The organism is Streptomyces misionensis (assembly GCF_007896895.1).
Taxonomy (GTDB): Bacteria; Actinomycetota; Actinomycetes; order Streptomycetales; family Streptomycetaceae; genus Streptomyces; species Streptomyces misionensis_A.
In genome coordinates, this window is sequence record NZ_VOGW01000148.1 from 1,876 (window position 1) to 57,048 (window position 55,173).

General features: G+C 71.0%; 55 protein-coding genes, 1 tRNA gene and 1 pseudogene. 22 read left to right on the top strand and 35 right to left on the bottom strand.

All coding sequences use genetic code 11. The annotated features are described in order from the left end of the window. The 4 genes from FRZ03_RS24945 to FRZ03_RS24960 form a co-directional block, all read right to left on the bottom strand. Positions 1–821: S-methyl-5'-thioadenosine phosphorylase (locus FRZ03_RS24945; protein ID WP_146467429.1), on the bottom strand; the 821-nt coding region annotated here is incomplete at its 3' end. A 127-nt stretch (positions 822–948) separates the two neighbouring features. Then, positions 949–1,269, bottom strand: coding sequence for an FmdB family zinc ribbon protein (locus FRZ03_RS24950; RefSeq protein WP_146467382.1), 321 nt, complete (start codon positions 1,267–1,269; stop codon positions 949–951). A gap of 67 nt (positions 1,270–1,336) precedes the next feature. Beyond that, positions 1,337–2,632: an MFS transporter gene (locus FRZ03_RS24955; protein WP_146467383.1), complete on the bottom strand. Its 1,296-nt coding sequence runs from the start codon at positions 2,630–2,632 to the stop codon at positions 1,337–1,339. A gap of 196 nt (positions 2,633–2,828) precedes the next feature. Further along, positions 2,829–4,352, bottom strand: coding sequence for a potassium/proton antiporter (locus tag FRZ03_RS24960; RefSeq protein WP_261399335.1), 1,524 nt, complete (start codon positions 4,350–4,352; stop codon positions 2,829–2,831). Positions 4,353–4,621: 269 nt separating this feature from the next. Between FRZ03_RS24960 and FRZ03_RS24965 the strand changes: the two genes are divergently transcribed. Then, positions 4,622–7,510, top strand: coding sequence for a penicillin acylase family protein (locus FRZ03_RS24965; protein ID WP_146467385.1), 2,889 nt, complete (start codon positions 4,622–4,624; stop codon positions 7,508–7,510). 65 nt (positions 7,511–7,575) lie between these two features. Here FRZ03_RS24965 and FRZ03_RS24970 read toward each other — a convergent pair whose 3' ends face one another. Further along, positions 7,576–8,193 carry a 5-formyltetrahydrofolate cyclo-ligase gene (locus FRZ03_RS24970; RefSeq protein WP_146467386.1) on the bottom strand — a complete coding sequence of 206 codons (618 nt, stop codon included), beginning with the start codon at positions 8,191–8,193 and terminating at the stop codon, positions 7,576–7,578. 95 nt (positions 8,194–8,288) lie between these two features. Here FRZ03_RS24970 and galU point away from each other — a divergent pair, with 95 nt between their 5' ends. The 7 genes from galU to FRZ03_RS25005 all read left to right on the top strand — a co-directional run bounded on the left by galU (position 8,289) and on the right by FRZ03_RS25005 (position 13,772). Then, complete coding sequence (gene galU, locus FRZ03_RS24975; RefSeq protein ID WP_146467387.1) at positions 8,289–9,200, top strand: UTP--glucose-1-phosphate uridylyltransferase GalU; 912 nt, start codon at positions 8,289–8,291, stop codon at positions 9,198–9,200. After that, positions 9,197–10,519, top strand: a complete 1,323-nt coding sequence (glp, locus tag FRZ03_RS24980) for a molybdotransferase-like divisome protein Glp (protein WP_146467388.1) — start codon at positions 9,197–9,199, stop codon at positions 10,517–10,519. The genes galU and glp overlap by 4 nt, the downstream gene beginning before the upstream one ends. A 105-nt stretch (positions 10,520–10,624) precedes the next feature. Continuing rightward, the gene (gene moaC, locus FRZ03_RS24985; RefSeq protein WP_146467389.1) at positions 10,625–11,137 is read left to right on the top strand and encodes a cyclic pyranopterin monophosphate synthase MoaC; all 513 of its coding nucleotides are present in this window, start codon (positions 10,625–10,627) and stop codon (positions 11,135–11,137) included. Continuing rightward, positions 11,134–11,634: a MogA/MoaB family molybdenum cofactor biosynthesis protein gene (locus FRZ03_RS24990; protein WP_146467390.1), complete on the top strand. Its 501-nt coding sequence runs from the start codon at positions 11,134–11,136 to the stop codon at positions 11,632–11,634. The genes moaC and FRZ03_RS24990 overlap by 4 nt, the downstream gene beginning before the upstream one ends. A 20-nt stretch (positions 11,635–11,654) precedes the next feature. Beyond that, positions 11,655–12,278 (top strand): GNAT family N-acetyltransferase, encoded by a 624-nt coding sequence (locus FRZ03_RS24995; protein ID WP_186785602.1) that lies wholly within the window; start codon positions 11,655–11,657, stop codon positions 12,276–12,278. Between the two features lie 174 nt (positions 12,279–12,452). Then, positions 12,453–13,607, top strand: coding sequence for a divisome protein SepX/GlpR (sepX, locus tag FRZ03_RS25000; protein ID WP_186785603.1), 1,155 nt, complete (start codon positions 12,453–12,455; stop codon positions 13,605–13,607). Between the two features lie 91 nt (positions 13,608–13,698). Further along, positions 13,699–13,772: transfer RNA gene (locus tag FRZ03_RS25005), tRNA-Ala, on the top strand. 234 nt (positions 13,773–14,006) lie between these two features. Here the strand turns inward: FRZ03_RS25005 and FRZ03_RS25010 are convergent. Further along, positions 14,007–14,483 carry a GNAT family N-acetyltransferase gene (locus FRZ03_RS25010; protein WP_146467431.1) on the bottom strand — a complete coding sequence of 159 codons (477 nt, stop codon included), beginning with the start codon at positions 14,481–14,483 and terminating at the stop codon, positions 14,007–14,009. A gap of 492 nt (positions 14,484–14,975) precedes the next feature. Here FRZ03_RS25010 and FRZ03_RS25015 point away from each other — a divergent pair, with 492 nt between their 5' ends. Both FRZ03_RS25015 and FRZ03_RS25020 read left to right on the top strand, forming a co-directional pair. Then, the gene (locus FRZ03_RS25015) at positions 14,976–15,179 is read left to right on the top strand and encodes a hypothetical protein (protein ID WP_146467392.1); all 204 of its coding nucleotides are present in this window, start codon (positions 14,976–14,978) and stop codon (positions 15,177–15,179) included. Continuing rightward, positions 15,179–16,012 (top strand): exodeoxyribonuclease III, encoded by an 834-nt coding sequence (locus tag FRZ03_RS25020; protein WP_146467393.1) that lies wholly within the window; start codon positions 15,179–15,181, stop codon positions 16,010–16,012. The genes FRZ03_RS25015 and FRZ03_RS25020 overlap by 1 nt, the downstream gene beginning before the upstream one ends. 7 nt (positions 16,013–16,019) lie before the next feature. Here the strand turns inward: FRZ03_RS25020 and FRZ03_RS25025 are convergent, their stop codons facing one another. Beyond that, positions 16,020–16,697: a MerR family transcriptional regulator gene (locus FRZ03_RS25025; RefSeq protein WP_146467394.1), complete on the bottom strand. Its 678-nt coding sequence runs from the start codon at positions 16,695–16,697 to the stop codon at positions 16,020–16,022. 133 nt (positions 16,698–16,830) lie between these two features. On the opposite strand from FRZ03_RS25025, the gene FRZ03_RS25030 reads away from it, so the two are divergent. Beyond that, positions 16,831–18,387: a flavin-containing monooxygenase gene (locus FRZ03_RS25030; protein WP_146467395.1), complete on the top strand. Its 1,557-nt coding sequence runs from the start codon at positions 16,831–16,833 to the stop codon at positions 18,385–18,387. A 14-nt stretch (positions 18,388–18,401) separates the two neighbouring features. On the opposite strand, the pseudogene FRZ03_RS25035 reads toward FRZ03_RS25030, so the two are convergent. Next, positions 18,402–20,405: pseudogene (locus tag FRZ03_RS25035) on the bottom strand (S41 family peptidase); the annotation flags it as partial. 210 nt (positions 20,406–20,615) lie between these two features. On the opposite strand from FRZ03_RS25035, the gene FRZ03_RS25040 reads away from it, so the two are divergent. From FRZ03_RS25040 to FRZ03_RS25060, 5 genes are all read left to right on the top strand, one after another. Next, positions 20,616–21,209, top strand: coding sequence for a TetR/AcrR family transcriptional regulator (locus FRZ03_RS25040; protein ID WP_146467396.1), 594 nt, complete (start codon positions 20,616–20,618; stop codon positions 21,207–21,209). 113 nt (positions 21,210–21,322) lie between these two features. Continuing rightward, a complete protein-coding gene (locus FRZ03_RS25045; protein WP_146467397.1) occupies positions 21,323–23,536 on the top strand; it encodes an MMPL family transporter in 2,214 nt (737 codons plus the stop codon). Between the two features lie 122 nt (positions 23,537–23,658). Continuing rightward, a complete protein-coding gene (locus FRZ03_RS25050; protein ID WP_146467398.1) occupies positions 23,659–24,171 on the top strand; it encodes a YbaK/EbsC family protein in 513 nt (170 codons plus the stop codon). 126 nt (positions 24,172–24,297) lie between these two features. Next, positions 24,298–25,182 (top strand): NAD(P)-dependent oxidoreductase, encoded by an 885-nt coding sequence (locus tag FRZ03_RS25055; RefSeq protein ID WP_146467399.1) that lies wholly within the window; start codon positions 24,298–24,300, stop codon positions 25,180–25,182. 112 nt (positions 25,183–25,294) lie between these two features. After that, the gene (locus FRZ03_RS25060; RefSeq protein ID WP_146467432.1) at positions 25,295–25,570 is read left to right on the top strand and encodes a DUF1876 domain-containing protein; all 276 of its coding nucleotides are present in this window, start codon (positions 25,295–25,297) and stop codon (positions 25,568–25,570) included. Positions 25,571–25,576: 6 nt separating this feature from the next. Here the strand turns inward: FRZ03_RS25060 and FRZ03_RS25065 are convergent, their stop codons facing one another. From FRZ03_RS25065 to FRZ03_RS25080, 4 genes are all read right to left on the bottom strand, one after another. After that, positions 25,577–26,746, bottom strand: a complete 1,170-nt coding sequence (locus FRZ03_RS25065; protein WP_146467433.1) for a serine hydrolase domain-containing protein — start codon at positions 26,744–26,746, stop codon at positions 25,577–25,579. A 132-nt stretch (positions 26,747–26,878) separates the two neighbouring features. After that, positions 26,879–27,652: an energy-coupling factor ABC transporter ATP-binding protein gene (locus tag FRZ03_RS25070; RefSeq protein WP_146467400.1), complete on the bottom strand. Its 774-nt coding sequence runs from the start codon at positions 27,650–27,652 to the stop codon at positions 26,879–26,881. Then, entirely contained in the window at positions 27,640–28,401 is a 762-nt protein-coding gene (gene cbiQ / locus FRZ03_RS25075; protein WP_146467401.1) for a cobalt ECF transporter T component CbiQ, read from the bottom strand. The genes FRZ03_RS25070 and cbiQ overlap by 13 nt, the downstream gene beginning before the upstream one ends. A gap of 1 nt (position 28,402) precedes the next feature. Further along, on the bottom strand, positions 28,403–29,452 hold the full coding sequence (locus tag FRZ03_RS25080; protein WP_146467402.1) for an energy-coupling factor ABC transporter permease: 1,050 nt from the start codon (positions 29,450–29,452) through the stop codon (positions 28,403–28,405). A 171-nt stretch (positions 29,453–29,623) separates the two neighbouring features. Here FRZ03_RS25080 and FRZ03_RS25085 point away from each other — a divergent pair, with 171 nt between their 5' ends. Then, complete coding sequence (locus tag FRZ03_RS25085) at positions 29,624–29,962, top strand: SsgA family sporulation/cell division regulator (protein ID WP_146467403.1); 339 nt, start codon at positions 29,624–29,626, stop codon at positions 29,960–29,962. Positions 29,963–29,971: 9 nt separating this feature from the next. Here FRZ03_RS25085 and FRZ03_RS25090 read toward each other — a convergent pair whose 3' ends face one another. The 20 genes from FRZ03_RS25090 to FRZ03_RS39320 all read right to left on the bottom strand — a co-directional run bounded on the left by FRZ03_RS25090 (position 29,972) and on the right by FRZ03_RS39320 (position 46,349). Continuing rightward, a complete protein-coding gene (locus tag FRZ03_RS25090; protein WP_146467404.1) occupies positions 29,972–31,636 on the bottom strand; it encodes a penicillin-binding transpeptidase domain-containing protein in 1,665 nt (554 codons plus the stop codon). A 138-nt stretch (positions 31,637–31,774) separates the two neighbouring features. Continuing rightward, complete coding sequence (locus FRZ03_RS25095) at positions 31,775–32,203, bottom strand: hypothetical protein (RefSeq protein WP_146467405.1); 429 nt, start codon at positions 32,201–32,203, stop codon at positions 31,775–31,777. Between the two features lie 48 nt (positions 32,204–32,251). Continuing rightward, on the bottom strand, positions 32,252–33,262 hold the full coding sequence (locus FRZ03_RS25100) for an aldo/keto reductase (protein ID WP_146467406.1): 1,011 nt from the start codon (positions 33,260–33,262) through the stop codon (positions 32,252–32,254). Positions 33,263–33,606: 344 nt separating this feature from the next. Continuing rightward, on the bottom strand, positions 33,607–34,872 hold the full coding sequence (locus FRZ03_RS25110) for a tyrosine-type recombinase/integrase (protein ID WP_146467408.1): 1,266 nt from the start codon (positions 34,870–34,872) through the stop codon (positions 33,607–33,609). An 83-nt stretch (positions 34,873–34,955) separates the two neighbouring features. Next, positions 34,956–35,195 (bottom strand): helix-turn-helix domain-containing protein, encoded by a 240-nt coding sequence (locus tag FRZ03_RS25115; RefSeq protein ID WP_146467409.1) that lies wholly within the window; start codon positions 35,193–35,195, stop codon positions 34,956–34,958. A gap of 322 nt (positions 35,196–35,517) precedes the next feature. After that, entirely contained in the window at positions 35,518–37,056 is a 1,539-nt protein-coding gene (locus FRZ03_RS25120) for a YfjI family protein (RefSeq protein ID WP_146467434.1), read from the bottom strand. A 1,129-nt stretch (positions 37,057–38,185) separates the two neighbouring features. Then, the gene (locus FRZ03_RS25135) at positions 38,186–39,070 is read right to left on the bottom strand and encodes a bifunctional DNA primase/polymerase (protein WP_146467411.1); all 885 of its coding nucleotides are present in this window, start codon (positions 39,068–39,070) and stop codon (positions 38,186–38,188) included. Between the two features lie 188 nt (positions 39,071–39,258). Continuing rightward, positions 39,259–39,807 (bottom strand): hypothetical protein, encoded by a 549-nt coding sequence (locus tag FRZ03_RS25145; protein WP_146467412.1) that lies wholly within the window; start codon positions 39,805–39,807, stop codon positions 39,259–39,261. Positions 39,808–39,818: 11 nt separating this feature from the next. After that, entirely contained in the window at positions 39,819–40,007 is a 189-nt protein-coding gene (locus FRZ03_RS25150; protein ID WP_146467413.1) for a hypothetical protein, read from the bottom strand. Next, the gene (locus tag FRZ03_RS25155; RefSeq protein ID WP_146467414.1) at positions 39,998–40,270 is read right to left on the bottom strand and encodes a hypothetical protein; all 273 of its coding nucleotides are present in this window, start codon (positions 40,268–40,270) and stop codon (positions 39,998–40,000) included. Before FRZ03_RS25155 ends, FRZ03_RS25150 begins: the two co-directional genes overlap by 10 nt. Positions 40,271–40,421: 151 nt before the next feature. Next, positions 40,422–42,506 carry an FtsK/SpoIIIE domain-containing protein gene (locus tag FRZ03_RS25160; RefSeq protein WP_146467415.1) on the bottom strand — a complete coding sequence of 695 codons (2,085 nt, stop codon included), beginning with the start codon at positions 42,504–42,506 and terminating at the stop codon, positions 40,422–40,424. Positions 42,507–42,593: 87 nt separating this feature from the next. Further along, positions 42,594–42,791: a DUF6257 family protein gene (locus tag FRZ03_RS25165; protein ID WP_146467416.1), complete on the bottom strand. Its 198-nt coding sequence runs from the start codon at positions 42,789–42,791 to the stop codon at positions 42,594–42,596. Between the two features lie 78 nt (positions 42,792–42,869). Beyond that, complete coding sequence (locus FRZ03_RS25170; protein ID WP_146467417.1) at positions 42,870–43,247, bottom strand: DUF6251 family protein; 378 nt, start codon at positions 43,245–43,247, stop codon at positions 42,870–42,872. Beyond that, entirely contained in the window at positions 43,231–43,578 is a 348-nt protein-coding gene (locus FRZ03_RS25175; protein WP_146467435.1) for an RRQRL motif-containing zinc-binding protein, read from the bottom strand. The genes FRZ03_RS25170 and FRZ03_RS25175 overlap by 17 nt, the downstream gene beginning before the upstream one ends. Next, the gene (locus FRZ03_RS25180) at positions 43,578–44,435 is read right to left on the bottom strand and encodes a protein spdB (protein WP_146467418.1); all 858 of its coding nucleotides are present in this window, start codon (positions 44,433–44,435) and stop codon (positions 43,578–43,580) included. Before FRZ03_RS25180 ends, FRZ03_RS25175 begins: the two co-directional genes overlap by 1 nt. Further along, a complete protein-coding gene (locus FRZ03_RS25185) occupies positions 44,432–45,112 on the bottom strand; it encodes a GGDEF domain-containing protein (RefSeq protein ID WP_261399334.1) in 681 nt (226 codons plus the stop codon). The genes FRZ03_RS25180 and FRZ03_RS25185 overlap by 4 nt, the downstream gene beginning before the upstream one ends. Continuing rightward, positions 45,109–45,381, bottom strand: coding sequence for a DUF6303 family protein (locus FRZ03_RS25190; RefSeq protein ID WP_146467419.1), 273 nt, complete (start codon positions 45,379–45,381; stop codon positions 45,109–45,111). The genes FRZ03_RS25185 and FRZ03_RS25190 overlap by 4 nt, the downstream gene beginning before the upstream one ends. Beyond that, positions 45,378–45,827 (bottom strand): Pycsar system effector family protein, encoded by a 450-nt coding sequence (locus tag FRZ03_RS25195; RefSeq protein ID WP_146467420.1) that lies wholly within the window; start codon positions 45,825–45,827, stop codon positions 45,378–45,380. Before FRZ03_RS25195 ends, FRZ03_RS25190 begins: the two co-directional genes overlap by 4 nt. Beyond that, positions 45,824–46,093 carry a DUF6284 family protein gene (locus FRZ03_RS25200; protein ID WP_146467421.1) on the bottom strand — a complete coding sequence of 90 codons (270 nt, stop codon included), beginning with the start codon at positions 46,091–46,093 and terminating at the stop codon, positions 45,824–45,826. The genes FRZ03_RS25195 and FRZ03_RS25200 overlap by 4 nt, the downstream gene beginning before the upstream one ends. A gap of 97 nt (positions 46,094–46,190) precedes the next feature. Beyond that, a complete protein-coding gene (locus FRZ03_RS39320; protein ID WP_186785604.1) occupies positions 46,191–46,349 on the bottom strand; it encodes a hypothetical protein in 159 nt (52 codons plus the stop codon). Positions 46,350–46,773: 424 nt separating this feature from the next. Here FRZ03_RS39320 and FRZ03_RS25205 point away from each other — a divergent pair, with 424 nt between their 5' ends. Together FRZ03_RS25205 and FRZ03_RS25210 are read left to right on the top strand one after the other, a co-directional pair. Beyond that, a complete protein-coding gene (locus FRZ03_RS25205) occupies positions 46,774–47,532 on the top strand; it encodes a GntR family transcriptional regulator (RefSeq protein WP_146467422.1) in 759 nt (252 codons plus the stop codon). Further along, positions 47,513–48,178: a GNAT family N-acetyltransferase gene (locus FRZ03_RS25210; RefSeq protein ID WP_146467423.1), complete on the top strand. Its 666-nt coding sequence runs from the start codon at positions 47,513–47,515 to the stop codon at positions 48,176–48,178. The genes FRZ03_RS25205 and FRZ03_RS25210 overlap by 20 nt, the downstream gene beginning before the upstream one ends. Before the next feature lie 420 nt (positions 48,179–48,598). Here FRZ03_RS25210 and FRZ03_RS25215 read toward each other — a convergent pair whose 3' ends face one another. Next, a complete protein-coding gene (locus FRZ03_RS25215) occupies positions 48,599–49,654 on the bottom strand; it encodes an ImmA/IrrE family metallo-endopeptidase (protein WP_146467424.1) in 1,056 nt (351 codons plus the stop codon). Next, on the bottom strand, positions 49,651–50,349 hold the full coding sequence (locus FRZ03_RS25220; protein WP_146467425.1) for a hypothetical protein: 699 nt from the start codon (positions 50,347–50,349) through the stop codon (positions 49,651–49,653). Before FRZ03_RS25220 ends, FRZ03_RS25215 begins: the two co-directional genes overlap by 4 nt. Positions 50,350–50,654: 305 nt before the next feature. Here FRZ03_RS25220 and FRZ03_RS25225 point away from each other — a divergent pair, with 305 nt between their 5' ends. Further along, positions 50,655–51,554, top strand: a complete 900-nt coding sequence (locus FRZ03_RS25225; RefSeq protein WP_146467426.1) for a YDG/SRA domain-containing protein — start codon at positions 50,655–50,657, stop codon at positions 51,552–51,554. 244 nt (positions 51,555–51,798) lie between these two features. On the opposite strand, the gene FRZ03_RS25230 is transcribed toward FRZ03_RS25225, so the two are convergent. Then, entirely contained in the window at positions 51,799–53,547 is a 1,749-nt protein-coding gene (locus tag FRZ03_RS25230; protein ID WP_186785605.1) for a dolichyl-phosphate-mannose--protein mannosyltransferase, read from the bottom strand. A gap of 105 nt (positions 53,548–53,652) precedes the next feature. Here FRZ03_RS25230 and rsmI point away from each other — a divergent pair, with 105 nt between their 5' ends. Both rsmI and FRZ03_RS25240 read left to right on the top strand, forming a co-directional pair. Next, the gene (gene rsmI / locus FRZ03_RS25235; RefSeq protein ID WP_146467427.1) at positions 53,653–54,501 is read left to right on the top strand and encodes a 16S rRNA (cytidine(1402)-2'-O)-methyltransferase; all 849 of its coding nucleotides are present in this window, start codon (positions 53,653–53,655) and stop codon (positions 54,499–54,501) included. 261 nt (positions 54,502–54,762) lie between these two features. Then, positions 54,763–55,173: hypothetical protein (locus tag FRZ03_RS25240; protein ID WP_146467428.1), on the top strand; the 411-nt coding region annotated here is incomplete at its 3' end.

Sequence of the window (55,173 nt, forward strand, 5' to 3'; positions counted from 1 at the left end):
AAGCCCGGGTCCATCCCGCCGAGCGCGTGCGTGCACAGGCAGTCCCGCGCCCCGTTCTCCGGCAGCGCGGCCACGGCGTCGAAGAGCACCCCGCGCAGCCGTTCCACGTTGGCCGCGAACACCCGCAGCACCTCCTCGTGGGAGACGCCCTCGCCGGTCTCGGCGCCCGCGTCGAGGTCGGTGACCAGGGTCAGGGAGGTGTAGCACAGCTCCAGTTCGCGGGCGAGCGCCGCCTCGGGGTGGCCGGTCATGCCCACGACCGACCAGCCCTGCGCCTGGTGCCACAGCGATTCGGCGCGCGTGGAGAAGCGCGGCCCCTCGACCACGACCAGCGTGCCACCGTCCACCGGCTCCCAGTCCCGGCCCCGGGCGGCCTTGAGCGCGACGGCCCGCCCGGTGGGGCAGTAGGGGTCGGCCAGGGAGACGTGCACGACGTTCGGCACCGTGCCGTCGGGCAGCGGCAGTCCGTCGAAGTAGGACTGGGCCCGGGACTTGGTGCGGTCGACGAACTGGTCCGGCACCAGCAGCGTGCCCGGCCCGTACTCGGGGCGCAGGCCGCCCACCGCGGACGGGCCGAGGACCTGCCGCACACCGAGGGAGCGCAACGCCCACAGGTTGGCGCGGTAGTTGATGCGGTGCGGCGGCAGATGGTGGCCGCGGCCGTGCCGGGGCAGGAAGGCGACCCGCCGGCCGGCGACCTCGCCGAGGAAGAGGGAGTCGCTGGGCGGCCCGTAGGGGGTGTCCACCTGGACCTCGGTCACGTCCTCGAGGAACGAGTAGAAGCCCGAGCCGCCGATTACGCCGATCTCTGCGTTCGCCATGGCCAAGACATTAGCTGGCCGTGCGTCCGCACAGCAGGGGGTGGCGCGGGGGTTCCCGCGCCCCGGCCGGGAAACGCCGAGGACCCCGCCGTCGTGCGACAGCGGGGCCGGCGTCGAGCGGAGGGCCTCAGGCGGCCGAGGTGCCCGTCGAGCCGGAGGCCGACGACGCGGACGGCGCCGAGGACGACTTCGAGTCGGACGACGACGAGGAGGAGCCGGACGCCGACGAGGAGCCGGACGACTTCGAGGCCGGGCTGCTGCTCGACGTGGAGCCGCGGGAATCGTTGCGGTAGAAGCCGGAGCCCTTGAAGACGATGCCGACCGCGGAGAACACCTTCTTCAGGCGGCCACCGCAGCTGGGGCACTCGGTCAGAGCGTCGTCGGTGAACTTCTGCACCGCCTCGAGGCCCTCGCCGCACTCGGTGCACTGGTACTGGTAGGTCGGCACTGTCTTCCTCCTGGCACTCTCACTCAATGAGTGCTAACGACGCTCCATAGTGACGTATTCCCGGGGATCAGTCCACCGTGACCGGCGTGCGGTGACCGACGCCACGCGCAACCTCCTGGCTCTGCCGGTGCCCGGCGAGCCGCGAGCGCAGCGTCACCAGGGTCACCAGGGCGAGCACCGTGCCGCCCATCGGCACCAGGAATCCCGAGCCGTCCCACAGCCGGTCCTCGAGCTGCCCGGCCACGGTGACCGCGGCCGCCTGGCCCAGCGCCACCGCGCCGGTCAGCCAGGTGAAGGCCTCGGTGCGGGCGCCGGCCGGGACCAGGCCGTCGACCAGGGTGTAGCCGGTGATCAGCGACGGCGCGATGCACATGCCGACCAGCAGGCCGAGTGCGGCGAGCAGCGGCACGGAGTGCGCCGTCCACAGCGCGGAGGCGGCCACCGCGAGCGCCGTGTAGCCGAGGACCAGGCGGCGCTGGGGGGCCGTCTTCCAGGCGATGGCGCCGCAGACGATGCCGGACAGCATGTTGCCCGCGGCGAACACGCCGTACAGGACGCCGTTCAGGCCGGGCTCGCCGATCGACTCGGTGAAGGCGGCAAGGGAGACCTGCATGCCGCCGAAGACCGAGCCGATGCCGAGGAAGGTCACGATCAGCACGCGCACACCGGGCACGCGCAGCGCGGAGCCGTGGTGCTCGCGGGGGTGCCCGTCCCGCGCGCCCACCTGCGGCTGGGTGCTCTTCTGCGCGGCGAACAGCAGGCCGCCGACGAGGGTCAGCCCCGCCTCGGTGAGCAGGCCCGCCGCCGGGTCGACGGCGGTGCACAGAGCGGTCGCCAGCAGGGGTCCGAAGACGAAGGTCAGCTCGTCGGTGACCGACTCGAACGCGGCCGCGGTGGCCATCAGGGGCGTGCCCTGGAGCTGCACGCCCCAGCGCGCCCGCACCATGGGGCCGACCTGCGGCACCGAGGCGCCGGTCGGCACGGCCGCCAGGAAGAGCGCCCACAGGGGGGCGTGCGCCAGCGCGAGCGCGGTCAGGGACAGGCCGGCCAGCGCGTGCACCAGGACGCCCGGGAGCAGCACGGCGCGCTGGCCGTAACGGTCGGCCAGGCGCCCGCTGTAGGGCGCGAACAGCGCCATGGAGACGCCGGTGACGGCCGCGGCGGCGCCCGCGGCGCCGTACGAGCCGGTGGTGTGCTGCACCAGCAGCACGATGGAGAGGGTGAGCATCGCGAACGGCTGCCGCGCCGCGAAACCGGGGAGCAGGAAGGTCCACGCGCCGCGGGTGCGCAGCAGTGGTCCGTATCCCGGGCGGGAGGACGCCGTCGAGGTCTTCGCCGATTCGTCGGTGACCGTGGATCCCACGGCCCGTGCCTTTCCGCCGCCTGGTAGCGCGCGGGCCCCGTGCGGGTCCGGTCGCCGAGAGCTGTCCTCTTGCGCGGACTGCGGTAGATACCGGCGCCCACGCAGAGGTGGGGGGCGTCCCGGCCGCCATACGGTCGCGCCAGCTCTGCGTCAGGCAGAGTTGGTTCGATCAGGGTGCGCCCTCATCGTACAGGCGTCACCGTTTTCCGGTCGGTGAGCCGCCGGTCTCCGCCCCGTCCGAGCCCAGCCAGCTCGCCAGCTTGCCGCCGTGGGCGACCGCGCGCAGCCGTCGCTCCGCCGCGTCGCGCACCGGGTCGGTGGCGACCACCAGGAGTTCGTCGCCGCGCCGCAGCACCGTGCTGGGCAGCGGAACGAACGATTTTCCTTCCCGGACGACGAGGGTGACCGCGGAGCCCGAGGGCAGCCGCAGCTCGGCGATCTCCACGCCGTGCATCCGCGACTCCTCCGGGATGGTCACGGACAGCAGGTGCCCGCGCAGCCGCTCCAGGGGTGCCGACTCGATGCCGAGGTCGGCGGCCTCGCCCTTCTCGCCGAGCCGCAGCTTGCGCGCCAGCCAGGGCAGGGTCGGGCCCTGGACCAGGGTGTAGACGACGACCAGGACGAAGACGATGTTGAAGATGCTCCGGCTGCCGGTGACCCCGTTCACCATGGGGATCGTCGCCAGGATGATGGGCACGGCGCCGCGCAGGCCGGCCCAGGACATGAGGGCCTGCTCCTGCCAGGGCACCCGGAACGGCGTGAGGCTGAGCACGACGCTGAGCGGGCGGGCCACCATGGTCAGCACCAGCCCGATCACCAGGGCGGGCACGATGTCGTCGCCCAGTTCGTGCGGGGTGACCAGCAGGCCGAGCAGGACGAACATGCCGATCTGGGCGATCCAGCCGAGCCCCTCGGCGAAGCCGCGGGTGGCCGGCCAGTGCGGGAGCTTGGCGTTGCCGAGCACCATGGAGGCCAGGTAGACCGCGAGGAAGCCGCTGCCGTGCCCGAGGGCGCCGGCCGCGTACGCCGAGATGGCGATGGCCATGACGGCGATCGGGTAGAGGCCGGAGGCGGGCAGCGCCACGTGCCTGAGCCCCCAGGAGCCGGCGAAGCCCACCGCGAGCCCGACGGCCGCGCCTATGGCCAGCTCCAGGGCTATCTCGCCCAGCAGCACGTACCAGTGCTCGACCGGTCCGGCCGTGGAGAAGGCGACGACCAGGATGACCACCGGGGCGTCGTTGAAGCCCGACTCCGCCTCCAGGGTGCCGGTCACCCGGGACGGCAGGGGGATTCTGCGCAGCACGGAGAAGACGGCCGCCGCGTCCGTCGAGGACACCACGGCGCCGACGATGAGGGCCTGCCGCCAGTCCAGCCCGACCAGATAGTGCGCGCCCGCCGCGGTGACCCCGACACTGACCGCGACGCCTCCGGTCGCGAGGACGGAGGCGGACGACAGGACCGGCCGGATCTCCTTCCATTTCGTGCCGAGACCGCCCTCGGCGAGGATCACGACCAGGGCCGCGTAACCCATGACCTGCGTCACGGCGGCGCTGTCGAAGCGGATGTGGCCCAGGCCGTCCTGGCCCATGACGATGCCGATCCCCAGGTAGACGAGCAGGCTGGGGAGCCCGCTGCGGGAGGAGATCCGCACCGCCGCCACGGCGACGAGCAGGACGAGGGAGCAGACGAGCAGTAGCTGGTTGAGGTGGTGAACAGTCAGCGGCGGTTCCCTTCCTTGGCCCGGGCGCGGGGACGCGCGGACGGCGCGAACACAAGATCCGAGGCTGCGGCGGACCGCATCCAAGTACTTCGTTACCTTACCTAATTCTTGACGCTTTCTTGACGTTCTTCGGAGATGGGCGACCGCTCGTGCGCGCTCGTTCCCGACTCCGCGTCAAGGCGGACAGGGTCCTGCGCCTATGGTTGCTCCAGCGCTCATTCAAAGTCACAGCCCGACCTGCCGCTCGCGTTAGGACAGCAAGGACAGCGATGCCCCCGAACACCACCGCCACAACGGGTGACACCGCCACCACCGGTGCCGCGCCCGCCAAGTCCGGCAGGAAGAAGGGGCGAAGAGCCCGACTGCTCGTCCTGCTGCTGGTCATGGCCGTCATCGCAGGCATCGCCTACGGCGGGTACTGGTCGGTCAGCACGGTGCGCGCCTCCCTGCCGCAGACCACCGGATCGATCAAGCTCGACGGTCTGTCCGGCCCGGTCGACGTCAAGCGGGACGCCAACGGCATCCCGCAGATCTACGCGTCCTCGGACGAGGACCTGTTCATGGCGCAGGGCTACGTCCAGGCGCAGGACCGGTTCTACGAGATGGACGTGCGCCGGCACATGACCGCCGGGCGCCTGTCGGAGATGTTCGGCAAGAGCCAGGTCAAGAACGACGAGTTCCTGCGCACCATGGGCTGGGACCGGGTGGCGAAGCAGGAGTACGACACCAAGCTGTCGGCCGCCACCAAGCGGTACCTGGACGCCTACTCCAAGGGCGTCAACGCCTACCTGAAGGGCAAGGACGGCAAGGACATCTCCCTGGAGTACGCCGCCCTCAACCTGACCAACGACTACAAGCCCGAGCAGTGGACCCCGGTCGACTCGGTCTCGTGGCTGAAGGCGATGGCCTGGGACCTGCGCGGCAACATGCAGGACGAGATCGACCGCGCCCTGATGACGAGCCGGCTCGGCCCGCAGCAGATCCGGGACCTGTACCCGGACTACCCCTACAGCCGCAACAAGCCGATCGTGCAGGAAGGCCAGTACAGCGCGCTGACCAAGAGCTTCGAGCAGAGCGCCGGCGAGGGCACGCCGGTCGGCACGGGCACGACGGGCACCGGGACCACGGGCACGACGGGCACCACCGGTACGACCGGCACAACGGGTACGACCGGCACCGGCACGGCCGGCGCCACGGGCTCGTCCACGGGCACCGCGGGCACGACCGGCACCGGAACCTCCACCGGCACCGGTTCGGGCCTCACGAGCCAGCTGGGGGGCCTCTACAACGCCCTGGACAACCTTCCGACCGCCGTCGGCGTGAACGGCCAGGGCATCGGCTCCAACTCCTGGGTCGTCGCCGGGAAGTACACCATCACCGGCAAGCCGCTGCTGGCCAACGACCCGCACCTGGAGGCGTCCCTGCCGGGCGTCTGGTACCAGATGGGCCTGCACTGCCGGACCGTGTCGGCCAAGTGCCAGTACGACGTCACCGGTTACACGTTCGCCGGGATGCCCGGTGTGATCATCGGCCACAACGGCGACATCGCCTGGGGCATGACCAACTCCGGGGTCGACGTCTCGGACCTCTACCTGGAGAAGGTCACCGCGGGCGGCTACCAGTACGACGGCAAGGTGCGGCCCTTCAAGACCCGCGAGGAGACCATCAAGGTCGCCGGCGGCGCCCCGAAGAAGATCGTGGTGCGGCAGACCCAGGACGGGATGCCGCTGCTGTCCGACCGCGACGACGAACTCGTCCAGGTCGGCAAGAAGGCCACGGTCAACACCGCGGCCCCGGACCGCGGCGACGGCTACGGCATCGCCCTGCGCTGGACCGCGCTCGACCCCGGCACCTCCATGGACGCCGTGTTCGCGCTCGACAAGGCGGCCGGCTGGACCGACTTCCGCGCCGCGGCCGCCAAGTTCGACGTGCCCTCGCAGAACCTGATCTACGCCGACACCCGCAACCACATCGGCTACACGCTGCCCGGCAAGATCCCCACGCGCTCGGCCGCGGACGACGGCTCCGTGCCGGCGCCGGGCTGGGACCCGCAGTACCGCTGGACCGGCTTCATCCAGCAGGACGAGCTGCCGTACGAGCTCGACCCCAAGCGCGGCTACATCGTCACCGCCAACCAGGCCGTGGTCGACAAGGACAAGTACCCGTACACCCTGACCACCGACTGGGGCTACGGCACCCGCAGCCAGCGGATCACCGACCTGATCGAGTCCAAGATCAAGGGCGGCGGCAAGATCTCCACCGACGACATGCGGCAGATGCAGCTGGACGACAGCAGCGAGATCGCCAAGCTCCTGGTGCCGAAGCTGCTGAAGATCAACCTGGACGACAAGAACGTGCGCGACGCGCAGAAGCTGCTGGAGGGCTGGGACTACACCCAGGACTCCGACTCGGCGGCCGCCGCGTACTTCAACGCCGTCTGGCGCAACATCCTCAAGCTCGCCTTCGGCAACAAGCTCCCCAAGGAGCTGCGCGTCAAGGGCCAGTGCCTGTGGGTCGACAAGATCGACAGCACCGGTCCGGTGGACGACGACACCAAGGTGCGCGAGTGCGGCCAGCGCGCCGACGACCAGGCGCAGCCGGACGGCGGCGACCGCTGGTTCGAGGTCGTGCGCAACCTGATGAACAAGCCGGACAGCGACTGGTGGAAGACCCCCAAGTCGGGCACCCGCCCGCCGGCCGCCACCATGGACCAGCTCTTCGGCCGCGCCATGATCGACGCCCGCTGGGAGCTGACCGCCAAGCTCGGCAAGGACATCGACACCTGGAGCTGGGGCCGGCTGCACCGCCTGTTCCTGAAGAACCAGACGCTCGGCACCGACGGCCCGAAGGTGCTCCAGTACCTGCTCAACCGGGGCCCCTGGAAGCTCAACGGCGGCGAGGCCGCGGTGGACGCGACCGGCTGGAACGCGGCCGGCGGCTACAACGTCGTCTGGGTGCCGTCGATGCGGATGGTGGTCAACCTCGCCGACCTCGACAAGTCCAAGTGGATCAACCTGACCGGCGCCTCCGGGCACGCCTTCAGCGCCCACTACACGGACCAGACGGACAAGTGGGCCAAGGGTGAGCTGCTGCCCTGGTCGTACTCCGCCAAGGCGGTCGGCAAGAGCACGAGCGACACGCTGGTCCTCCAGCCGTAGCCGCCACGATCACCCCAAAACGGCCCTCCACGCGCGCGTGGAGGGCCGTTCCCGTGTCCACCGGCTCACCGGCCGAAGCGGCGCACCCCGGACGGCGTCACCACCGCGTGCACCGGCCGGTCGTGCGCCTGTGCCGGGACCCGGTCGACGACCTCGGCGTCGTACAGCAGCACCACCAGCCGGGGGCGGGCCCCCGCGCGCTCCAGCCGGGCCAGCACCCGGTCGTAGGAGCCGCCGCCGCGCCCCAGCCGCATCCCGCGCGCGTCCACCGCGAGTCCGGGCAGCAGGACCACGTCCGCGTCCGTCACGGCACCGGGGCCGAGCCGCGCGCCCGACGGCTCGAACAGGGCCATCTTCCCGCCGTGTCGGACCCGGGCCAGGGAATCCGGGCCGGTGTACTCGCCCCAGTCGAGGTCGTTGTCGGGCAGCAGCGCGGGCAGCAGGACCCGCGTCCCCCGCGCGCGCAGCGCCTCCAGCAGCGCGCCCGTGCCGGGCTCGGTGCCCACCGAGACGTACGCGGCGACCGTGCGCGCCCGCGCCAGCTCGGGCAGTTCCAGGGCGCGCGCGGCCAGCGCCCGGCCCGATTCCCGTACGTCATCCTCGGGCAACCCCCTCCTCACCGAGAGGAGGTCTCGCCGCAACTTGCGCTTGTCAGACTCGTCCGCGCGTCCGTCGTGTTCCACGGGTCGTTCTCGCGCCCTTTCTTGATTTCCGTCATCGAAGGGTCGGCCAACCGGGCTCCGGATTGCCCCTAAAGGCACCGGTTAAGGTGGCGGGCATGACTCAGTCGCACCCCAGGATCAGCAAGGCTGTCATTCCGGCGGCAGGCCTCGGCACCCGGTTCCTGCCGGCCACCAAGGCCACTCCCAAGGAGATGCTGCCGGTCGTCGACAAGCCGGCGATCCAGTACGTGGTCGAGGAGGCCGTGTCGGCGGGGCTCGACGATGTCCTCATGGTCACCGGTCGCAACAAGCGTCCCCTGGAGGACCACTTCGACCGCAACTACGAGCTGGAATCGGCCCTGGAGAAGAAGGGCGACGAGGAACGGCTCGCCCGGGTGCGCCAGTCCAGCGACCTGGCGACCATGCACTACGTCCGCCAGGGCGACCCCAAGGGCCTCGGCCACGCCGTGCTCTGCGCGGCCCCGCACGTCGGCCGCGAGCCCTTCGCCGTCCTCCTCGGCGACGACCTGATCGACCCGCGCGACCCCCTGCTCGCCCGCATGATCGAGACCCAGGAGCGGCACGGCGGCAGCGTGATCGCCCTGATGGAGGTCGCGCCCGAGCAGATCCACCTGTACGGCTGCGCGGCCGTGGAGGCCACCGGCGAGGACGGCGTCGTCCGGGTGACCGGGCTGGTGGAGAAGCCGGACGCGGCGGACGCCCCGTCCAACTACGCGATCATCGGCCGATATGTCCTCGACCCGCACGTCTTCGACATACTGCGGACGACCGAGCCGGGCCGCGGCGGCGAGATCCAGCTGACCGACGCCCTCCAGCAACTGGCCGACGACGAGAAGGTCGGCGGCCCGGTGCACGGCGTCGTCTTCCAGGGCCGCCGTTACGACACCGGCGACCGTGGCGACTATCTGCGTGCCATTGTCAGACTCGCATGCGAACGTGAAGACCTGGGCCCGGACTTCCGGGCCTGGCTCCGCAGTTACGTAGCCGAGGAGATGCAGCAGAGTTGAGCAGCGCCGCGCCCCGCCCCACCGGCGAAGACGACCTGTGGTCGGTGGACGAGCACCTGGAGGACATCCTCTCCAGCGTCCACCCCCTGGAGCCCATCGAACTCCAACTGCTGGACGCCCAGGGCTGTGTCCTGGTGGAGGACGTCACCGTGCCGGTGTCGCTGCCGCCGTTCGACAACAGCTCCATGGACGGCTACGCGGTGCGGGTCGCGGACGTGGAGGGGGCCGGCGAGGAGTTCCCCGCCGTCCTGGAGGTCGTCGGGGACGTCGCGGCGGGCGCGGACGACCCGGTGCGGGTCGGCCCCGGCCAGGCCGCCCGGATCATGACCGGCGCCCCGCTGCCGCCGGGCGCCGAGGCCGTCGTCCCCGTCGAGTGGACCGACGGCGGGCTCGGCGAGGGCCCGGCGACCGGCATGCGGGCGCGCAGCCTCGCCCCCGAGGGCGCCGAGGGGCAGGTGCGCGTGCACCGGCCCGTGGCGGCCCGCGCGCACGTACGGGCCGAGGGCAGCGACGTGAAGGCCGGGGACCGCGCCCTGGAGGCCGGTACGATCCTCGGCCCGCCGCAGATCGCGCTGCTCGCCGCGATCGGCCGCGGCACGGTGAAGGTGCGCCCCCGCCCGCGCGTGGTCGTCGTCTCCACCGGCAGCGAACTCGTCCAGCCCGGCGAGTCGCTGGGCGGCGGGCGGATCTACGACTCCAACAGCTTCGCCCTCACCGCCGCCGCGCGGGACGCGGGCGCCATCGCCTACCGGGTGGGCGCCGTCGCCGACGACGCCGAGACCCTGCGCTCCACCATCGAGGACCAGCTGATCCGCGCCGATCTGCTGGTCACCACGGGCGGGGTCAGCGTCGGGGCGTACGACGTGGTCAAGGAAGCCCTGGCGGACATCGGCGACGAGGACGTGGCGGGCAGCGGCATCGAGTTCCGCAAGCTGGCCATGCAGCCCGGCAAGCCCCAGGGCTTCGGCGCCATCGGCCCCGACCACACGCCCCTGCTGGCGCTGCCCGGCAACCCCGTGTCGTCGTACGTCTCCTTCGAACTGTTCGTGCGGCCCGCGATCCGCGCCCTGATGGGCCTCACCGACCTGCACCGGCCGCGGGTGCGGGCCACGCTGAAGGCGGACAAGGCGCTGCGCTCCCCGAAGGGCCGCCGGCAGTTCCTGCGCGGCCGGTACGCCGACGGCGAGGTGATCCCGGTGGGCGGGGCGGGCTCCCACCTGGTCGCCGCGCTGGCGCAGGCGGACGCGCTGATCGTCGTACCCGAGGACCTGGAGTCGGTCGAGCCCGGCACCGAGGTGGAGGTCGTGGTGCTCGGCTGAGGAGCCTCCTGGTCAGCTGTGCGGGGCTACTTGGCGGTACCGTGTCGCGCACAACAGGCCCGCGCACCGCACGGCGACGGGCCCGGACCGGGAGCGCCGTACAGCATGACCGAACCGTCCCGGGGGCAGACCCCCGGATCCCCCGCACAGGACCGTCTGACGCACCTCGACGCGGCCGGCGCGGCCCGCATGGTCGACGTCTCGGAGAAGGACGTGACCGCGCGCACCGCACGCGCCGGCGGCCGCGTCCTGGTCTCCCCCCGCGTGGTCGAGCTGCTGCGCGGCGAGGGGGTGCCCAAGGGCGACGCGCTGGCCACCGCGCGGATCGCGGGCATCATGGGCGCCAAGCGCACCCCGGACCTGATCCCGCTGTGCCACCCGCTGGCGGTGTCGGGTGTGAAACTGGACCTGTCGGTCACGGACGACGCCGTCGAGATCACGGCCACCGTGAAGACCACGGACCGCACGGGCGTCGAGATGGAGGCCCTCACCGCGGTGACGGTCGCCGCGCTCACGGTGATCGACATGGTCAAGGCGGTCGACAAGGGAGCGGTCATCACGGACGTACGGGTCGAGGAGAAGACGGGCGGCAAGTCGGGCGACTGGAGCCGGTCATGAGCTATCGCGCGCTGGTGGTCACCGCCTCCAACCGGGCCGCCGCGGGGGTCTACGAGGACAAGGGCGGCCCGCTGATCGCCGACGGCCTCGCGCGCCTCGGCTTCACGGTGGACGGCCCCCGGGTCGTGCCGGACGGGGAGCCGGTCGAGGCGGCCCTGCGCGAGGGGGTGGCCGCCGGGTACGACGCGATCGTCACCACCGGCGGCACCGGCCTCACCCCGACCGACCGCACCCCCGAGGCGACCCGCGCGGTGCTCGACCACGAGGTGCCGGGCATCGCCGAGGCCATCCGGGCCGTCGGCCTCGCCAAGGTGCCGACGGCGGCGCTGTCCCGGGGCGTGGCCGGGGTGGCCGGCCGCACCCTGATCGTCAATCTCCCGGGCTCCACGGGCGGCGTGAAGGACGGCCTGGCCGTCCTGGAGCCCCTGCTGACCCATGCCGTCGACCAGATCCGCGGCGGCGACCATCCCAGACCCAGCAGTGGGGGTGCGAGCTGAACGGCTCCGTCTGGCCGGTCGTGCTGGCGGACGGCGATGTCGTCCTCCGGCCGATAAAGCTGCGCGACCAGGGGGCCTGGCGCGAGGTGAACCGGCGCAACCGGGACTGGCTGCGCCCCTGGGAGGCCACGATCCCGCCGCCCACCCCGAGCGGTCCGGTCGCGCACCGGCCGACCTACCGGCAGATGGTCCGGCATCTGCGCCGCGAGGCCAACGCCGGCCGGATGCTGCCGTTCGTCATCGAGTACCAGGGGCGGCTCGTCGGGCAGTTGACGGTGGCCGGGATCACCTGGGGGTCCATGTGCTCCGGGCACATCGGCTACTGGGTGGACGAGGCGGTGGCCGGGCGCGGAGTGATGCCGACGGCCGTCGCGCTGGCGGTGGACCACTGCTTCCGCGGCGTGGGGCTGCACCGCATCGAGGTGTGCATCCGCCCGGAGAACCGGCCCAGCCGGCGGGTGGTGGAGAAACTCGGATTCCGCGAGGAGGGGCTGCGCCCGCGGTATCTGCACATCGACGGCGCCTGGCGCGACCACATGGTCTTCGCGCTCACCGCCGAGGAGGTGCCGGACGGGCTGCTCGGACGCTGGCGGCGGGCGCGCCCGGCGGAGCGGGAGCAACGGAATCCACAGAACAGTAATTGAATATATGTTCGATAATGATCGGCTCTCGACCGCCTCCATGGCAGAGAATTACCTCGTGCGAGCGGTCCGCCGATCGCATCGGTCGCAAAAAATGCTGGAAATATCAGCCAGATCGTGCGACACACCGGCCCAATTGGCCGATCCCCTCGGCCAAACCCCTCTACGGTGTGAGGCGTGAGCAGCAGCGGCCTCATCTACGCAGTCATTGTCGGGGCCTGGGCCGCCTACTTGGTGCCGATGTGGCTCCGTAGGCAGGACGAGCTGAACGAGGCCCGTCCGACGGAACGCTTCAGCACCGCCATCCGGCTGCTGTCCGGACGGGCGGGTATGGAGCGCCGGTACGCCAAGGACCTGCGGGCGCGCTCCACCCAGGAGGGGGAGCCGGACGCCGTCGACCCGGACGCCGTCACCGACTCGGTGGACGTCCGGGCCTTCGCCATGCCCCCGACCCGCCGTCAGATTCCGGTGGACACGGACCCCGAGGCACCCAGGAGCGCGGAACCGGACCGGGACCAGGACCCCGTCCGGCAGCACGCACCGGCGCCCCGACGCACACCCTCGGCGCAGGCCGCCGCGGCGCGCGCCCGGCGCTCCAAGGTGCTCGCGCGCCGCCGGCGCACCACCGTGCTGCTCTTCCTCGCCTTCACCCTCGGCGCGATCGTCGCCGCCGTCGGCGGCCTCGCCTTCCTCTGGGCGCCCGGCGTGCCCGCCGTGCTCCTGAGCGCGTACATCGCCTATCTGCGCGCCCAGGAACGCCGCCGCTTCGCCTACCAGATGGACCGCCGCCGCGCCGAGGTCGCCGCCCAGCGGCTGCGCGAGCGCCAGCCGCGCCGCCGGGTGCCCGCGCCCGAGGCGGCCCACGCCGCCGACGAACCGGAGGACGTCACAGGGACCGACACGGACCCCGGCCTCCTCGCCCTCGCCGCGGACCGGCGCGCCCTCGTGGAACAGACCGACCACGCCGAGTGGGTCGACCAGCAGCGTGAGCGGCAGCAGCGGCCCGGACGCGGGGACAGCTGGGAACCGGTGCCGGTGCCGCTGCCCACCTATGTGACCGCCCCCGTCGCCCCCCGGGCCACCTCCGGCATCGACCTCGGCGGGCCGGACACCTGGAGTTCGGCCCGCTCCAGCGCGGTCGCCCCGGAGGCCGAGGCGGGCCCCGCGAGCGCCGAGGAGAGCGAGCCGGCGTCCGCCGCCGAGGACCGGCCGGCCGACGGCCGCAGCGACGCCCGACGCGCCGCCTCCGCCCGCCGGGCACGCGAGCGCGGCCGCACCCCGCTCTTCGACCAGTACGAGGACGGCGACCGCCCGCGGGCCGCCAACGAGTGACGGCCGCCACACCGCGGAATCCGCACCTGACCGGTCGGGGAACGGATTTCCAAGCACCCCGATCGGGATGCTAGAGTTTCACTCGTTGCAAGGGCCTGTGGCGCAGTCCGGTAGCGCACCTCGTTCGCATCGAGGGGGCCAGGGGTTCAAATCCCCTCAGGTCCACGCACGACTGTTCTCGAGTTCTCTCGGGGGCGGTTGACGAGATCCCGCCGATCACACGATCGGTCGGGATCTCTGTCGTTTCCGGGGTTGTTCGAGAGTGCTCGCGGTGGGCGAGCGGCGGACCGCCTTGCCGGCGGCCCCGAAGAGGCACCCTCGCCGCGCCTACCGCCCCCGGACCTCTGTGCACGTCTCGCGCTACCCGGTCGGTGAGAACCGACCGGGGCCTCGGCGCGTCTACAGGAGCTTGGCGTAGCAGAGGCTCTCCTCGTGGAAGCGGTAGTAGCCGAACTTGGCGCACGGCTCGTAACCGCTGGAGCTGTACAGGGCGACGGCCTCCGGCTGCTTGGTGCCGGTCTCCAGGACCATCCGGACGCGGCCGGCCGCGCGGGCGTCCTCCTCCAGGGCGGCCAGTATCCGTCTGGCCAGGCCCCGGCCGCGCATCTGCTCGATCACGAACATGCGCTTCAGCTCGGCGTCGCCGTCCGCGTAACCCTCGTCGTTGCGGTCCTGACTGCGCCAGCCGCCGGTGGCCACCGGCCGGTCGGCCTCGTCGTACGCGATCAGATAGAGGCCCCGGGGCGGGAGGAAGTCCTCCGGCGTGAGGACCGTGGCGTCGCCGTCGTCGCCGTAGCGTTCGGCGTACTCGGCCTGGACCACGTCGTTGAGCTTGATGGCGTCGGGATGGTCGAAACGGACGCAGCGGAGGTTCATGCTGGGCATCGCGCTTTCCTGCGAGAGGGGCCCCTCGGCGTGAGGGCTCCGTCCAGTGTGCCGGTAGCGCGCCCCGGCGCTGTCTGTGACCTCGGTCCTCCCGTGGGCGAGGCCGGAGTCCGCCGACCCGGGCCGACCGGTGACGCACGACCTGACCGGACGCCGTCGTCGAGAGATGGGGAACAGGGACGGGGAGTATTCGCAAAAGGACACCCGTGACCATTTCGAGGGGAACCGAAAGGGCCGGTTTTTCAGGGCGGCAGTATCGGGGACGTCAGTTTCGGGGACGTCAGTTTCGGTACGCCGATCCCTGAGGAAGTTCTCGCCTGGTACCGGCAGGATCAGGAGCGCCTGGTCGCGGAGAAGGCGGCGAGGCCGGCGCGTCGGGGAGCGTGGAACCGCCGTCGGGATGCTCTGGCGGCGCGGCATGCAATGATTGAGCGGCCCCTTCTGATCGATGTCCGCTGCCTCCCGGCGTCCTACGGTTCGACCGTGCTGGTCGGCTGTTTGTTCGGCGAGGATTCGCCGGCCGAATACATCGTGATCGGCGTTTGTTGCGCCCTTTTCTTCGGCCTGCCTGTACTCTTTGTGCTTTTTGCAATGAGCAGGATGCGCAGCAACGCGCATGAGCAAAGGGCCTTCTGCCGGCTTTCGCGTCGTGTGGTGGCCGGCGAGCGCGGCGGGATGCGCCGGTAATGTACGGCACCGCAGGCAAGGAGAGTGCTTTGATCACAGTGACCTCGGTGAACGTGAACGGGCTGCGGGCCGCCGCCAGGAAGGGCTTCGTCCAGTGGCTGGCCGCGACGGAGGCGGACGTCGTCTGCCTCCAGGAGGTGCGCGCCGAGCCGCACCAGCTGCCCGAGGAGGCCGGGCGGCCCGCGGGCTGGCACGTGGTGCACGCCCCGGCCGCGGCCAAGGGCCGCGCGGGCGTCTCGCTCTACACCCGGCGCGAGCCCGACCGGACCCGGATCGGCTTCGGCTCCGCCGAGTTCGACGGCAGCGGCCGCTATGTCGAGGCCGACCTGCCCGGCGTCACCGTGGTCTCCCTGTACCTACCCTCCGGCGAGGTCGGCACCGAGCGGCAGGAGGAGAAGGTCCGCTTCATGGGGGAGTTCCTGGCCCACCTCAAGCGGCTGCGCGAACGGGCCGCCGCCGAGGGCCGCGAGGTGCTCGTCTGCGGCGACTGGAACATCGCCCACCGCGAGGCCGACCTCAAGAACTGGCGCGGCAACACCAAGAAATCCGGTTTCCTCCCCGAGGAGCGCGCCTGGCTCGACCAGGTCCTCGACCCGGCCGACGGCGGCTACGTCGACGTCGTCCGCGCGCTGCATCCGGACACCGAGGGCCCGTACACATGGTGGTCGTACCGGGGCCGGGCCTTCGACAACGACTCGGGATGGCGGATCGACCACCACTACGCCACGCCCGGCCTCGCCGCCCGCGCCCTCAAGGCACGTGTGGAGCGCGCCGCCTCGCACGCCGAGCGCTGGTCCGACCACGCGCCGGTGACCGTGGTCTACGGTCCCTGAGCCGGGCTCAGTCCCGCTTGCTCAGTCGCCGGTCCAGGGCCAGGGACAGTTCCGCGTCGACCACGCTGCGGGCGAGGGGGCGCAGGCGGTGCAGGTCCTCTTCGGGGGCGTGGCGCAGGACCATGGTGGTGAACAGGTCGGCCAGGGCCTCGGCGTGTTCGCGGACGCGTTCGCCGGCGGCCAGCACCTCGGCGAGCGGGATGCCCTCGCGGACCAGGGCGGAGGAGACGTCCAGCAGCCGGCGGCTGATGTGCACGATCTCCTCGCCGTCGGTGCCCAGGTAGCCCGCCTTCAGCGCGGCGGCCAGGTTCTCCGGGGTGACCTGGCCCTCGAAGCGGGCGGCCAGTTCCTCCGGGGTGAGGCGGATCGGTTCCTCCTCGGTCGGGGTGCCCACGCCGAGCAGGTCGGCGACGTCCCGGCCCTGGTCGAGGGCCTCGGCGAGTTCCGCGATGCCGGTCAGGGTGTGGCCGCGCTCCAGTAGGGCGCCGATGGTGCGCAGCCGGGCCAGGTGGTGGTCGTCGTACCAGGCGAGGCGGCCCTCGCGGCGGGGCGGGGGCAGCAGCTTGCGCTCGCGGTAGAAGCGCAGGGTGCGCACGGTGATGCCGGCCAGCCGCGCCAGTTCCTCCGTGCGGTACTCGCGCGGGCCCCGACGGGCTGCCTCCGGGTGTTCTGCGTCTCCTGCCACGCCCGAAGCCTATGGCGTACCGCGGGTAACTTTCCTTTCCGCGCCCCCTACCGCTCGGTACGGAGCTGTTCTACAGTCCCATCGTGCCAGTGTTCACTGGCAGCATTTCTAGGTGAGGCGTGGAGGCTTCGGGATGGCCGAGCACGAGCATGTGAGGGTGGCGGTGATCGGGTCCGGCTTCGGCGGGCTGGGCGCCGCGGTGCGGCTGCGCCGCGAGGGGATCACCGACTTCGTCGTCCTGGAACGGGCCGGCAGTGTCGGCGGTACCTGGCGGGACAACAGTTACCCCGGGTGCGCCTGTGACGTGCCCTCCCATCTGTACTCCTTCTCCTTCGCGCCCAACCCGGAGTGGCCCCGCACCTTCTCCGGGCAGCGGCACATCCGCGCCTACCTGGAGCACGTCACCGACGTCTTCGGGCTGCGCCGGCACCTCCGCTTCGACTCCGAGGTGAAACTGCTGCGCTGGGACCGCGAGGAGCTGCGCTGGCACATCGAGACCACGCGCGGGTCGCTGACCGCCGACGTCGTGGTCTCCGCCACCGGCCCGCTGTCCGACCCCAAGGTCCCGAACATCCCGGGCCTGGACTCCTTCCCCGGCAAGGTGTTCCACTCCGCCCGCTGGGACCACGACTACGACCTGCGCGGCAAGCGCGTGGCCATGGTCGGCACCGGCGCCTCCGCCATCCAGATCGTGCCCGCCATCCAGTCCCGGGTCGGCAGGCTCACCCTCTTCCAGCGCACCCCGCCGTGGGTGATGCCCCGCGTGGACCGCGCCATCAGTCCGGCCGAGCGCTGGCTGCACCGCGCCCTGCCGCTGACCACCCAGCTGCGGCGCGGGCTGCTGTGGGGCATCCGCGAACTCCAGGTGCAGGCCTTCACCAAGCACCCCGACGAACTCGGCCTGGTCGAGCAGCTCGCCAAGCGGCATCTGGCCCGCGCCGTCAAGGACCCGGCGCTGCGTGCCAAGCTCACCCCCGACTACCGCATCGGCTGCAAGCGCATCCTGCTGTCCAACAGCTACTACCCGGCGCTGACCAGGCCCAATGTGGACGTCGTGGACAGCGGGCTCAGCGAGGTGCGCGGCTCCACGGTGATCGCCGCCGACGGCACCGAGACCGAGGTCGACGCGATCGTCTTCGGTACGGGCTTCCACGTCACGGACATGCCGATCGCCGAGCGGGTGGTCGGCGCGGAGGGCATCACGCTCGCGGAGTCCTGGAAGGACGGCATGAAGGCGCTGCGCGGCGCCACGGCCGCCGGCTTCCCGAACTTCATGACGGTCATCGGGCCCAACACCGGCCTCGGAAACTCCTCCATGATCCTGATGATCGAGTCCCAGCTGAACTACATGGCCGACTATCTGCGCCAGCTGGACGTGCTCGGCGGCCGCACCGCCCTGGACGCCCGGCCGGAGGCGGTCGCGGCCTGGAACCACAAGGTGCAGGGGCGCATGCGGCGCACCGTGTGGAACACCGGCGGCTGCACCAGCTGGTACCTCGACGCGAGCGGCCGCAACACCACCGTCTGGCCCGGCACGACCGGCGAGTTCCGGCGCGTGACCCGGCACGTGGACCTCGGCGAGTACGAGGTCGTCCGCCCCGCTGCGGCCGGGGAGACCCCCGGGGCCGCGACGTCCCGTGTGCCGGCCGGGTCTTCGCAGAGCGGGCAGAGCAGCGAGGTCGCCGCGTGAGCCGGATCACCGCCGTCGCCGATCTCGGTGGAGGGCACCGCGCGCAGCTCGCCCTCGTCCACCACGACCAGCCGGGTTCCGTCGCCGCTCACCGCGAACCAGTCGAGATGGCCGACGAGTTCGGACTTCTTCGCCTTGGTGATGTTGAAGTGCTCCAGGGTCGGGCGGCCGCTGATGTCGGCCGGGTTGACGAAGGTCTCGCCGAGCGCGCCGGAGATCGGCCAGCGCAGCCAGACCAGGCCGCCGCCCGCGACCGGGTGCAGCGAGGAGTACTTGGAGGCGATCACCGGGAACGGGGTGACCCGGCTGGCCAGGCCCTCCACCTCCACCGTGACCGTGCCCGCCTCGCCGCCCTCCTCGTCCTCCACCGGGTCGAGCCCGCCCGCCGCCGGCCGGCCCTCGGGGTTCAGGGCGAAGGGGGAGGGGGTCGCCGAGGACAGCGGCACCAGATAGGGGCGGCTGCCGAGCGGGAAGGACAGGTCGCCGGTGTGCACGTCGTACACCGGGTCGAAGCCGCGCCAGGACAGGAAGGCCAGGTAGCGGCCGTCGCGGGTGAAGACGGGGGTCTCGTCCTCGAAGCGGCCGTCGGTCACGTCCACGATCAGCCGGTCCTTGATGCGGGCCAGCTTGATCTGGCGCAGCGAGCGGCCGATGCCGGGGTGCGACCAGGTGAGCCAGGAGCCGTCGGGGGAGAAGGCCAGGTCGCGCACCGGTCCGTTGACGGAGCGGATCAGCTCGGTGACCGCGCCCTCCTCGGTCTCCGCCCCGACGCCGGTGCCGGGCGCCTCGGGGACCCCGGCGCCCGCCTCCTCGGGCACGTCGATCAGCAGCAGGCGGCCGTCGTGGGAGGCGACGGCGAGGCGTTCGCCGGCCGGGTCGGACACCATCTCCAGGACCCGGCCGAGGGCGCCGGAGGCGAGCCGGCGCGGCGGGCGGTCCCCGGTGGCCCGGGGCAGCTGGGCGATCTCCACCGCGTCCGCGCCCCCGGCGTCGGTCACATAGGCCAGCTGCCCCATGGAGCCGAGCATCTCCGGCAGCCGGACCCGGACCCCGGGCGTGTCGGCGATGGTGCGGGCCGGGCCGTCGCGGTGGGTGAGCCAGTACAGGCTGCCGCGCACCACGACCGCGCTGGCCCGGCCGGTCTCGTCCACCGAGATGCCGTCCACGTTCTGCGCGGCCGGCACCTGGTAGCGGCGGCGGCCCGCGGCGGGGCCGGCGAGGCGGACGTCCAGTCTGCGCGGGGTGCCGTTCGGGGAGAAGTCGTCCACCAGCCACAGGTCGCCCGCGCACTGGTAGACCACCCGGGTGCCGTCGCTCGCGGCGTGCCGGGCGTAGAAGGCGTCGTGGTCGGTGTGGCGGCGCAGGTCGGTGCCGTCGTAGGCGCAGGAGTAGAGGTTGCCGACGCCCTCGTGGTCGGAGAGGAAGGCGATCCGCCCGGCGACGTACATGGGGCTGTCCAGGTGGCCCTCGACGTCGGGCAGCAGCCGCCTGCCGTGCAGCCACAGCCGGCCCATGGCGCCGCCCCGGTAGCGCTTCCAGGAGGCCGGTTCGTGCGGCGGGGTGCCGGTGAGCAGCAGGGTCCTGCGTTCGCCGGCGAGGTCGGCGACCTGGATGTCGGTGACCGGGCCCCAGGGCAGCCGGCCGCCGGGGTCGCCGTCGGGGGTCACCTTGTAGGCCCAGGTGAAATAGGAGAAGGGCTGCCCGTGGGAGGCCACCGCGAGGATGTCGCCGTCCGGGGTCCAGCCGCGCACCTGGGTGTCGGTGCTGCCCCAGTACGTCAGTTGCCGCGCGGGTCCGCCGGCGACGTCGACCAGCTGGATCTCCGGGACCAGGCTGCGCCAGTTCGTGTAGGCGATCCGGCTCCCGTCGGGGGAGAAGCGGGGGTGGCCGGTCTTCGTGCGGTCCGCGGTGAGCCGCCAGGCGCGGCCCGGGGCGTCGAGGGGGGCCAGCCAGAGGTCGTCCTCCGCCACGAAGCAGAGCAGGTCGCCGCTGAGGTGGGGAAAGCGCAGATAGCTCACCTTTCCATGCTTTTCCGACCGCTGGGGGCGGGCAACTTGTGTGGCCTTCTTATGTGTTCCTCACGTTCGTGACCCACCCCACGTACGAAACCGTTTCGTTTCGCTTAGCGGGAGGGGTATCTTCATCACGTACGAAGAATGCGTGTACGAGGTCGTGCGTACGAAGAAGTGCGGACGACGAGGAAGTCCCGGAGCGGAAGGGTGAGCGGCATGACCGAGACCGTCGCGGCGGCACGGCGCAGCCGGATCACCCCCGAGCGCGAGGCCGAGCTGTACGAGGCCGTGCTCGACCTGCTCCGGGAGGTCGGCTACGACGCCCTCACCATGGACGCCGTCGCCGCCCGCACCCGGTCCAGCAAGGCCACGCTCTACCGCCAGTGGGGCGGCAAGGCCCAGCTGGTGGTCAAGGCGCTGCGGCACTCCAAGCGCGGCCACCTGGAGGACATCGACACCGGCTCGCTCCGCGGTGACCTGCACGCCCTCGTGGCGTTGGAGGACGACTGCACCATGGCGCAGAACTCCGCCCTGATGCGAGGCATCGCCATGGCGATCCACCACAACGAGGATCTGCGCGAGGCCTTCAAGGAGCAGATCGTCGACGTCGAGATCGTCAGCGGCCGGCAGATGCTCCAGCGGGCCATCGACCGGGGCGAGGTCCGTCCGGACTGCCCGGCGATCGACTTCATGGTGCACATGATGGTCGGAGGCTTCGCCACCCGGACCCTGCTGGAGGACCAGCCGCCCACCCGGGCCTTCCTCACCTCGTACATCGACGCCGTGGTCCTCCCCGCCCTCGGCGCCTGACCCTCTCCGACGCCCCTCCCCGGCAAGCCCACCACCTGACGTCACCGCTCACGTCGTCGGGCTGATCGCCCCTGCCCTGATGAACCCCACGACCTGACCGGGAGTACGCCCCCGTGGCCACATTCCTGTACCGACTCGGCCGACTCGCCTTCAGGCGACGGCACTTCGTCGTCCTGATATGGGTGGCGCTGCTCACCCTCGCCGGGGTGGGCGCCGCCTCCGCGCCGGCCGCCGGCAACAGTTCCTTCTCCATCCCCGGCACCGAGGCCCAGAAGGCCTTCGACCTGCTGGAGCAGCGTTTCCCCGGGATGAGCGCCGACGGCGCCACCGCGCGGGTCGTCTTCAAGGCGCCGGCCGGCGAGAAGATGACCGACAAGCCCAACAAGGCCGCCGTCGAGAAGACGGTGCGCGAGCTGGGGCACGGCTCGGAGGTCGCCTCCGTCGCCGACCCGTACGCCGGGCACACCATCAGCCGGGACGGCTCCGTCGCCTACACCTCGGTGAAGTACAAGGTCTCCGGCATGGAGCTGGAGGACTCCTCCCGGGACGCCCTGAAGAAGGCCGCGCAGGACGCGCGGGACGCCGGGCTGACCGTCGAGATCGGCGGTGACGCGCTCAACGCCATGCCCGAGACCGGCTCCGGCGAGGTGATCGGCATCGCCATCGCCGCCGTCGTCCTCGTCATCACCTTCGGCTCCCTGCTCGCGGCCGGGCTGCCGCTGCTGACCGCGATCATCGGCGTCGGCATCGGCGTCTCCGCGATCACCGCGCTCGCCTCCGCCCTCGACCTGGGCAGCACCACCTCCACCCTGGCGACGATGATCGGCCTCGCCGTCGGCATCGACTACGCCCTGTTCATCGTCTCCCGCTACCGCGCGGAACTCGCCGAGGGCCGCGAGCGCGAGGAGGCGGCGGGCCGCGCCGTCGGCACGGCCGGCTCCGCGGTGGTCTTCGCGGGTCTGACCGTCGTCATCGCCCTGGTCGGACTGTCCGTCGTCAACATCCCGATGCTGACGAAGATGGGCGTCGCGGCGGCGGGCACGGTCGCCATCGCCGTCCTGATCGCCCTCACCATGATCCCGGCGCTGCTCGGCTACGCGGGCCGCAGGGTCAAGCCGGCCGGCGAGAAGAGCAGGCTGCTCGGCGGCGGCCGGACGCCGAAGAACCCCGGCCGCCCCAACATGGGCACCCGCTGGGCGAGCTTCGTGGTCCGCCGCCCCGTCGCGGTCCTCCTGCTCGGCGTGATCGGGCTCGGCGCGGCGGCGGTCCCGGCCGCCTCCCTGCAACTGGGCCTGCCCGACGACGGCTCCCAGCCCACCTCCACCACCCAGCGCCGCGCCTACGACCTCCTCTCCGAGGGCTTCGGACCCGGCTTCAACGGGCCCCTGATGGTCGTGGTCGACGCCAAGGACAGCGGGCACCCGCAGACCGCCTTCACCGCGGTCGGCAAGGAGATCAAGGGCCTCAAGGACGTCGTCGCGGTCACCCCCGCCACGCCCAACAAGGCCGGCGACACCGCGATCATCACCGTGGTGCCCAAGTCCAAGCCGTCCTCGAAGTCCACCGAGGACCTGGTGCACGCGATCCGCGACAAGGGCGCGGCCGCGGGGGCGAAGGCGGACGCCGAGGTGCTGGTCACCGGCTCGACGGCGATGAACATCGACGTCTCCCAGCGTCTGAACGACGCGCTGCTGCCGTACCTCGCCCTGGTGGTCGGCCTGGCCTTCCTCCTGCTGATCGTGGTCTTCCGCTCGGTCCTCGTCCCGCTGAAGGCGGCCCTCGGCTTCCTGCTCAGCGTGCTCGCGGCGCTCGGCGCGGTCGTCGCGGTCTTCCAGTGGGGCTGGCTGTCCGGCCTGCTGAACGTGCAGCAGACCGGCCCGGTCATGTCGATGATGCCGATCTTCATGGTGGGCGTGGTCTTCGGCCTCGCGATGGACTACGAGGTCTTCCTCGTCACGCGGATGCGGGAGGCGTACGTCCACGGCGAGACGCCCGGCCAGGCGGTGGTGACCGGCTTCCGGCACGGCGCCCGCGTGGTCACGGCCGCGGCCGTCATCATGATCGCCGTCTTCTCCGGCTTCATCGGCTCCAGCGAGTCCATGATCAAGATGATCGGCTTCGGCCTCGCCATCGCCGTCTTCTTCGACGCCTTCGTCGTCCGCATGGCGATCGTCCCGGCGGTGCTCGCCCTGCTCGGCAGGCGCGCCTGGTGGCTGCCGAAGTGGCTCGACCGGATGCTGCCCAACGTGGACGTCGAGGGCGAGGGCCTGCGCACGCAGCCCTCGGCGGACGGCACGGAGGACGAGCGGGAACTGGTACGCGCCTGACGTACCGCCTCCGCGCGAAGCGGCCGGTGAGGGTGCCCGTGGGGACGGGGCTTGCACCCTCACCGGCTTTTCGCCATCCGGACGTCCTCGCACCCGCCGGCCGTCCTCGCTACCGTTCCCCCATGACGACAGCCGCCACTGACGCCGACGGATCGGGAGCGCACCCGCGTTTCGCGCAAGCGCTGAGGGAACTGGGCCTGGAGGAGGTGCTCGGGCGCGCCCGGAAGTTCCCGGAGAGCACCCGGACCGCCGTGGAGGCCGCCGCGGCCGTCGGCTGCGAGCTGAGCCAGATCTGCAAATCGCTGGTGTTCGCCGCCGACGGGGTGCCGGTCCTGGTCCTGATGGACGGGGCCTCCCGCGTCGACGTGGAGCGGGTGCGCGAGGAACTGGGCGTGCGAAAGGTCGGCCGGGCCGACGCCCAGGCGGTGCGCGAGGTCACCGGGTACGCCATCGGCGGTGTGCCGCCCTTCGGGCACCGTACCCGCACCCGGGTGCTGGCCGACTGCTCGCTGCTCGCCCACGACGTGGTGTGGGCCGCCGCCGGAACGCCGTACGCCGTCTTCCCCATCGAACCGAAGGAACTCGTCGCCCACGCCGGGGCGACGCTGGTGGACGTGCGCGAGCAGCGGGCGTGACGCCGCGGACGGCGGCGGCCGTCCCGCTCGCCGCCGTCGTACGCGCCGGGTGGCAGCCCGTCGCCGCACCGCCCGTCGCCGTACCGTGGACAGCCCGGAGACACACAGCGACTTCAGGGAGCGTCAATGAGTGACAAGCCGATCGTCGGCGTGCTGGGCACCGGCATCATGGGCGCGGCGATGGCCCGCAATCTGTGCCGCGCGGGGCTGGAGGTGCGGGTCTGGAACCGCACCCGGGAGAAGGCCGAACCGCTCGCCGCCGACGGGGCCCGGGTCGCGGACACCCCCGCCGGGGCCGTCGAGGGCGCCGATGTGGTCCTCACCATGCTCTACGACGGCAACACGGTGCTGGAGGTGATGCGCGAGGCCGCCCCGGCGCTGCGCGAGGGCACGGTGTGGGCACAGTCCACCACCGCCGGGACCGAGCTGATCACCGACCTGGCCGCCTTCGCCCGCGAGCACGGGCTGCTCTTCTACGACGCCCCCGTCCTCGGCACCAAACAGCCCGCCGAGGCCGGCCTGCTGACCGTGCTGGCCGCGGGGCCGAAGGAGGGCCGGCCGAGGCTCGCGCCGGTGTTCGACGCGGTGGGCGGCAAGACCCTGTGGACCGGCGAGGACGGCGGCGAGGGCAGCGCCAGCCGGCTGAAGCTGGTCGCCAACAGCTGGGTGCTCGCCGTCACCGCGGCCACCGGCGAGACGCTGGCCCTCGCCAAGGGCCTCGGCGTCGACCCCGCGCACTTCTTCGAGCTGATCGACGGCGGCCCGCTCGACATGGGATACCTGCGGGCCAAGTCCAAGGTGCTGCTCGACGGCGAGCTGACCCCGCCCTCGTTCGCGGTGACCACCGCCGAGAAGGACGCCCGGCTGATCGTGGCGGCGGGGCGGGGCAGCGGCGTGCGCCTGGACGTGGCCGAGGCCACCGCCGAACGGCTCGCCCGCGCGGCCGCCCAGGGGCACGCCGACGAGGACATGGCCGCCGCGTACTTCGCCAGCTTCGACGGCGAGGACTGAGCCGGCCGCCGAGATGACGTCACCCGCGGCCGGGAGGCACCCTGGAGACAGCCGGAACGAGTGCTTCCCGGAGGTGGCCGACATGACACAGACCATGCAGCAGAAGCAGACCATGAGCCACACCGCTGTCGGGTGGCATGTCGAGCTTGAGTTCGAGGAGGACGGTCAGCACACGCGTGCGGCGGCCCTGGTGCGGCTGCCCGACGGCTCCGAGATCCGGGGACACGGGCACGCCAGCCGCCACCACGTGGACAACGACCAGCCCCGGGTCGGCGAGGAGATCGCCGGGGCCCGCGCCCTCAACCAGATCGCCATGCAGCTGCTGGACAAGGCCCACGTCGAGATCGACGCGGACTCCGGGCGCACCTCGCACCCGATCCACGTGTGAGCCCGGTCAGCTCCCGAGCGCCGTGCGCAGCGCCCGCACCAGCGACTGCGCCCGCGGGTCCGCCGTCACGCTCGCGCGAAAGCCGCCCGTGACATAGCCGAAGGCGATGCCCGACTCCGGGTCGGCGAAGCCGAGGGAACCGCCGCGGCCCGGGTGCCCGAAGGAGCCCGGGGACAGCAGCGGCGAGGCGCTGCCGTGCAGCATGTAGCCGAGGCCGAACCGGGTGTTCACCACGAGCACCCGGTCCGGACCGGCGGACCGCTCGGCGCGGGCCAGCTCCGTCGTCGCGGGCGTGAACAGCCGGGTGCCGCCGTCCACCTCGCCGATGAGCGAGGCGTAGACGCGGGCCAGGCCGTCGGCGGTGGCGATGCCGTTGGAGGCGGGCAGCGCGGCGGCGCGGTAGGCGGGGTCGTTCTCGTCCGGCATCGGGGTGATCGCGGCGAAGGCGCGGCGGGTCAGCGAGTCCGGGTCGGCGTAGGCCGCGGTCACGGCCCGCTTGGGCCGCAGCTTCAGCGCGCCCGCCGCCTGCGGGGCCTCGATGTCCCCGACGCGGCCCGCCCGCCCCTGCTCCGCCCGGGGCAGCCCGAGCCAGACGTCCGCGCCGACGGGCCCGGCGATCTCGTCCGCGATCCAGTCGCCGACCGGGCGCCCGGTGACGCGCCGCACCAGTTCCCCGGTGAGCCAGCTGTAGGTCTGGGCGTGGTAGCCGTGGTCGGTGCCCGGCTCCCACACCGGCGCCTGCGCGGCGACGGCCGCCGCGCCGAGGTCCGGGTCGGCCGCCTCGGCCGGGGTCAGCGGGCGGTCCAGCACCGGCACGCCCGCGCGGTGCGCGAGCAGGTGCCGGACCAGAGTGTGCTCCTTGCCCGCCGCCTTGTACTCGGGCCAGTACGCGCCGACCGGTGCGTCCAGGTCCAGTTCACCGCGCTGGTGCAGCAGCAGGAGCGCGGCGGCGGCGACACCCTTGGTGGCCGAGCGCACGATCTGGGCGGTGCCGCGCCGCCAGGGCGCCGTGCCGTCGCCGTCGATGTCCTGGGTGCCCGCCCACAGGTCGACCACCTTGTGCCCGTCGCGGTACACGGCGACGGCCGCGCCGCGCTCCCCGAGCCGGGCGAAGTTCGCCGCGAACGCCTCCCCGACCGGCTCGAAGCCCTCGGCCACCGTGCCGTGCACGACCACGTCCGCCTCGTCCGCCTGCATGCTCCGGGTTCCCTTCCACACTCGCCTGCGACAGTGGGTGCAACAGCGGGCGTGGGCCTGCGATTCCTTGGCGGGAGCGAGTGTCGGTAATCGTGGGGAACGTCGGCTTTGTCACCCGTGGGTCGTCCGCGCCACCGCGCGCGGGTCGAAGCCGAACGGCAGCTCCAGCCGGTGCGCCCGCATCAGCTCCTCGTCGGACAGCAGGTCCCCGGTCGGTCCGTCGGCCGCGATCACCCCGTCGCTGAGGATCAGCGAGCGCGGGCACAGCTCCAGCGCGTACGGCAGATCGTGCGTGACCATGAGGACCGTCACGTCCAGCGAGCGCAGGATGTCGGCCAGCTCGCGGCGGGAGGCGGGGTCGAGGTTGGAGGACGGCTCGTCCAGGACCAGGATCTCCGGCTCCATGGCGAGCACGGTGGCCACGGCGACGCGCCGCCGCTGCCCGAAGGAGAGATGGTGCGGCGGCCGGTCGGCGAACTCCGCCATGCCGACCCGCTCCAGGGCGTGCCGTACGCGCTCCTCCAGCGCGGCGCCCTTGATCCCGGCGGCGGCCGGTCCGAACGCCACGTCCTCGCGCACCGTCGGCATGAACAGCTGGTCGTCCGGGTCCTGGAAGACGATGCCGACCTTCTGCCGGACGGTGGCCATGTGCTGTTTGCCGACGGGCAGTCCGGCCACGGTGACCGAGCCGGTGCCACCGCCGAGGATGCCGTTGAGGTGCAGCACCAGAGTGGTCTTGCCGGCGCCGTTGGGGCCGAGCAGCGCGGCCCGTTCGCCGCGCCGGAGGGTGAAGCCCACGCCGAACAGGGCCTGGTGGCCGTCGGGGTAGGCATACGCGAGGCCGGAGACCTCCAGCGAAGCGGTGGTCGTACTCACAGGATCCATCCCAACAGGCAGACGACGAGGGCCGAGCAGGGCAGCGCGAGGGCGAGGCGCCACTGCGCCGGGGACGCGACCGCCTCCGCGACGACCGGCATCGAGCCGGTGTATCCCCGGCTCACCATGGCCAGATGGACGCGCTCCCCGCGCTCGTAGGAGCGGATGAACAGCGCGCCGGCGGACTTGGCGAGCACGCCCCAGTGCCGGACGCCCCGCGCCTCGAAGCCGCGTGAGGCGCGGGCGATCCGCATCCGGCGCATCTCGTCGGTGATGACGTCGCCGTAGCGGATCATGAAGCCGGCGATCTGCACCAGCAGCGGCGGCAGCTTCAGCCGTTCGAGCCCCAGCAGGAGCTGGCGCAGTTCGGTGGTGGCCGCGAGGAGCACGGAGGCGGCGACGCCGAGGGCGCCCTTGGCGAGCACGTTCCACGCGCCCCACAGCCCGTTGACGCTCAGCGAGAGGCCGAGCACATGCACCCGCTCGCCCTGTGCGACGAACGGCATCAGCACCGCGAACGCCACGAAGGGCACCTCGATCAGCAGCCGCTTGAGCAGGAAGGCGGCGGGCACCCGGGCGAGCCGGGCCGCCGCCGCGAGCAGCACGGCGTACACCGCGAACGCCCACATCGCCTCGCGCGGGGTGGCGACCACGACCAGCACGAAGAGGAAGGCGGCGGCCAGCTTGGCGTGCGGCGGCAGGGCGTGCACGGGCGAGGTCCCGTGCCGGTAGAGCCGGTGCGCGTGTCCAGCGCCCATGTCACAGACCGGGGTTGGCGGGGGAGACGTCCGCGCCGCGGCGCCTGCGCACCGCCCAGAACACCGCGCTGCCCGCCACCACGGTGACCCCGACGCCGATCACGCCCGCCAGCCCGCCGGACAGGCGCGCGTCGGAGACGTCCTTGACGCCGTAGTCGGCCAGCGGGGAGTCGGCCGAGGCGTGCTCCTTCGCCTTGGTGTCGATGCCCTTGTCGTGCGCGACCTTCTCCAGGCCGTCGGGGTTCGCGGAGGCGTAGAAGCTGACGAAGCCGGCGAGCACCAGGGAGGCCACCAGGCCGGTCAGCCACACCGTGCGCCGCGAGGTGCGCGCCGCCGCGGGCACGGCGGCGGGCTCCGGCGCGTCCACCAGCTCGCCGTTCACCCGCAGCCGGAGCCGCTGCCGCAGCCCGCGCGCCCCGTGCACCAGGTCCGGGCGCACGGCGATCACGGCGCCGACGGTGAGCGCGGTGATGACCGCCTCGCCGATGCCGATGAGCACATGGACGCCGATCATCGCGGTGGCGACCTTGCCGATGGAGACGTCGGTGGTGCCACCGATCGCGTAGATCAGGGTGAAGGCGACGGCGGCGGCCGGCACCGACACCAGCGCGGCGACGAAGGAGGCGACGGTCACCGAGCGCCGCTTGCGGGGCAGCACGGCGAGCAGGCCGCGGAAGACGGCGTAGGACACCACGGTGGTGACCAGTGCCATGTCCGTGATGTTCACGCCCAGCGCGGTCAGCCCGCCGTCCGCGAACAGCACGCCCTGCATCAGCAGCACCACCGACACGCACAGCACGCCGGTGTACGGGCCGACCAGGATGGCGGCGAGCGCCCCGCCCAGCAGATGGCCGCTGGTGCCGGCCGCGACGGGGAAGTTGAGCATCTGCACGGCGAAGATGAACGCCGCCACCAGCCCGGCCAGCGGGGCCGTTCTCTCCTCCCCGAGTTCGCGGCGGGCGCCGCGCAGGCTCACCGCGAGGGCGCCGGCGGCGACCACCCCGGTGACGGCTGAGGTGGGGGCGTCGATGAATCCGTCAGGTACATGCACCGTTCGATTTTAGAGGCTTGTTGCGAACCTTTTGCAAGTACCAGGGCATCGCCTGTCCGTCCGGTGGGACGTCGACCGTCTGCGGGGGCGCCTCCGGGAAAATGTGGGACATTGGAGAACAAGCGGATGAACCGCTCGCACATAGGTCACTCAGTGTGAAAGGGCGTTCCGATGGCTGTGATCGAACAGTACGCCCGCGCCCATGTCGTCACCGACGACGAGGACCCGGGGGCCGTCCCGGTACTGCTGCGGTACGATCCCGACCGCGATCCGCGCTCCGTGCGGATCGGGCTTCCGGGCACCCACGAGTGGACCTTCTCCCGCGCCCTGCTGGAGCGCGGGCTGCGGGCGCCGGCCGAGAGCGGCGCCGTCCGGGTGTGGCCCTGCGGGCGGGTCCAGGCGGTCGTGGAGTTCCACTCCGACAGCGGTGTCGACGTGCTCCAGTTCGACGCGAAGGCATTGGTCAGATTTCTGCGCCGGACCTACACCGCGGAGCCCGTGCACAACTGAGCGGTCCGGTCAGCCGCCCATCCGCAGCAGGTCCGCCACGATCGGACCGGCCGTGTCGCCGCCGTGGCCGCCGGCCTGCACCACGCCCGCGGCCGCCAGGTCGCCCCGGTAGGCGGTGAACCAGCCGTTCGGCTTCTTCTGCCCGTCGACCTCGGCCGAGCCGGTCTTCGCGCCGTAGTCCGGGCCGAGGCCGGCCATCGCCTTGGCGGCCGTGCCGTAGTCCGCCGTGAACTTCATGACCTCCTCGAGCTGGGACCGGGTCTTGGCGGACATGGTGCGCGAGGCCGTCGCCAGGGTGCGGTGGTCGACGTCCGGGGAGACCAGGTACGGCTGGTGGAAGTGACCCGACCGCACGGTGGCCGCCACCGAGGCCATGTTCAGCGGGTTCATCCGCACCCCGCCCTGGCCGATCAGCGAGGCGCCCATCTGCGCGCCGCTCTGCACCGGGACCGAGCCGTCGAAGGTGGGCACCCCGATGGCCCAGTTGTCCATGCCGAGGCCGTAGACCTGCTGGGCCTCCTTGGTCAGGTCGCTGTCGGACAGCTTGGGCGCGAAGTCGATGAAGGCGTTGTTGCAGGAGGCCCCGAAGGAGTCCTTGAACGTGCCCTTCTTGATCTCGGAGTCCCCGTCGTTGTGGAACGTCCAGCCCGCGAGCTTGTAGGTCTTGGGGCAGGGGTGCGAGGCGTCCGCGGTGACGAGCTTCTTCTCGAACAGCATGGTCGAGGTCACGATCTTCATCGTGGAGCCGGGCGCGAGGGAGCCCTGGAAGCCGACGTTGAAGCCGTGCTCGCTGTTGGCGACCGCGAGGATCTCGCCGGTGGAGGGCCGCAGGACGACCACGGAGGCGCGGGCCCGCTTGCCGACCTGCCGCTCGGCCTCCGCCTGGAACGCCGGGCTCAGCGTGGTCTTCACGGTGCCCGGGGTGCCCTGGGTCAGCGTCACCAGCGTCTTGTCGGACAGCTTGGCCTTCAGCGACGCCTTGCCGCGCACCACGCGCAGCTCCACGCCCGCCGTGCCGCCCGCCGTCCTGCCGTACTTCTCCCGCAGTCCGTCCAGGACGGTTCCCAGCGACGGATACCTGGCGGCCGTCAGCTCGCCCCCGTTGCGGTCCAGGGCCTTGACGGGCGGGGTGCCCGCGTTCCCGGTGACGAGCGTGTCGCCGTCCTTCAGGTCCGGGTGGACGACGGAGGCGTGCCAGCCGACCAGCGGCTTGCCGTCGGCGGCGCGCCGCACGACGGTGAGCGAACTGTCGTACGCGAGCGGCTTGTCCACGCCCTTGTACGACACCGTCGCCTTGACGGAGAAGGGCACCTTGGCGCCCTTCGCCGGGCCCGGAGTGAGGGTGACGTCCTTGAGGTGGGCGTCCTTGGAGTAGCCGGTGAGCAGGGCGCCGGCCGCCGACGGGTCGTCGGTGGCGGCCGCCGCGTCGGCGACCTCGCCCCGCTGCCAGGAGCCCAGGAAACGGGTGGCGACGGTGTGCACCTCGGCGGCGCTCGGCGGACCGGTCTTGACGTGCCGCTCACTGGCCGTGGAGGTGGGCGCGCCGGCCGCGGAACCGCCGTCGTACACCGCGTAGACGGTCAGCGCGGCGCCGCAGACGGCCAGGGCGACCACTGCGCCGACCACACCGGGACCGGCAGTGCGCCGCTCGGCGACCCGTCTTCTCTTGCCCACAGCCTCTGTTCCTCCGCGCTTGCCCAGGGTCCCCCGCGGCCCCTCGACTCCCCAACGACGGCACTCACCCTAAAGTCCCGATCGCGGCGGGTGACACGTCCGGGAGATCCGTAGCACGGTTGCGACAATCGGACCGGCTCAGCCGAGGACGGAGCGGAACTCCTCGACGGTGCGACGGCGGAAGGTGAGGAACGCGAGCCAGGAACCGTCGGCGTAGTGCACCCGGAAGCGGGCCATCAGCTGGAGCCGGGGCCGGCGTTCGATCCGTGCCACCCAGGACCGCGGCACCTCCCACACCGGGGTGCCGTCCAGCGGCTCGACCAGCCCGACGCGCCGGTCGGTGACGCGCAGCAGCAGGGCGCCGGAGGTGCGCGGCATCTGCGACGCGACACTGCCCTGGCCCCCGCCGCTCGCCCCGACGCGGCCCATCACCTGGTTGGCGACGACCCCGCCGAGGTTCACGCCGAGCCCCTTGGCGCTCCTGGCCGGGACGACGGAGGCGTACCTCAGCACCTGCTCACCGGGCGCGAGCCCACTGCGTGCGGCACGCTCACGGAGTTCGGACATGCCCATGATCATAGGTGCGCATGTCCGAAGGCCCGGCGGGGGCCCGGACTACCGGGATTCCGCCGCGGGCCGCTGCTTGTGGAAGGACTCCGCCAGGTAGGCGGCCTCGTGCGGCTGGTAGGGCTCCTCCAGGTAGGCGGTCTCGTCCTCGTCGAGTTCGACGTCCACCGCGGCGACCGCGTCGGCCAGCTGGGCCGGCTTGGTGACCCCGACGATGGGCGAGGTCACCGCCGGGTTGCGCATGACCCAGGCCAGGGCGACCTGGGCCGGGGACAGACCCCGCTTGCCCGCGATCTCGTGGACGCGCTCGGCCACTGCCTGGTCCTCGTCGCGGTAGAGGATCTTGCCGCCGGGGTCGGTCGCGGCACGCGCCGTGGCGGTGTCCCGGACCCGCGTCAGCCTGCCCCGCGCCAGCGGGCTCCACGGGATCACGCCGATGCCCTGGTCGGCGCAGAGCGGGAGCATCTCCCGCTCCGCCTCCCGGTGGATGAGGTTGTAGTGGTCCTGCATCGACACGAACCGGGTCCAGCCGTTCAGGTCGGCCAGGAACAGGGCCTTGGCGAACTGCCAGGCGTGCATGGAGGAGGCTCCGATGTAGCGGACCTTCCCGGACTTGACCGCGTCGTGCAGCGCCTCGAGGGTCTCCTCGATCGGGGTGTCGTAGTCCCAGCGGTGGATCTGGTACAGGTCGATGTAGTCGGTCCCCAGCCGCTTCAGGGAGGCGTCGAGCTCGGCGAAGATCGCCTTGCGGGACAGTCCGGCGCCGTTCGGGCCGGGGCGCATCCGCATCCAGACCTTGGTGGAGAGGACGACCTCCTCGCGCCGGGTGAAGTCCTTGACCGCCCGGCCGACGATCTCCTCGCTGCTTCCGGCGCTGTACCCATTGGCTGTGTCGAGGAAGTTGACGCCGCTCTCAAGGGCCTGCTTGATGATGTCCCGGCTGGCGTCCGCGCCCAGCGACCAGGGCTCGCCGCCCCGGTCCGGCTCGCCGAAGCTCATGCAGCCGAGGGCGATGGCGGAGACGTCCAGTCCGGTCTTTCCGAGTTTGAGGTAGCGCATGCCTCGGAACCTAGGACTCGGAGTGCGCTCCAACGCAACACGTCCCGGTCCGGGATCGGGGCGTGGGACACGTCCGCCCTGTCAGGTTTCGACCGTTTCGGCGGGAGTGCCCGGCGGGAGCGGCAGCGCGCTGCGTCCGGCACCGCCGCCCCTTTCCGCTGTATCGATCATGTCGGCCGTGCGCGCGTCCACCCGGCTACACCCACGTGTCCAGCCACATCCGCGCCCGCCACTGGTCGATCGGGATCGCCGTGCCGGTGTACAGGGGCCAGAAGTAGATGTAGTTCTGCGTCGCCCGCCCGGCAAAGCGTTGACCAGCGATAACAACCGTACGGCACGGGCTGTCAGTCGTCGTGGGCCGTCTGTGGGCCGTGATCTTCGTTCGGGCGCTCGCGGTAGAGGTCGTCCACCGCCTTACGGGTGCGCAGTTCACTGCTCGGCATCAGGTGCGTGTAGGTCCGCAGGGTGAACCCCGCGTCCGCGTGGCCAAGGTATCGGCTCAACGCCTTGATGTTCTCCCCGGCATCCAGCAACACGGAGGCGTAGAAGTGCCTCAGCGCGTGCATGCCGTGCTCGCGGGCGGAGGCGTACCGGTCACCCTCCTCAGCCTCCGGGATGAGCCCAGCGGCGGCCAGAGCGGGTTTCCACATGCGGTCGTTGAAGTGGCTCACCCGGACATGCAGCCCGGCCGCTCCGCTGAAGTACAGGCGCTTGGTCCGCTGCTCCCCGTCCAGGATCCGCCAGGGCAGGGTGACCGTGGCCGGCAGGAAGGTGTCGGCGTGGGCCCGGAGGGCATCCGCGACCGCCCGGGGAAGGGGTACCTGCCGGTTCTTGCCACCCTTCGGCGGAGCGAAGACGTACCGTCCCCTGAGCCGCTTGAGTTGGTGGCTCACGGTGATCCAGCCCCCGTCGAAGTCCACCTCATCCACGGAGAGGCCGAACACCTCTCCCTGCCGGAGCCCGCACCCGGCTCCCAGGTCCACCACCGTGCGGTAGCGCGCCGGAAGCGCGTGCCGCACGGCGAACACCTGGTCGGCGGTCCACGGCTTCACCGCTGTGTCGCCGGTCTTCGGCATCTGCACCGAACGGGCCTTGAAGGGGTTCCGTGCCAGCAACTCGTCATCGACGGCGGCGTTGAAGACCGCGGAGACGGTCGCGGCGACCACCCGGCGGTGCGCCTCGTTCGGCATCGACTTCTTCAATTCACCCAGCCAGGCACGGACGTGCTCGGGCTTGAAGGAGCCGAGCGGTCGACTGCCGATGCTCGGGTAGGCGTGAAGCCTCAGCCGACGCTCGGCGCCCTCCCCGCTGTTGACCTCTCCGGCGTGCGAGGACACCCAGCGCTCGGCGTACTGCTGGAAGGTGGTCCGGCCCGCCTTCGGGTCCACGTACTGGCCGCTGCTCATGTCGGCTTCCGTCTTGCTCAGCCACTTCTCGGCGAGGCGCTTCTGTCCGTCGCGGAAGCTCTTGGACTTCTCGGTGCCGTCGGGGCCGACGTAGCGGGCCCGGTAGCGAAGGCCGGTGCCGTGGCGGTCGGTCTTGACGCGAACGGCCTTGCCGTTGGCGCCATTCTCGGTCTTGTACCAGCGGTCTTGGATGTGGCCTGCCATGTAAGGCGTGGTCCCTTCCGGACATGGGAAGGGAGGGCCACAGTGTGGCCCTCCCTTCAGGTTGGGCTGTGTGATGGGTCGTGTCAGGCGGCGTCGCGGTCAGCGTTCTTGCGCTCGGTGACATAAGTGCGGACGTCGGCGGGGTCGTAGCGGAGGTGTTTGCCAATGCGGAAGCCGGGCGGCCCGGTGCGCTTCTTGCGCCACTGGTAGACGGTTTCGACGGGCACCTCGAAGATCTCGGCGATGTCGTCGGGCGTCAGGTACCGGTCGGGGAGGCCACTCCGGAGGGTGGTGCGCGGGTCGGCCTCTCTAGGCGTTGCCATGTGACTCCAAGTCGGGAGGCGTCGCACAAACCGCAATATCCGCAGAAAACCCGGTGATGCCCGTTGACCTGCGGTGTTGTGGCGTGCGGGTGGTGCTGGGCAGCGCTCCGCAGAAACCCGCGATATTCCGCAAAAATCAGGGGCGGCCGTCGACCGGCCCCGGTGGCGGGGGTGGTGCTCGGTTTTTTGCGGAATATCGCGGGATTGTGCGGCGGGCCCCCGGCCTGGATGGGGCGGGGACCGCGCAGCAGGTCAGCGGGGGTGTCCGGGGTTTATTGCGATTTCGCGGTTTGTGCGGGCGGGGTCGTGGGTGCGGGCAAGTTCACCGACCGCTCTGCCGGAAGTGCGGGTGTACCTGCAAGCGGGGCGCGGGGGGCCTGCCTCGCTTGCCGGTGCGCTCGGGTTGGTAGGACCGCAGGTATCCGTGGTCTTCCAGCAGCGCGAGGGCGGGTTCCAGATCGGCGACGGTGGGCACCTCGCTGCGGGACAGCACAGTGAAGAGGTCCCGCCGGCTGACGTCCTCCCACCGGTTGTCCCTCAGCGCTTCCAGGACGCTGCGGGCGCGGGACAGGACCGGGTCGGCACCCATGACGTCGAACACGGCGAGGGCGTGGGCGGTGTAGTAGTCCCCCAGCTCGATGGCCGCGCGCATGGTGTCTTCGGTGACCGGGTGGGCGTAGCCGTTGCCGCCGTGTTCGGCGAGGTGCAGCAGTGCGGCCATGCGTGCGGTGGCCCCGGCGAGCTTTCCGGCCCAGTTGGAGATGTGGCCCAGCTTGCCGCCGCGTGCTTTGAGCTGCGGTTCGATGCGCTTCTGATAGTCAATCAGGGCCGCGTCCGCTTCCGGGGCGAGCTGGATGACGGCCGGGTCGGTCCACTCCGCCAGGGACAGGGCGAGGTCGATGACCCGGGCGGTGTAGGTGGTGGCCGTCTGCTCGGGGACCGGGTCGGTGATGATCTCGCGCTCACCGACCGTGGACACCGGCAGGGAGTACAGGAAGCGGGCCAGCAGCCCGCGGCCCTCGAACCCTTTCACCTTGCCGATGTCCCGCAGCACGTCCGGCTGTACGGCGAGGCCGATGGTCAGCGCGGGGGCGTCGATGTACTCGCGGCGGGTCTGCCGGTTGACCCGCAGCCGGTCCCCGGCGTGCCCTTTGAGGAAGACCTCCATGTTGGGGGCGCCTGAGTAGCGGCCGGCGATGATGTCGAAGATGCCGCCCTCCGCGCTCATCACCGACAGTCGTCCGCCCTGTTCGGCCATGAGCGAGGTGACCGTCTCCGGGGTGGAGTCGTCGGCCAGCAGAACCGGTTCGGCGGGGACGGTGAGCGTGTCGGCGGTCTGCGCGAGACCGACGGCGGTGGCCACCATGTCATCGCGCTTGTCGCCGTCGGCGGACGCTGCCTTGGCGGCAGCCTTGTCGGCTGATTCCTTGGCCAGCCGTGCCGTCAGCTCCGCTTCCACGATGACCGGCTGCATCGCGGTCTTGAGTTGCTTCTCCGCCTCGTACAGCGGGTTGGTGAGCAGTGCGAAGACGGCGGACTTGCGGTTGGCGGGCGGGAGCGCGACCACGGTGTAGAGGTTGGTGGGCTCGCGCCAGTTGCCGCGTACGTGGACCACGGACCGGCCGCCGGCCGCCGTGGCGAGCACGGCGAGGGCGACCGAACCGGCGAGGTCCACCGGGGTCTGCGTCTCCTGCGCGACGGCCGTCACGAACCCCCCGAGCCAGGCGGGGAAGACGTGGGCGGGGAACGGCGGGCGCTCGCGCTGGCCGGTGAGGGGGATGGGGTCGTCCCAGATGGGCTTGAGCGGCTGCGGCGGGGTGTCTTGGGTGGCCAGTCCGGCCCACATGTCGGTGCTGTCCACAGCCTGTGTGGGCATCTCGCCTCCTTCGTCCTGCTGGGCGGGGTCGGTGAAGCAGCCACAGCCTCCCCAGTCGTCCCGGTTGGTGGCGCCTCCGGTGATGCGGGAGCGCAGTTCCACCAGCGGCAGAGGACGGGTGACACCGTCGATGCGCTCGCGCAGGATCGCTACGTCCTTGCCGAGTTCGGCTCGGAGAGCCTGTTCCTGGCGTTCCTCTTCCGCGAAGCGGGCGGGGTTGGTCTCGTGCAGCAGAGCCCATTGCGCTTGCCCGCCGCGCACACAGGCCCCGCCGCAGTTGTTGTGCGGGAAGCCCTGCGCGTACAGGCGCGGCGGGCGTAAGCCGACCGCTTCGGCGTTGCGCAGCAGGTCTTCCTTGTCGAGGTACGGCCGCTCACATAGCGGTGCCAGCGCCGTCCACGGCTGGTAGGCCGCCACGATCGCGGGTAGCCGGTGCGTCTCGGTCCAGTCGATGCCGACGTAGACGGTGCACACGGCGGGCTCCGTGTGTTCCTCCAGCCACTTGCGGCAGGGAATCTGCTTCAGGTACTGGCTGCACGGGGCTATGCGGCTGTTGCCGATGATCCGCCGGTCCCGGAAGACCTCCCACGGGGTGCGGCCGTCGGCAATCTTGACCAGGCGCGCCCCGAGGCTGGCCGCAGCATCGTCAAGGAACCGGTACAGGTCCGGGTCTTCGACCTTGGTGTCCGCGAACAGCAGCACGACCTCGTCAGGGCCGTACTGGTCGACGACGCGCTTGGCCGTGGCCCATGAACCGATCCCGCCGCTCATCATCACCACGTGCCGGATCGGCGCACTCATGCGGCCTTCCCTTCGGCGGTGGGGGTGTGCGGGCAAACCCCGACGGCAGCGCGGCCGGTGAGCCGGATGACGGCCGCGCGGCCTCGCGCACGTTCGTGCTGCCCGCAGGTGCAGAGCCAGTCCGCGACGGCGATGCCCTGACACTGGATCTGAAGTCCCGGAGTGATGCCGGTGACAGTGACCGTCTGCGGGTCAGAACCAACAGCGATATGGACGCCCTTGCGGGCGGCGCCCTTCGGTTCGCCCACGGTTGGCCGTGGCGGGCCCTGTACGGCGCCCTGAGGGCCGTTCGCGGGGTTTCGTGGTGCTTTGTTCATGCCGCGCGCTCCACAGCCGTCTCAAGGCCGTTGGTAACCGCGCGGCGGGCGTAGGGCTCCGGGACGCCCACAGAGACGGCAGCGGCCACGATCTCCTCGCCGATGGCCACGAGTCCGCACGGCCCGGGGCAGCCGGTGTGTTGTGCGGCGAGGAACCGGGCGACGCCGAACGCCTGTGAGCCGGCGCCGGATTCGGTGCGGGCCCGTACGAGGGCGAGGCCGCGTTCCAGGCCGGTACGGACGTAGCGCTCGGTGTGGCGGCACCCGGTGGCCACCGACCGGCCCCACGTGGCGCGGGCGGGGAGAGAAGAGGCCACCTCCCCCCGGGCGGGGGTGGTGTCTTCCTTCTCCACCAGGGCGCGCACGGCCGCCGGGAGAACGGTCATACGGCCGGTTCCGGGGCCGAGCCAACGGGCGTACTGCATCGCGGACTTGATGTCGACGCCGGGCCGGACGCCGTTGGCGGACTGCATCGTGCCCCGGTAGACCCAGTGTTCGCCCCGCGCCGTCGGCACGGTCCGGGTGGCGGGCAGGGCCTCTCGGGCCCATTCGACGGCCGCCGCGTTGTCCAGGTCGACCACCGTCAGCCCGGCGCCGCCGGGGTGGTAGGCGACGGCCACCGCCTCACGCCACACCGGCGCCCACACCGGTGAGGTGAGAACGTGCGGGTCAATGGTCGAGGCGGCCCACGCGTGGCACGGCGCGAGACACCGGCAGGGTCCCGCCGCCTTCATGTTCGGCCGCCCGCCACACCGGGGCGGGCGGCCCGTGCAGGAACGGCAGTTACCGAACGGGACCTTGCCCGCCCGCAGGGGCAGGACCGGGACGCCGGCCGCCGCGAGGGCGAGGGCAACCCGCAGGACTTCGGGCGTCGCGCTCATGCTGCCGCCCCCTCGGTGCCGCCCCCGATGCACGAGTAGGCGTCCAACACCCGGAACGGTCCCGGAAGGGCGAGCACTCGCCCGATGACGGTCGGATGGGTCATGCTGGGAGACCTCCACTGTTCAGTTGGATGGGTGGAACGAGGGCGGCCCCGGTCTTTGGCGAGAGGGGGCCGCCCTCGGCGTTGCTAGTGGTCGGGGTCGGGGTGCAGCAGGCAGTCCCCCTCGCCGAAGTCGTCGCACACGCAGCGGACGTGCTGGGCGTACTGCTGGCGGACGTAACCGCGCGGGTCCTTCTCGGCCTGGTCCACAAGGTGCGGGGCGAGGTGTGCGCGGTCGGTGTCGAGCAGCATCAGGGCCGCCGCGAGCGCGGTCTCGGTGGCGTCGCCGTCGCCGTCGCCGAGGGTGTCGGGCTCGTCGAGCAGTGCGATGCGGTCGAGCAGGGCGGCTTTACGCAGGTAGTAGTCCCGTTCCAGCTCGGTGAAGCACCCGGCCGTGGCGATGGCGTGGGTGGTCCAGCCGAGTTCGCTGATGATGCTGGGCGCGAGCGCGTAGGCCGCTTCCGGGGCCGGGAAGGGCTGCGGGTCGGGGTAGTGATCGGCGGTGGTGTAGAGCCGGGTGCGGTTGCCGTCCCGGGTCGGGCGGGCGCGCACGGCGCCGGTGGCGAACGCGGTGTTGAGCGCGGTGGTGATGCGGTCGGTGTCGGCCGGGTCGCAGATGACGCGGATCTCGAACACGCTGCCTCTCCTCACGGGGTGGGTATGGTGTGGACGACGGCGGTGGTGAGGTGGTTGAGGGGTCCGGCGGCGCCGGTGGAGGCGAGGAAGAACCCGAACATGACGGCGACGAAGGCGGCGCCGGCGCTGAGGCTGTTGTTGCGCAGCAGGAAGAACAGGACGAGTCCGAAGAGGGCGACGAGGGAGATGGTCACGGCCACGGGGTGATCTCCTCGTCGGTGTCGTAGCGGTGGGGGCGGCGGGTGCCGGCGTGGTGGATGGCGCGGCCGGTGTTGAGCAGGCGGCGGCCGAGGCGGAGCCGGTAGCGCTGTCCGTGGCAGCGGCGGCAGAGCTTGACCTTGTCGCGGCGGGTGAGCCGGACGCCGGTGCCGGTGCACTTCCGGCAGGGGGCGAACGGCCGGACCGCACACAACACTGCGTAACCGGCGGCGAGCAGCAGGGCGGCGAGGCTAGCGAGCGCCACGGGGGCTCACTTCCCTTCTCGGGGCGGTCTCAAGGGGGTTTTCGCAGGTGGGCCGCTAGACGCTAGTTCGCTGATCAGCGGCCCCGTAGGTTGCTAGTGGGGCTGCTAGACCTAGCGGGCGGGGCTGCTAGGTCTAGCAGCGCTGCTCGGGCTAGGCGGCGGCCCGATCGGCGTTACGGCGTGTAATCGCGGCGGTGATGTCGGTGCGCTTGATGCCCCGCCGGTTGGCGCCCTCTCCGTCGTCGGTGGTGCCCCACACCTGTCCCGGCTTGATGCCCCAGGGCTTGAGGGCGGCGGTAACGTTCTCGCCCTGCCATCCGGCGTAGGTGTCGGGGTGGGCGGCGGTGAGGCGGGCGGCGATGCGCTCGCACCACACGGCCTTCTCGTCGCCGGCGATGACGTCGAGGACGTCGGCGAGGATGTCGGAGCCGGTGCCGGTGGTCTCGGGGCCCTTGCCGATGGCGTGGCCGGTGATGTTGCCGTAGTCCTCGCGCACCTTGCGGGCGCGGGCGACGATGCGTTCGGCGGCGACCGCGTCCACGAACGCGGACGCGACGATGCGGGGGTCATCTCCCTCGCCGGCCATCCAGCAGATGCCCCGGTCCGAGCGGGAGAACATCGTCGCGCGGTACCCGGACTTGTACATGGACGTGCCGAGCACCATGTCGTTGGCGGGCTGTCCCATGACCTTGAGGCAGAAGCGGAGCACGGCGTTGGCGCTGATGCCGGTGGGCAGGGACTTGGCGTCGGGGCGCTGGGTGCCGAACATGGCCACGATCCCGAGGGCGGGGCCGCGCTTGACCAGGTCGGTGCAGATGGCCTCGATCTCCTTGCCGTGTTCCTCGTGCTCGAACGGGACCTGGCACTCGTCGAAGCCGACCACGATCGGGTGGAGTCCGAGGCTCTTGTCCCCGGCGAGTTCGGGGGTGACCTTGGACTCCGGGCACCGGGTGCGGGGCAGGGACTTGATGACCTTCGCCCGGCGGCGCAGCTCGTCCTTCAGTTCCCGCAGGGTGTGGAGGACGTATTCGATGTCCTCGTCTTCCTCGCCGGCGCGGTAGCGGTGGCAGATGGGTTCCAGGGCGCCGAAGTCGCCGGTGCCCTTGAAGTCGAACGCGTGGACTTCGGCCCGCGGGTCCAAGGCGGCGATCAGCAGGAACAGCCGCATCAGGAACGTCTTGCCCATACGGGGGATGGACCCGACCACGACCGAGGCGAACATGAGCGTCACCGCGACGTCGCGCATGCGCTGATCGTTGCCGAACACCACCGGCCGGAACAGGTCCACCGTCCCAGACTTGGCCAGCGGCCACGCAGGCTTGGTGGTCTCGTTCATCGGCTTGTCCCCCACCCACAGCACGAGTCGTCCCTCGTGCTGCTCAGGGTCGGGGGAGGGCCACACACAACCGGTCTTGCGCCGCAGACCGGACGCCAGCGGCTTGCGGGCCTCCATGATGTCCTCGGGGGTGACGCCGTAGGGCAGGTCGAGGTCGGCACGGTAGCCAGGCCCGTCACGGACGATCTCCGAGACGAACCGCAGCCCGTTCATGTCGCCGCCCTTCTTGATAGCGGCGCTGATCTTCGCGTTCCCGATGGAGTCGAGTCCGCGCAGCACGATGGACCCGGTGAGCTTCTGCACCTCCGTCTTCAGCACCGCCGGGCCAACCACGGGGGCGTCGGGCTGCTGCCCACCGAGGCCGAGCAACAGCACACCGCCGGCGGCGAACGCGTAGAGGTAGGCGGGGGCGAGGACGTACAGGTAGAGGGCAAACCCGATCCCGAACACGGCCGCGACCAGCGTGACCAGGCCGCGCAGCCGGATACGGCCGGCGCGGAGCCGGGCCAGGCGCATGTACTCCTCGACGTCCTCGGTGCGCACCGCGAACGCTCGCAGGGGTGCGGCCTCCCGGTCCCACACCCACCGGTTGGTGACGGCGACGAACCGGCACGCGCCCCTCGGTGCCATGAGGGCGAGGCGCCCGGCATACACCGGCACGCGCACCCCGTGGTAGAGGGCGGCGTAGCCGACGTTCGCGCCGGTGTGGCGGGCGGTGGCGACGAAGTCACGCTTGTTGGTGAGCCATCCGGCGAGGACCGGCTTGCGCTTCTCGATGGTCATTTTGGGGTCCGGCAGTGCCGGGTTGTCGACCGGGGCGGGCGCCATCGGAGCGTCGTCGGGGTCGGGGGTGGTGTCGGGTACGGGGCGCAGGTGCGGGCCCGTGGTGGTCTCCGTCATGCTGGGTACTCCTGCTGCTCTCACGGGTGGTGGGTGGCCCGGGGGCGGCCTGTTTCCTTGGCCGGGACGACCGCCCCCGGGGCGTTGCTACTTGCCCTTGCTGTCGCGCTCTTCGCGCTTGCGGGCCCGCTCAAGGACCCGGTCGAACTTGCGCTGAAGGTCGCTCTGGTCCACTCGGCCGCCGAACTGCCGGTCGTCGGCCATGCCGCGCTTGGCCATCCGGGCGACCAGCCAGGCCAGTTCGGCCTTCTCGCCGACGGTGAGGCGGGGCTCGTTGCTGCTCACGGGGTCTCCGTTCCGGGCCGGACTGTCCGGCTCCCCACAGCCCCCGGGCACGAGGTGCCCGGGGACCGCAGGCAGCCGTCAGCGGCGGCCGCGGGCGCGGCGCACGGTCTCGGCGGCGCGCTTGCCGTCCTCGCCACCCACCGAGCGGACGACCGTGACGACGCCCCAGGCGCAGACGGCCGCGATCAGGGCGAGCAGGGCGAGGTTGGCGGCCATCGCGGTGAGCACCCCGACCAGCAGCGGCCCGAAGTACACCCCGGCGGCGACCGCGCCGGCGCCGACCCCGGAACCGAGCGCGATGCGCTGCACCGTGCGGTCCGGCGGCGCCTGGTGTACGTGCTGATGGACGATCTGCGGGCCGCTGTACTGCTGCGGTGCGGCGGGAAGGTGGTCGGTGTAGGTGAAGGTGCCGTCCGGGAGTTGCACGACCCGGGGCACGTCAGGCAGCGATTCCATCCGAACTTCCTTCGGGAAAGGCGCACGGCACACACATGCCGAACGCGGAGGGGATGACATAGCCCGCATCACGACCGCAGGCGGGGCAGATGCGGCGGGCGCGGTTGGCCTTGGCCAGGGCCGCCCGCCGGGCCGGGGTCATCGGGCGGACGGGCTTGGCGAGGTCGAGGCGGTAGAGGTAGGCGACCAGCGGCCCGCGCCGGCGGCGCGGGCGTTCGAGCTGGGCCGCCACCGGCTGGCCACCCGGCCGCAGCCCGCGGGCGCGGAGCTGTCGGCGGGTGGCGTAGCCGTCCGGGGCGAGCCGCCACCGGTAGACGGGCAGCGCGGCCATCAGGCGACGCGCTTCCACGCCGCCCGCAGGCGGACCTCGGATGCGGAGTGGCCGGCCGCGCGGAACCGGGCGGCCATCTCCCGGTAGGACAAGGGCGGGGTGCGGCTGGTACGGATCTCATCCACCAGCGCGTCCAGTTCCGCGTCCGAGAGGGCGGGCCCCTCCAGCGCGGGCGCCGCCACGGGCTCCAGCGGGCCCCACACCGGGAGTTCCCAGCGGGGTGTGACACCGGGTGTGACGCGGCCCGTCACGCTGGTCAGCGCCCTGCCGGTCTCCTCGCCCGCACGGGCCCGCTCCAGCGTCGACCACGCCTCGGCGAGGGTCTGTGCGGTCTCGGCCTGGACGCGTGCGACGCGTGCCCCGGCCCCCGTCACGGCCGTCAGCCGGGTCTCCTCGGTGGCCGCCTCCGCACGAAGCCGGGCGCGGGCTACGGCCGCCTCGTCGCGGGCCTCCTGTTGAATGCCGCGGATCGCGTCCAGCGCGGTCGGGGTCAGCGCGGTGCGCTCCCACAGCCCGTGGACCAGCCACAGCGCCTTCGCCGCGACGGGCAGCCACGCCACCGCCAGCCACGCCGCGGCGTGACCGTCGGCGGTGAGGGCGTGTGCGACGAGGACACCGGTTGCGATCAGGCCGAAGCCCCAGCCGACACCGGTCACGGTGTTGCTGTGGTCGCCCTGCGCGGCGAGGCGGCGTTCGTAGGCGAGGGTGGCCAGCCAGCCGCCGTCGATCCCGAGACCGACGACCAGGGCGACCGGCCACGGCACCGCCGCCCCCAGCCACATCACCACCACGGCCAGGGTCAGCACCATGGACACCGCCGTCATCGTGACGGCGGGCAGTGCGGTCTTGGCTTTCACGCCGCCTCCCTGTGGTGAGGGGCGTGGGTGCCGGGGCGTCCGGTGCGCCGTCCGGCGGTCGTCGTGCAGCGTGGCTCGCTGGCGCCGGGGTAGTTCCAGCCCCCGCCGGCGCGTTTGGCCACGTACATGGCCTCATCGGCCAGGCGCAGCAGCACCGGCAGCATCGCCGCGCCGGCCGGGCGGGCCTTCTCGGTGAGGTCGCTGGACAGGGCGGCGCCGATGGAGGCGCCGACGGTGAGGTCACGGCCCCCGTAGGTGAACGGGGAGGTGATCGCGCCGTGCAGTGCGTTCAGCAACCACGGCAGCGTGAACGGCTCCTCCAGCGGCACGACGGCGGCGAACTCGTCCCCGCCCAGCCGGGCCGCAACAGCCCCCCGCTTCTCGGCGAGTGCGTCATTCAGACTCGCAGCGGTGGCACGGATCGCCTCATCGCCGGCGGCGTGCCCGAAGGTGTCGTTGAGGGCCTTGAACCCGTCGAGGTCGACCAGCACAACCGCCGTGTGCGGGCGGCGGGCCAGCACCCGGGCCGCCCTCCGTTCGAACGGGGCCCGGGTCCACAGCCCCGACAGCAGGTCCCGGCGCGCGGCCGACAACCGGCGGCGCATCCACAGCCCGTGGACACCCCACCCACCGGCCAGCGGCCCGGCCGCCGACACCATGGTCAGCAGATCGGTCACGCCGCACCGCCCATCGGCTCGACGTCCACCGACGCCAGCAGCTCCACGCGGTCCATGACCCCGCTGGGGAGTTCCTGCCACTCCCACTCGGCGCTGTCCGCGACGCGGTAGCCGAGCAGGGCCAGCGCCTCCACCCGCTCCTGCAAGGTCGGCACCGGCCCGGTGCGCTCGAAGGGGTGCTCGGGCCAGTCCATGCTCATCCCGCCGGTGACGACGTACACCTCCCACTCACCGCAGAAGCTGTTCGTCAGACGCGCGCTGCACTTCACGCCGCACCCCCGAAGGTGAGCACGGCGGCGAGGACGAGCAGGGCGCCGCCGGCCAGGGTGAGGTCGACCGCGCGGCGCAGACCGGCGAACTTCCGCACGGCGAGGCGGGACAGGCCCGCGATGTCGGCGGCGAGGTCCTGGGAGAGGGCGTCGGTGATCTGCTCGGGGGTGAGGGTGGCCCACAGCGGGAAGCCGTGCCGGCCGCCCAGGTGGGGGCGGACCGACCACAGCAGCAGCCCGGCCGCCACCAGAAGCAGCCCCATACCGGCGCCGCCGACCAGGCGGGCGGGCCCGGTGAGGTGGAGGCCGCTACCGACGCTCCACCCGCCGGCCAGCACGGCGCCGACGAAGGCGAGGAGAAGACTGGTCTTGCTGTCCGTCCGCGAGATCTCCGCCCTCACCTCGGCGTGCGCGGCCGTCAGGGTCTGTCCGGTCGTGGTGCTCATGCGGCACCCCCCGGCAGGCTGGCCGCGGCGGTGCGGTTCGCCAGCGCCGCCCGCTCCGCCAGGACCCGGCGACGGGCCCGGCGGATGCGGCGGGCGTCCAGCTCGCTCGGCGTGCGGTCCAGGGTGGTGATCTGCGCGTCCAGCAGGTCGACGTCCGCCAGGATCAGCGGCATCTCCTCCTCGATCGCGTCCAGCTCCGCGCTGGTCGGCTCGATCCAGTCGGCGAACGCGGTAACAGCGTCCTGAACAGTGACGATGTGACTCATTGGGTCGTGGTCTCCCTCGAAGGTGAAGCGGCCCGAACAGCGCCCCCGGAGTTGCCGCTCCGGGGGCGCGCGCCGTTCTGTGAGTGGGCGGGTGTGGTCAGCCGTTCTTGGGCTTCGTGCCGAACTCGGAGTGCAGCTCCGACGTGACGTCCTTGCACTCGCCGCGCTCCATGCGGTCGTAGATCTTCTGGCCCTTGGCGAAGGCATCCGCGCTGGTCAGGTCGGAAGCCTTCGACTCCTGCTTCTTGCCGAACATCCGAACTCCCTGGGTGTCGTGAGTGGACGGGCCCGGCCGCCCCGTGGGCGGTCCCGGCTCCCCTCAGCGCTGCTCGTACGAGACGAGCAGCGGAGGCAACCGGCCGCAGCGATGCCGCGGAGATTGAGTCGCGCTGTACCTCACACGGGGACCCCGTGTGGCCGCCTACTTGGCCGAGGAGAGGCGGCGTGATCCCCATTCAGTTGTCAAAGAACCTGCGCTTCCTTCGTACTCACCCCATCTGAGCTGGGGCTTTCCTCCAGGCGTGCTTGTACAGCAAAGCCGTACGTGCCACCCCATCCGACTTGTCTGGAGGAGTGCCGTGGCAAGAGATTGCCCGAGTCGGGCTTGGAGAGTCAAGCCCCCTGGTCTAACTTGTACGGAGGAGTCGGACAGAGGGGTTGCCTTGGCAGTACGACGTGGCATGACGAAGGCGCAGGAAATCGCCTATGACCTGCGAGAACAGATTCGGTCTGGCAGGCTGACACCAGGCATGGCGCTGCCCAGCGAATCCAAGATGATGAGTCAGTACGGCTACAGCCGCGAGACCATCCGTGCCGGCGTACGCCTCCTGATCGAGGAAGGCTTGGTCGTCGCCGGGCAGGGACAGGGCAAGTACATCCGCGAGGACTACCCCCCTGTCGTGTGGAACTGGACGACGTTGGAGAGTCGGAGCCGTCACGCCAACGCGGTGGAAGGGCGAACGGCTGGAGACCAGTGGGCGAGCGCGATCGCCGAGAACGGAAACGCTCCCCGCCAAGAGATCTCGGTGTCCATCGTTGTGCCCCCGCCTCACGTCCGAGAACGCCTTGGGCTCCCCGCAGACGGATTGGCCGTGGCGCGCAAGCGCGTCCGGTACATAGACAACCGGCCCTATGCGCTCGCCGACTCGTACTTCCCTCAGGAACTCGTGTCTGGCACGCCGTTGATGGAGCCCCGGGATGTCTCCGCCCCCGGCGGGGTTCTCGCCTCCGTGGGACTCGTGCAGACCAAGTACGTGGACGAGATTTCAGTCCGTATGCCGACTCACCAGGAAGCGGAGCAACTTGGCCTTCCCGCAGCTACTCCAGTCGCAGAGCACACCCGAACGGGCTATGACGCGGATGATCGCCCTCTCCGCTGCATGGTCACCATCCTCCCCGGAGACAGGCACAAGATCCTCTATGAAGTCAGCACGGACTGAGTACCTTCGCCCCGCAGCGGCGGAGGATGTACCCGCCCTACTGGACCTGCGAGCAGAAGCCGAAGGGTGGCTGCGCACCAAGGGAACCGACCAGTGGAGCGACCCAGAGACCGGCGAACGCGCCATTTCGAAGTGGCGCGCGAGCATAGACGAGGGACGGGCATGGGTCGTCATTGGTGAGCGGGGCGACGTACTCGCCACCGTGAGCCGTGGCCCTGTCGACCGGGACTTCTGGACCGATGCCGATCGACCCGAGACCGCCTTGTACCTCTACAAGTTGATCGTTGCTCGTGAGGCGTCTGGTCGGCAGCTCGGAACGCGGCTCATCGACTGGATGTCCCGCCTCGCTGCCCTGGAAGGGCGGAACTGGGTGCGCATCGACACCTGGCGCACGAACACCGGGCTGCACGCCTACTACGAACGGTTGGGGTTCGAGCACGTACGCACCGAGGCGCCTTCCCAAAGGCGCTCAGGGTGGCTCGCTCAGCGCCGGGCGGGAGCGATAGTCCTGCCCGATGACCTTTTGCCTGTCGGCCCGTGTGGCGGGTCCCACGGGGATGCCATGACTCTCCGCGACGTGCCACACCAGCGAGTGGAGGCAGACGGTAAGGGCAGCTTGACCAGCGAAGATGAGACGGCACGCTGACATCAATGCCTGACATCAACAGCCACGTACTTCGGAGGACGATGCTGGACCAGCATCGCGCCCCTGCCCTATGCGGGCGGTGCTTCGCGGCTGGTTGACGCCCCACGAATCCCGGGTGAATGCGCCTACATCTCTATGCGGTCGATCGAGACGGAAGCGAAAGCACGTGAGATCGCGGCTGCGTTCCACGCTGCTCTGCACGGAATCCGACAGCTATACATCGCCGTTCCGAGTCAGCGCGGAAGTGCCTAGCCTCCGAGGCCCGAAGGCTCCGGATCTCTGGTCGGCTAGCCCAGCGCTGGTGGAGAGTGAGCAAGCGTAGCCTGCATGGGGCTCCTGACGACAACCTCTGAAGCCCCTGCCACCTGGGCGGCAGGGGCTTCAGAGGTTATTGCTCGTCAGTGCCTTAAGCCCGCCGCGCTACCGCACCAGACGTAGCCCATTGCGGCTCGGAGTGCTGATCTCTGCTTCGAGATCTTCTTCAATCATTCCAGTCACTTGAGACAGCTCGCCCGTCGAGTATTCATGCTCTTCGACGTGAATCCGGAGCATCTCCTTGTAAATCTGTGGCTCTTCCCGCTGGATGGGGGCCGGTTCGCTCGCTAGATACCCAGCCTTGTTCATGTAGGCATGAAGGCTGCGGGAGCGAGCTTGTGAGATGATCCCCAAGTGTTCGGCCCTAATGATCAGCGATTGCATCGGCACTCGCCAATACGGCTTAAGTGCTGCCGCTTTTCGAACGTCAATGCCGCCCAGATCTTTGGCGATCTCGGCGGCTGGCATCAGTAGTTCTTCAGCGAAGGAGTCCGCTTCCTTTTCCGCTGTCTCGCGGGGCGGTTCCCCTTCGTGCATAACCATATGCCCGATCTCGTGCGCGAGTACAAATCGCTGCCTTTCTGGGCTTAGAGTGCTATTTAGAACGAATAGCGGTCCAGCTCCCGGATGCCACACGCTGATCGCATTAATGCGGTGAGTTTCGAAGTCGCGGAGCAACACGGTGCCACCTGCGGCCTCGACGATATTGACCAGGTTGGGTACGGGCCCCATAGGCAGTCGCCAGGCAGCACGAACACGGCGAGCCACCTCGGCCGCCGTGCCAACATCGTCAATATCGATTCGCGGGATAGTAAGTGACGTGTCTACTGCAATGCCGTCACTAAGACGTACTAGCCGCATGCGAAGTAGGTTCACACGGGCTTGGATCTTACGCAGAGTCCTTTGGGAAAGGCTCTGCTGCTTACGGTGGAAGAAGCTGGCGCTTCCGAAGCCGTAAATTTCCTCTTGCCAAGTCAGCAGCTCGGGCGTTACTCGCAATACCTTCGCCACTTGAGACACGTCCGCCTCAGGCAAGGGGCGCAGCCCATTCTCAGCCTTGCTGAGAGTCGACTGCGCCAACCCAGTAGCCTTAGCAAGATCTTGTTGCGTAAGACCCTGCGCCTCCCGCGCCAGAACTAGCATGCGCGGATTGATGCTCATTTGTTCTCGCTTGTCTCCTCCGCCGGTGCCTTCCGCGTGCTGCGGATGACTGGCCTCGGCCCGTCTGTAGGAGCAGTGGACATCGGAATTGTGACTCCGCTCTCTCCCGTATCCGGGATGATTTCGATGGGTGCCCAAAGGTGCTCGCCATCGATAGTGCACGTTATCGCAAGCTTTTCCAGGTCGACCTCGAACTTGTCCAGCAAGTATCCGGCAACCAGGTGGGTCATCGGTTCTATTTCGCTGTCAAATTCAAGAGCCTGCACTTGGAAAGCACGAGCCTGGCTAGTAGGTATTCCGCTGGTCCTCAGCTTGCTACCCCGGAACTTCTTGAAGCGAATTGCGAGACGGTCATGGATTTGAATTATGAGAAATCCACGCTCCTCTCGAACCCGCACATGCTCGATCCCAAGAAACTGCGTCACGGCTTCGGCCTTAATGAAGTCGTAGAGCGCGTTTGCTCGGGTGCGAGGCGACACGTCGGCAGGCGAGCCGTCCAGCTTCTTAAGCCACTCCTTCCAGCGCTCCCACGCGTTGCGGAAGCACTGGTCGAACCGGTCCTGATGGGGCTGAAGCAGCCGCACACACGAAGCCCTGTCCATGGGCATCCCGTTAGGCACGTGATCAGCATGGCAGGTTGCAGAAGGCCCGTCAAATATTCCACAGATGATTCCAAGGCTCACATTTTCGGACATGTGTTCGACTCTGTGAGTGGGGCTGACGATACCGAGGGGTGGGGTCGCGTCCGACGCGGCGCGTGGTCGGGGCGGCTGACGGCAAAGGAGATGCAGCCGGTTCGGAGGCCTCATGCAGCCCGGCCCTGGCCGGTGCCGTTCGGCAACGGCGAAGCGCTGGCATCGTCGCCACTCTGGACGAGGTCTGGACGGCAAGGGTCTGTGTCTATCTGCCTGCGCAGTTCCCCCCGCTCGCCGTGGATCACGGCCGGTACGGCCTTGAAAACCGCTGCGGAAGTGTCAGTGCCGCGTGTCAGGCTGTGGCCATGATCGGTGACGTACCCAATGTTGAAGCGGGCCAGGAGTTCAGCACGCGTCGGCAGGCGCACGAGGCGGGTGTTCACAGGCCCTTGCAGGCGGGCATCTGCGGGACGAAGAAGACTGGTGCAGAGTCCATCGTCGTGTCCGGCGGCTACAAGGATGATGAGGACTACGGAGACGTCATCGTCTACACCGGCCACGGTGGCCAGGACGGTGCCGGCAACCAGGTGAGTGACCAGACCTTGGATGACTCCGGCAACGCAGCGCTCGTGACGAGCTACCTCGAAGGACTGCCTGTCCGCGTCCTGCGCGGCTACCAGGCTGGCACCCCCTATGCCCCGGCGGCCGGGTACCGGTACGACGGTCTGTACCGGGTCACCAACTACGGCAGCAAGCTCGGCATCGATGGCTTCCTGATCTGGCAGTTCCGCCTCGAAGCCTATGACGACACGCCCACGCCCACGCCCCAGACGACGCAACAGGCGGAGCTTCTGAGCGCGCCTGGAGAGGGGGAGGCTGCCGTCACGGGGAACGAGACCCCCGAGCGCGTCACCTCGACCGTGCAGCGCATCGTTCGGAGCAGCGCCGTGAAGCGGCAGGTCAAGGAGTGGCACGACAATCGGTGCCAGATCTGCGACCTGCGCATCGAGGTCCCCGGCGGTAGCTACAGCGAAGGGGCTCACATCCGAGCCCTCGGGGCTCCTCACAACGGCCCTGACACGACCGGCAACGTCCTCTGCTTGTGCCCGAACTGCCACGTGATGCTCGACGCCGGCGCCATCGTCATCGAAGACGACCTGACGGTGATCCGCGGCGGCCAGCCTGCCGGCACGTTGCGAATCGACCCTCGGCACGTGATCGATCTGGACTGCGTCCGCCACCACCGGGAACGCTGGCGTCAGTAGGCCGCGGCCGAGCCCGATCACGGCGGGCCGAATCTGCGCGTGTCCCCCAGGTGTCCCCCGGCACCGAGGTGATAGAGGGAAGTCGCAGGCCGCAGGGCATGGGCTGAGCCCGCTGTAAATCTGCCGTGGGCCACCTCTGGGCCGTGCCTGGGCCGTCCGAGGGCGGCCAGCTATGACCGCCAACGACCAACAACAACTACGAGGGCACGGTCGGCGGCCGTGCCCTCGTAGCGTGTCTTTCCAGCTACACCCACGTGTCCAGCCACATCCGCGCCCGCCACTGGTCGATCGGGATCGCCGTGCCGGTGTACAGGGGCCAGAAGTAGATGAAGTTCCAGGCGATCAGCAGGACCAGGACGCCGGCCGAGGTGGCGCCGACCACGCGGCGGGTGTCGCCGGAGCCCGGTGGGCCGATGATCGCGCCGATCAGCATGGCCACCGCCAGGCACAGGAACGGCACGAAGACGATCGCGTAGAAGAAGAAGATCGTCCGCTCCTGGTAGAGGAACCAGGGCAGGTAGCCCGCCGCGATGCCGCAGGCGATGGCGCCGGCCCGCCAGTCGCGGCGGAACGCCCAGCGCCACAGGATGTAGACGATCGCGAAGCAGGCGGCCCACCACAGCAGCGGGGTGCCCAGCGCCAGCACCTCGCGGGCGCACTTCTGCCCCGCGCCGGCCGGGCAGCCGTCGGCGCCGGGGGAGGGGGACTCGTAGAAGTACGACACCGGGCGGCCCAGGACCAGCCAGCTCCACGGGTTGGACTGGTAGGTGTGCGGGGAGTCCAGGTGCAGGTGGAACTCGTACACCTCGTGCTCGTAGTGCCACAGGCTGCGCACCCAGTCCGGCAGGAAGGTCCAGCTGCCGCCCCGGCCGTCGGTGACCGCCCAGTTGCGGAAGTAGCCGCCGCTGCCGTCCGTGGGGGAGAGGATCCAGCCCAGCCAGGACAGCACGTAGACCGCGATGGCCACCGGGACCGTCGCCAGGAAGGTGATCCCGGTGTCGTACTTCAGCACCGCCCGGTACGGGTGCCGGGCCCCGGCCACCTTGCGGGCGCCGACGTCCCACAGCACCGCCAGCACACAGAAGGCGACCATGACGTACAGGCCGTTCCACTTCGTGCCCGCGGCCAGGCCCAGCATCAGCCCGGCCGCCCAGCGCCAGGGCCGCAGGCCCAGCCGGAGGGTGTCGGCGACGCGCTCGTCCGGGCGGACCCGGCCGTCCGGGTCGGCGGGCAGCGCGGCGGCCAGTCTGCCCCGTGACCGGTCCCGGTCCAGCAGCAGACAGCCGAACGCGGCCAGCACGAAGAACATCAGCACGCCGTCGAGCAGCGAGGTGCGGCTCATCACGAAGTGCAGCCCGTCCACCGCCATCAGCGCGCCCGCGAGACAGCCCAGGAACGTCGAGCGGAACAGCCGGCGCCCGATCCGGCACAGCATCAGCACGCTCAGCGTGCCGAGCAGCGCGGTCATGAACCGCCAGCCGAACGGGTCGAACCCGAACATCAGCTCGCCGAGGCCGATCACGTACTTGCCGACCGGCGGGTGCACCACGTAGGCCGCGTCCGACGGGATCGCGAGATGGCCGTGCGTCTGGAGGACCAGGTCGTTGGCGTTCTTGTCCCAGTTGACCTCGAAACCGCGGTGGACCAGCGCCCACGCGTCCTTGGCGTAGTACGTCTCGTCGAATATCACCGCCCGCGGACTGCCCAGGTTCCAGAACCGCATCAGGCCCGCCACCAGCGTCACCAGCAGCGGCCCGCCCCAGCCCGACCAGCGGGTGATCCGTTCGGCCAGAAGGGGCGGCAGGCCGAGCGACCGCCACAGCCGGGGACTCGGCTGCGTGTACGGCGGCACCAGCCGGTCCCGTACGTCGCCCGCGGGCGCGTCCTTCGCCGGTGCGTACCCGAATCGGCGCAGCCGCTGCTGCCACGGCGGCCGCCGGTCGTGCGGCGCCTGGCCCTGCCGGAGATCCATGGAGGACGCGGTACTGGTCACCGCGCCATCGTAGGGAACCGGGCTGTGGGAGTCCCGTGCATGCGCGGCGCGGGCCGCGAAGCGGTCGTTTTCCTCCGGCTTCCGGACCCCTGCGAGGATGGGGGCGTGACTGGAACCCTTGTCCTCGCAGGAACCCCCATCGGCGACATCGCGGACGCGCCGCCCCGGCTGGCCGAAGAACTGACCGCCGCGGACGTGGTCGCCGCCGAGGACACCCGGCGGCTGCGCCGGCTCACCCAGGCCCTCGGCGTCACGCCCGGTGGCCGGGTGGTGTCGTACTTCGAGGGCAACGAGTCCGCGCGCACCCCCGAACTGGTCGAGGAGCTGCTCGGCGGGGCGCGCGTGCTGCTCGTCACGGACGCCGGCATGCCGTCGGTCTCCGACCCCGGGTACCGGCTGGTAGCGGCCGCCGTGGAGAAGGACATCCGGGTGACCGCGGTGCCCGGACCGTCCGCCGTGCTCACCGCGCTCGCCCTGTCCGGGCTGCCCGTGGACCGGTTCTGCTTCGAGGGCTTCCTGCCGCGCAAGGCGGGCGAGCGGCTGTCCCGGCTGCGGGAGGTCGCGGCCGAGCGGCGCACACTGGTCTACTTCGAGGCCCCGCACCGGCTCGACGACACCCTCGCCGCGATGGCGGAGGTCTTCGGCGCCGAGCGGCGGGCCGCGGTGTGCCGGGAGCTGACCAAGACCTACGAGGAGGTCCGCCGCGGCCCGCTGGCCGAGCTGGCGAGCTGGGCGGCGCAGGGAGTGCGCGGCGAGATCACCGTGGTGGTCGAGGGCGCTCCCGAGACCGGCCCGGAGGAGCTGGACGCGGAGGAACTGGTGCGCCGGGTGCGGGTGCGCGAGGAGGCCGGCGAACGCCGCAAAGAGGCGATCGCGGCGGTGGCGGTGGAGGCGGGACTTCCCAAGAGGGTCGTCTTCGACGCGGTCGTCGCAGCGAAGCGTTCCGCCGGTTGAGGGACGCTCGTTCCGGAAGCGGCGCAAGGTAAAAAGTGCCCTCTGAGCAGGGGACTTCTCGGGTGAGCGAGCAGCCCACGGGGCGGTAAAGGGCTGTCGCCGAAAGCAAAGCGGAAAGGCCCGGACGGGGCCTTTTCGGCAAGGGCGGATCAAATCGCCTCCAACACTCGACAGCCCTGCTGCATTCGCGTCGGCGAAGGCGTCCACTGGTCGAAGAGACCCCGCACAGGGGGGCTTGTCCAGCGGACAAGAGGAGCTGGCATGAGTGAGATCGCAGGGCGGACCGGCCTCCGCGGTACGGCCACAGCCGTCGTCCACGAGTCGTATTCCTTCGCCTGCATGAGGTGCGGGCACGGCTGGGAGCAGTCGTACGCGATAGAGCACCACACGGACGCCGACGGGCAGGAGTTCGTGGTGTACGTGGCCGACGGCCGGATCGTGCCGTCGCCGCTGCGCCGGCCCAGCTGCCAGAACTGCGACGGCCATGTGGTGCGCATCATGCGCGCCGGGCAGGTCTCGTCGGTGCGTGGCGCGCAGGCGCACCACCACCCCATCGCGCCGCAGGCCGGCCCGGTCGAGGTGCCGCCGGTGCCCGCCGCGGGCGAGGGGGCCGCCGGCCCGGCCGGGGACCACCACTGGCACCTGTCCGACCTGCTGCACCCCTTCCACCGC

Coding starts and splice junctions, on each gene's coding strand:
- FRZ03_RS25085 (WP_146467403.1), top strand. CDS start 29,624: ATGGCTGTGATCGAACAGTACGCCCGCGCCCATGTCGTCACCGACGAC.
- FRZ03_RS25170 (WP_146467417.1), bottom strand. CDS start 43,247: ATGGAATCGCTGCCTGACGTGCCCCGGGTCGTGCAACTCCCGGACGGC.
- FRZ03_RS25200 (WP_146467421.1), bottom strand. CDS start 46,093: ATGAGTCACATCGTCACTGTTCAGGACGCTGTTACCGCGTTCGCCGAC.
- FRZ03_RS25010 (WP_146467431.1), bottom strand. CDS start 14,483: ATGAACCTCCGCTGCGTCCGTTTCGACCATCCCGACGCCATCAAGCTC.
- FRZ03_RS25040 (WP_146467396.1), top strand. CDS start 20,616: ATGACCGAGACCGTCGCGGCGGCACGGCGCAGCCGGATCACCCCCGAG.
- FRZ03_RS25215 (WP_146467424.1), bottom strand. CDS start 49,654: ATGAGCATCAATCCGCGCATGCTAGTTCTGGCGCGGGAGGCGCAGGGT.
- FRZ03_RS25020 (WP_146467393.1), top strand. CDS start 15,179: ATGTACGGCACCGCAGGCAAGGAGAGTGCTTTGATCACAGTGACCTCG.
- FRZ03_RS25070 (WP_146467400.1), bottom strand. CDS start 27,652: ATGGATCCTGTGAGTACGACCACCGCTTCGCTGGAGGTCTCCGGCCTC.
- FRZ03_RS25100 (WP_146467406.1), bottom strand. CDS start 33,262: ATGCGCTACCTCAAACTCGGAAAGACCGGACTGGACGTCTCCGCCATC.
- FRZ03_RS25095 (WP_146467405.1), bottom strand. CDS start 32,203: ATGTCCGAACTCCGTGAGCGTGCCGCACGCAGTGGGCTCGCGCCCGGT.
- FRZ03_RS39320 (WP_186785604.1), bottom strand. CDS start 46,349: ATGTTCGGCAAGAAGCAGGAGTCGAAGGCTTCCGACCTGACCAGCGCG.
- FRZ03_RS24990 (WP_146467390.1), top strand. CDS start 11,134: ATGAGCTATCGCGCGCTGGTGGTCACCGCCTCCAACCGGGCCGCCGCG.
- FRZ03_RS25055 (WP_146467399.1), top strand. CDS start 24,298: ATGAGTGACAAGCCGATCGTCGGCGTGCTGGGCACCGGCATCATGGGC.
- FRZ03_RS25205 (WP_146467422.1), top strand. CDS start 46,774: ATGACGAAGGCGCAGGAAATCGCCTATGACCTGCGAGAACAGATTCGG.
- galU (WP_146467387.1), top strand. CDS start 8,289: ATGACTCAGTCGCACCCCAGGATCAGCAAGGCTGTCATTCCGGCGGCA.
- FRZ03_RS25030 (WP_146467395.1), top strand. CDS start 16,831: ATGGCCGAGCACGAGCATGTGAGGGTGGCGGTGATCGGGTCCGGCTTC.
- FRZ03_RS24965 (WP_146467385.1), top strand. CDS start 4,622: ATGCCCCCGAACACCACCGCCACAACGGGTGACACCGCCACCACCGGT.
- FRZ03_RS25225 (WP_146467426.1), top strand. CDS start 50,655: ATGATCGGTGACGTACCCAATGTTGAAGCGGGCCAGGAGTTCAGCACG.
- FRZ03_RS25160 (WP_146467415.1), bottom strand. CDS start 42,506: ATGACGGAGACCACCACGGGCCCGCACCTGCGCCCCGTACCCGACACC.
- FRZ03_RS25220 (WP_146467425.1), bottom strand. CDS start 50,349: ATGTCCGAAAATGTGAGCCTTGGAATCATCTGTGGAATATTTGACGGG.
- FRZ03_RS25195 (WP_146467420.1), bottom strand. CDS start 45,827: ATGAGCACCACGACCGGACAGACCCTGACGGCCGCGCACGCCGAGGTG.
- cbiQ (WP_146467401.1), bottom strand. CDS start 28,401: ATGGGCGCTGGACACGCGCACCGGCTCTACCGGCACGGGACCTCGCCC.
- FRZ03_RS25135 (WP_146467411.1), bottom strand. CDS start 39,070: ATGAGCGCGACGCCCGAAGTCCTGCGGGTTGCCCTCGCCCTCGCGGCG.
- FRZ03_RS25175 (WP_146467435.1), bottom strand. CDS start 43,578: ATGGCCGCGCTGCCCGTCTACCGGTGGCGGCTCGCCCCGGACGGCTAC.
- FRZ03_RS25050 (WP_146467398.1), top strand. CDS start 23,659: ATGACGACAGCCGCCACTGACGCCGACGGATCGGGAGCGCACCCGCGT.
- FRZ03_RS25210 (WP_146467423.1), top strand. CDS start 47,513: ATGAAGTCAGCACGGACTGAGTACCTTCGCCCCGCAGCGGCGGAGGAT.
- moaC (WP_146467389.1), top strand. CDS start 10,625: ATGACCGAACCGTCCCGGGGGCAGACCCCCGGATCCCCCGCACAGGAC.
- FRZ03_RS25115 (WP_146467409.1), bottom strand. CDS start 35,195: ATGGCAACGCCTAGAGAGGCCGACCCGCGCACCACCCTCCGGAGTGGC.
- FRZ03_RS25110 (WP_146467408.1), bottom strand. CDS start 34,872: ATGGCAGGCCACATCCAAGACCGCTGGTACAAGACCGAGAATGGCGCC.
- FRZ03_RS25060 (WP_146467432.1), top strand. CDS start 25,295: ATGAGCCACACCGCTGTCGGGTGGCATGTCGAGCTTGAGTTCGAGGAG.